General features: G+C 42.5%; 53 protein-coding genes and 1 pseudogene (2 of these 54 cut by a window edge). 27 read left to right on the top strand and 27 right to left on the bottom strand.

Annotation, left to right across the window (positions count from 1 at the left end; genetic code table 11):
- A protein-coding gene (locus tag V7K46_RS08340) for an ATP-binding protein (protein WP_335112075.1) crosses the window boundary here: on the bottom strand, positions 1–927 show its 5' portion. It extends 171 nt beyond the left edge of the window; only the first 927 of its 1,098 coding nucleotides appear in the window; it begins with the start codon at positions 925–927; the stop codon falls past the left edge of the window.
- A 216-nt stretch (positions 928–1,143) separates the two neighbouring features.
- Between V7K46_RS08340 and V7K46_RS08335 the strand changes: the two genes are divergently transcribed.
- Both V7K46_RS08335 and V7K46_RS08330 read left to right on the top strand, forming a co-directional pair.
- Positions 1,144–1,380, top strand: coding sequence for a hypothetical protein (locus V7K46_RS08335; protein WP_335112074.1), 237 nt, complete (start codon positions 1,144–1,146; stop codon positions 1,378–1,380).
- A 46-nt stretch (positions 1,381–1,426) separates the two neighbouring features.
- Positions 1,427–1,759: a hypothetical protein gene (locus V7K46_RS08330; RefSeq protein WP_335112073.1), complete on the top strand. Its 333-nt coding sequence runs from the start codon at positions 1,427–1,429 to the stop codon at positions 1,757–1,759.
- Between the two features lie 156 nt (positions 1,760–1,915).
- Here the strand turns inward: V7K46_RS08330 and V7K46_RS08325 are convergent, their stop codons facing one another.
- The 4 genes from V7K46_RS08325 to V7K46_RS08310 all read right to left on the bottom strand — a co-directional run bounded on the left by V7K46_RS08325 (position 1,916) and on the right by V7K46_RS08310 (position 8,581).
- A complete protein-coding gene (locus tag V7K46_RS08325) occupies positions 1,916–3,559 on the bottom strand; it encodes an acetolactate synthase large subunit (protein WP_335112072.1) in 1,644 nt (547 codons plus the stop codon).
- Positions 3,560–3,775: 216 nt separating this feature from the next.
- Positions 3,776–5,143, bottom strand: a complete 1,368-nt coding sequence (locus V7K46_RS08320) for an NAD-dependent succinate-semialdehyde dehydrogenase (protein ID WP_335112071.1) — start codon at positions 5,141–5,143, stop codon at positions 3,776–3,778.
- A 227-nt stretch (positions 5,144–5,370) separates the two neighbouring features.
- The gene (locus tag V7K46_RS08315) at positions 5,371–7,023 is read right to left on the bottom strand and encodes an adenylate/guanylate cyclase domain-containing protein (protein ID WP_335112070.1); all 1,653 of its coding nucleotides are present in this window, start codon (positions 7,021–7,023) and stop codon (positions 5,371–5,373) included.
- Positions 7,024–7,663: 640 nt separating this feature from the next.
- Positions 7,664–8,581, bottom strand: a complete 918-nt coding sequence (locus V7K46_RS08310) for a LysR family transcriptional regulator (RefSeq protein ID WP_335112069.1) — start codon at positions 8,579–8,581, stop codon at positions 7,664–7,666.
- A gap of 297 nt (positions 8,582–8,878) precedes the next feature.
- Between V7K46_RS08310 and V7K46_RS08305 the strand changes: the two genes are divergently transcribed.
- The 4 genes from V7K46_RS08305 (at position 8,879) to V7K46_RS08290 (ending at position 10,752) form a co-directional block, all read left to right on the top strand.
- On the top strand, positions 8,879–9,178 hold the full coding sequence (locus V7K46_RS08305) for a muconolactone Delta-isomerase family protein (RefSeq protein ID WP_335112068.1): 300 nt from the start codon (positions 8,879–8,881) through the stop codon (positions 9,176–9,178).
- A 59-nt stretch (positions 9,179–9,237) separates the two neighbouring features.
- Positions 9,238–9,861 carry an NAD(P)-dependent oxidoreductase gene (locus tag V7K46_RS08300; RefSeq protein WP_335112067.1) on the top strand — a complete coding sequence of 208 codons (624 nt, stop codon included), beginning with the start codon at positions 9,238–9,240 and terminating at the stop codon, positions 9,859–9,861.
- Positions 9,862–10,116: 255 nt separating this feature from the next.
- Entirely contained in the window at positions 10,117–10,542 is a 426-nt protein-coding gene (locus V7K46_RS08295; protein WP_335112066.1) for a YybH family protein, read from the top strand.
- Between the two features lie 78 nt (positions 10,543–10,620).
- Positions 10,621–10,752, top strand: coding sequence for a hypothetical protein (locus tag V7K46_RS08290; protein ID WP_335112065.1), 132 nt, complete (start codon positions 10,621–10,623; stop codon positions 10,750–10,752).
- Between the two features lie 220 nt (positions 10,753–10,972).
- Here V7K46_RS08290 and V7K46_RS08285 read toward each other — a convergent pair whose 3' ends face one another.
- From V7K46_RS08285 to infC, 5 genes are all read right to left on the bottom strand, one after another.
- Positions 10,973–11,119: a hypothetical protein gene (locus V7K46_RS08285; protein ID WP_335112064.1), complete on the bottom strand. Its 147-nt coding sequence runs from the start codon at positions 11,117–11,119 to the stop codon at positions 10,973–10,975.
- 253 nt (positions 11,120–11,372) lie between these two features.
- Positions 11,373–11,918 (bottom strand): DUF3124 domain-containing protein, encoded by a 546-nt coding sequence (locus tag V7K46_RS08280; protein WP_335112063.1) that lies wholly within the window; start codon positions 11,916–11,918, stop codon positions 11,373–11,375.
- Positions 11,919–11,993: 75 nt separating this feature from the next.
- Positions 11,994–12,671: a potassium channel family protein gene (locus tag V7K46_RS08275; protein WP_298907916.1), complete on the bottom strand. Its 678-nt coding sequence runs from the start codon at positions 12,669–12,671 to the stop codon at positions 11,994–11,996.
- 366 nt (positions 12,672–13,037) lie between these two features.
- The gene (locus tag V7K46_RS08270) at positions 13,038–16,043 is read right to left on the bottom strand and encodes an MFS transporter (RefSeq protein WP_335112062.1); all 3,006 of its coding nucleotides are present in this window, start codon (positions 16,041–16,043) and stop codon (positions 13,038–13,040) included.
- Positions 16,044–16,332: 289 nt separating this feature from the next.
- On the bottom strand, positions 16,333–16,866 hold the full coding sequence (gene infC, locus V7K46_RS08265; protein ID WP_273767490.1) for a translation initiation factor IF-3: 534 nt from the start codon (positions 16,864–16,866) through the stop codon (positions 16,333–16,335).
- 802 nt (positions 16,867–17,668) lie between these two features.
- On the opposite strand from infC, the gene V7K46_RS08260 reads away from it, so the two are divergent.
- Entirely contained in the window at positions 17,669–17,866 is a 198-nt protein-coding gene (locus V7K46_RS08260) for a hypothetical protein (RefSeq protein WP_335112061.1), read from the top strand.
- A gap of 532 nt (positions 17,867–18,398) precedes the next feature.
- On the opposite strand, the gene V7K46_RS08250 is transcribed toward V7K46_RS08260, so the two are convergent.
- The gene (locus V7K46_RS08250; protein ID WP_335112060.1) at positions 18,399–18,761 is read right to left on the bottom strand and encodes a hypothetical protein; all 363 of its coding nucleotides are present in this window, start codon (positions 18,759–18,761) and stop codon (positions 18,399–18,401) included.
- A gap of 255 nt (positions 18,762–19,016) precedes the next feature.
- On the opposite strand from V7K46_RS08250, the gene V7K46_RS08245 reads away from it, so the two are divergent.
- The 3 genes from V7K46_RS08245 to V7K46_RS08235 all read left to right on the top strand — a co-directional run bounded on the left by V7K46_RS08245 (position 19,017) and on the right by V7K46_RS08235 (position 21,285).
- Entirely contained in the window at positions 19,017–20,072 is a 1,056-nt protein-coding gene (locus tag V7K46_RS08245; RefSeq protein ID WP_335112059.1) for a DMT family transporter, read from the top strand.
- Between the two features lie 136 nt (positions 20,073–20,208).
- Entirely contained in the window at positions 20,209–20,571 is a 363-nt protein-coding gene (locus V7K46_RS08240; RefSeq protein WP_335112058.1) for a hypothetical protein, read from the top strand.
- Positions 20,572–20,592: 21 nt separating this feature from the next.
- A complete protein-coding gene (locus tag V7K46_RS08235; RefSeq protein ID WP_335112057.1) occupies positions 20,593–21,285 on the top strand; it encodes a DUF2996 domain-containing protein in 693 nt (230 codons plus the stop codon).
- Positions 21,286–21,347: 62 nt separating this feature from the next.
- On the opposite strand, the gene V7K46_RS08230 is transcribed toward V7K46_RS08235, so the two are convergent.
- A complete protein-coding gene (locus V7K46_RS08230; protein ID WP_335112056.1) occupies positions 21,348–21,842 on the bottom strand; it encodes a TM2 domain-containing protein in 495 nt (164 codons plus the stop codon).
- Between the two features lie 675 nt (positions 21,843–22,517).
- Between V7K46_RS08230 and acsF the strand changes: the two genes are divergently transcribed.
- Positions 22,518–23,594 carry a magnesium-protoporphyrin IX monomethyl ester (oxidative) cyclase gene (gene acsF / locus V7K46_RS08225; RefSeq protein ID WP_335112055.1) on the top strand — a complete coding sequence of 359 codons (1,077 nt, stop codon included), beginning with the start codon at positions 22,518–22,520 and terminating at the stop codon, positions 23,592–23,594.
- Between the two features lie 381 nt (positions 23,595–23,975).
- On the opposite strand, the gene V7K46_RS08220 is transcribed toward acsF, so the two are convergent.
- Positions 23,976–24,746, bottom strand: coding sequence for an SDR family oxidoreductase (locus tag V7K46_RS08220; RefSeq protein WP_335112054.1), 771 nt, complete (start codon positions 24,744–24,746; stop codon positions 23,976–23,978).
- A 189-nt stretch (positions 24,747–24,935) separates the two neighbouring features.
- Between V7K46_RS08220 and V7K46_RS08215 the strand changes: the two genes are divergently transcribed.
- Positions 24,936–25,883: an L-lactate dehydrogenase gene (locus tag V7K46_RS08215; RefSeq protein WP_335112053.1), complete on the top strand. Its 948-nt coding sequence runs from the start codon at positions 24,936–24,938 to the stop codon at positions 25,881–25,883.
- A 145-nt stretch (positions 25,884–26,028) separates the two neighbouring features.
- Here V7K46_RS08215 and V7K46_RS08210 read toward each other — a convergent pair.
- The 3 genes and pseudogenes from V7K46_RS08210 to V7K46_RS08200 all read right to left on the bottom strand — a co-directional run.
- Positions 26,029–26,208, bottom strand: a pseudogene (locus tag V7K46_RS08210) (IS4 family transposase); the annotation flags it as partial.
- A 10-nt stretch (positions 26,209–26,218) separates the two neighbouring features.
- Positions 26,219–27,436: a type I restriction endonuclease gene (locus tag V7K46_RS08205; protein WP_335112052.1), complete on the bottom strand. Its 1,218-nt coding sequence runs from the start codon at positions 27,434–27,436 to the stop codon at positions 26,219–26,221.
- Positions 27,437–27,707: 271 nt separating this feature from the next.
- Positions 27,708–28,142 (bottom strand): hypothetical protein, encoded by a 435-nt coding sequence (locus V7K46_RS08200; protein WP_335112051.1) that lies wholly within the window; start codon positions 28,140–28,142, stop codon positions 27,708–27,710.
- Between the two features lie 548 nt (positions 28,143–28,690).
- Between V7K46_RS08200 and V7K46_RS08195 the strand changes: the two genes are divergently transcribed.
- From V7K46_RS08195 to V7K46_RS08185, 3 genes are all read left to right on the top strand, one after another.
- The gene (locus tag V7K46_RS08195) at positions 28,691–28,951 is read left to right on the top strand and encodes a hypothetical protein (RefSeq protein ID WP_335112050.1); all 261 of its coding nucleotides are present in this window, start codon (positions 28,691–28,693) and stop codon (positions 28,949–28,951) included.
- Positions 28,952–29,179: 228 nt separating this feature from the next.
- Complete coding sequence (locus V7K46_RS08190; RefSeq protein WP_335112049.1) at positions 29,180–31,585, top strand: MASE1 domain-containing protein; 2,406 nt, start codon at positions 29,180–29,182, stop codon at positions 31,583–31,585.
- A gap of 3 nt (positions 31,586–31,588) precedes the next feature.
- Complete coding sequence (locus tag V7K46_RS08185) at positions 31,589–32,899, top strand: sensor histidine kinase (protein WP_335112048.1); 1,311 nt, start codon at positions 31,589–31,591, stop codon at positions 32,897–32,899.
- Positions 32,900–33,031: 132 nt separating this feature from the next.
- Here the strand turns inward: V7K46_RS08185 and V7K46_RS08180 are convergent, their stop codons facing one another.
- Entirely contained in the window at positions 33,032–34,162 is a 1,131-nt protein-coding gene (locus V7K46_RS08180; RefSeq protein ID WP_335112047.1) for a WD40 repeat domain-containing protein, read from the bottom strand.
- Between the two features lie 554 nt (positions 34,163–34,716).
- Here V7K46_RS08180 and V7K46_RS08175 point away from each other — a divergent pair.
- Entirely contained in the window at positions 34,717–34,899 is a 183-nt protein-coding gene (locus V7K46_RS08175; protein ID WP_273767515.1) for a hypothetical protein, read from the top strand.
- Between the two features lie 248 nt (positions 34,900–35,147).
- Positions 35,148–35,840 carry a pentapeptide repeat-containing protein gene (locus V7K46_RS08170; RefSeq protein WP_335112046.1) on the top strand — a complete coding sequence of 231 codons (693 nt, stop codon included), beginning with the start codon at positions 35,148–35,150 and terminating at the stop codon, positions 35,838–35,840.
- A gap of 110 nt (positions 35,841–35,950) precedes the next feature.
- Here V7K46_RS08170 and V7K46_RS08165 read toward each other — a convergent pair whose 3' ends face one another.
- Entirely contained in the window at positions 35,951–36,931 is a 981-nt protein-coding gene (locus V7K46_RS08165; protein ID WP_335112045.1) for an aldo/keto reductase, read from the bottom strand.
- A 249-nt stretch (positions 36,932–37,180) separates the two neighbouring features.
- Between V7K46_RS08165 and ilvA the strand changes: the two genes are divergently transcribed.
- Positions 37,181–38,692 carry a threonine ammonia-lyase, biosynthetic gene (gene ilvA / locus V7K46_RS08160; RefSeq protein ID WP_335112044.1) on the top strand — a complete coding sequence of 504 codons (1,512 nt, stop codon included), beginning with the start codon at positions 37,181–37,183 and terminating at the stop codon, positions 38,690–38,692.
- A 236-nt stretch (positions 38,693–38,928) separates the two neighbouring features.
- Here the strand turns inward: ilvA and V7K46_RS08155 are convergent, their stop codons facing one another.
- Entirely contained in the window at positions 38,929–39,963 is a 1,035-nt protein-coding gene (locus tag V7K46_RS08155; RefSeq protein WP_335112043.1) for a hypothetical protein, read from the bottom strand.
- A gap of 10 nt (positions 39,964–39,973) precedes the next feature.
- Positions 39,974–40,219 (bottom strand): hypothetical protein, encoded by a 246-nt coding sequence (locus tag V7K46_RS08150; protein ID WP_273767526.1) that lies wholly within the window; start codon positions 40,217–40,219, stop codon positions 39,974–39,976.
- A 258-nt stretch (positions 40,220–40,477) separates the two neighbouring features.
- Here V7K46_RS08150 and V7K46_RS08145 point away from each other — a divergent pair, with 258 nt between their 5' ends.
- Entirely contained in the window at positions 40,478–40,636 is a 159-nt protein-coding gene (locus V7K46_RS08145) for a hypothetical protein (RefSeq protein ID WP_335112042.1), read from the top strand.
- Positions 40,637–40,732: 96 nt separating this feature from the next.
- Here the strand turns inward: V7K46_RS08145 and V7K46_RS08140 are convergent, their stop codons facing one another.
- On the bottom strand, positions 40,733–42,196 hold the full coding sequence (locus tag V7K46_RS08140; protein ID WP_335112041.1) for an energy transducer TonB: 1,464 nt from the start codon (positions 42,194–42,196) through the stop codon (positions 40,733–40,735).
- Between the two features lie 345 nt (positions 42,197–42,541).
- On the opposite strand from V7K46_RS08140, the gene V7K46_RS08135 reads away from it, so the two are divergent.
- Positions 42,542–43,210: a MotA/TolQ/ExbB proton channel family protein gene (locus V7K46_RS08135; RefSeq protein ID WP_335112040.1), complete on the top strand. Its 669-nt coding sequence runs from the start codon at positions 42,542–42,544 to the stop codon at positions 43,208–43,210.
- Positions 43,197–43,601 (top strand): ExbD/TolR family protein, encoded by a 405-nt coding sequence (locus tag V7K46_RS08130; RefSeq protein ID WP_335112039.1) that lies wholly within the window; start codon positions 43,197–43,199, stop codon positions 43,599–43,601. Before V7K46_RS08135 ends, V7K46_RS08130 begins: the two co-directional genes overlap by 14 nt.
- 85 nt (positions 43,602–43,686) lie before the next feature.
- Here V7K46_RS08130 and V7K46_RS08125 read toward each other — a convergent pair whose 3' ends face one another.
- The gene (locus V7K46_RS08125; RefSeq protein WP_335112038.1) at positions 43,687–44,454 is read right to left on the bottom strand and encodes a thioesterase II family protein; all 768 of its coding nucleotides are present in this window, start codon (positions 44,452–44,454) and stop codon (positions 43,687–43,689) included.
- Positions 44,455–44,619: 165 nt separating this feature from the next.
- Here V7K46_RS08125 and V7K46_RS08120 point away from each other — a divergent pair, with 165 nt between their 5' ends.
- From V7K46_RS08120 to V7K46_RS08110, 3 genes are read left to right on the top strand one after another with little or no spacing between them, the layout of a single operon-like run.
- Entirely contained in the window at positions 44,620–45,828 is a 1,209-nt protein-coding gene (locus tag V7K46_RS08120) for a S8 family peptidase (protein WP_335112037.1), read from the top strand.
- A complete protein-coding gene (locus tag V7K46_RS08115; RefSeq protein ID WP_335112036.1) occupies positions 45,825–48,329 on the top strand; it encodes an NACHT domain-containing protein in 2,505 nt (834 codons plus the stop codon). The genes V7K46_RS08120 and V7K46_RS08115 overlap by 4 nt, the downstream gene beginning before the upstream one ends.
- Positions 48,330–48,370: 41 nt before the next feature.
- Positions 48,371–48,598, top strand: a complete 228-nt coding sequence (locus V7K46_RS08110) for a type II toxin-antitoxin system HicB family antitoxin (protein ID WP_335112035.1) — start codon at positions 48,371–48,373, stop codon at positions 48,596–48,598.
- Between the two features lie 195 nt (positions 48,599–48,793).
- On the opposite strand, the gene V7K46_RS08105 is transcribed toward V7K46_RS08110, so the two are convergent.
- Positions 48,794–49,255, bottom strand: coding sequence for a globin domain-containing protein (locus V7K46_RS08105; protein WP_335112034.1), 462 nt, complete (start codon positions 49,253–49,255; stop codon positions 48,794–48,796).
- A gap of 206 nt (positions 49,256–49,461) precedes the next feature.
- Between V7K46_RS08105 and V7K46_RS08100 the strand changes: the two genes are divergently transcribed.
- Entirely contained in the window at positions 49,462–50,937 is a 1,476-nt protein-coding gene (locus V7K46_RS08100; RefSeq protein ID WP_335112033.1) for a carotenoid oxygenase family protein, read from the top strand.
- Between the two features lie 188 nt (positions 50,938–51,125).
- Here V7K46_RS08100 and V7K46_RS08095 read toward each other — a convergent pair whose 3' ends face one another.
- Positions 51,126–51,380 (bottom strand): hypothetical protein, encoded by a 255-nt coding sequence (locus V7K46_RS08095; RefSeq protein WP_335112032.1) that lies wholly within the window; start codon positions 51,378–51,380, stop codon positions 51,126–51,128.
- A gap of 145 nt (positions 51,381–51,525) precedes the next feature.
- Here V7K46_RS08095 and V7K46_RS08090 point away from each other — a divergent pair, with 145 nt between their 5' ends.
- Together V7K46_RS08090 and miaB are read left to right on the top strand one after the other, a co-directional pair.
- Positions 51,526–52,341 (top strand): Uma2 family endonuclease, encoded by an 816-nt coding sequence (locus V7K46_RS08090; RefSeq protein ID WP_335112031.1) that lies wholly within the window; start codon positions 51,526–51,528, stop codon positions 52,339–52,341.
- Positions 52,342–52,465: 124 nt separating this feature from the next.
- Positions 52,466–53,830: a tRNA (N6-isopentenyl adenosine(37)-C2)-methylthiotransferase MiaB gene (gene miaB, locus V7K46_RS08085; protein WP_335112030.1), complete on the top strand. Its 1,365-nt coding sequence runs from the start codon at positions 52,466–52,468 to the stop codon at positions 53,828–53,830.
- A gap of 105 nt (positions 53,831–53,935) precedes the next feature.
- Here miaB and V7K46_RS08080 read toward each other — a convergent pair whose 3' ends face one another.
- From V7K46_RS08080 to V7K46_RS08070, 3 genes are all read right to left on the bottom strand, one after another.
- Entirely contained in the window at positions 53,936–56,869 is a 2,934-nt protein-coding gene (locus tag V7K46_RS08080; RefSeq protein WP_335112029.1) for a lamin tail domain-containing protein, read from the bottom strand.
- Between the two features lie 10 nt (positions 56,870–56,879).
- On the bottom strand, positions 56,880–57,050 hold the full coding sequence (locus V7K46_RS08075) for a hypothetical protein (RefSeq protein ID WP_335112028.1): 171 nt from the start codon (positions 57,048–57,050) through the stop codon (positions 56,880–56,882).
- 67 nt (positions 57,051–57,117) lie between these two features.
- Positions 57,118–57,671 carry the 3' end of a TonB-dependent receptor gene (locus tag V7K46_RS08070; RefSeq protein WP_442939812.1) on the bottom strand. It continues 3,217 nt past the right edge of the window, so only the last 554 of its 3,771 coding nucleotides appear in the window; its start codon lies off the right edge, out of view — the gene reads right to left on this strand; the stop codon is at positions 57,118–57,120.

The following is a 57,671-nucleotide window of genomic DNA, read 5'->3' as shown; positions in this document are numbered from 1 at the left end:
GAAAGCAATCGGCGAACTCACTATCAATTCTCGCGCTTCTGTCTCAGTCAATGCTCCCAGATATGCGGTGTAGCCGAAAATATTGAAAAACGGTGAACTGTGTCCTGTGTTATGCGCCATTTCAATCGGTGATTCGGGGGTAGCCAAGACAAATGCTAGATTCCCCCCTGTATGGTTACTCGCCAAAGACCGCAAACTTTCCCAAAAGCCATCATCTAATTCTGGACAACGTTGCAACCCAACGCCAATCTCATCCAATAAGATGACTGTGGGAAAATGCAAATTATCGCTGACTATTTCCATGAAATGATCTAAATTGCAAGGTGTAGGCACTTGCATCTTCAGTGATTCTAAGATGTACTTTAGTAAACCTTCTCGGTTTTGCATTCGTGCATCTTGCAAGTCTACAAAAATCCAACAGTAATTTTCTGGATGCGGTAGCCAGTCAGATTTTTGCTCAGGACGCAGCTGTTCTGCTGGGGTGGTGGTGATATTTTTGAGATAGTGCAGCAGGGATGTTTTACCACTGCGCTTTTTACCGATAATGGCGGCGTTTTGTAGAGGATGGCGTTTGAGTAGATTGAAGAGGCGTTTTAATTCTTTCTCTCGTCCAAAAAAGTAACGCGGCTGGGTGATGGGTGCGCCAGTGATGAAGGGTGATGCTTCCCCATTAGTTGGCTGGGGTTTATTTGGTTGAGTTTCTGGTTCTTTGTATGCAATGTCTTGCCACTCTAACTCCAGTTTTTTGCTAAGTTCTACAAAATTTAGATAGTCAACAGGTTTACCAGTAAGAAAGTTTTTGACTGTGGAGAGAGAAAATCCTGTATCAGTAGCCAAAGACTGCTGGCTAGGATAGCCGTTACGCCCAGGTGCTGACTTTACTTTTTCAATATACTCTGGGGCTACTCGGAGCGATCGCGCCATCATTCCTCATCGAGAAACTGCTGCGAGTATATCAGGTTTTTATACTAGCTAAACAGCTTTGCTATTGTGCGATCGCCTCTTGCACTCTACTAAATTAGAGTCATCCTGAAGTTAACTGAGTAATCAACTAAAACTCGTCTAATCAGTGGCTACTTCTCAACTCAGTTCTCACACCGCACCAAACTTTAATGATGAATATAAGAGATTAGGGCTTTAAAAATGAAACGAGAACTGGGAGTTTTGCAAATTAGTTTATCACTTTGCGGAGTGATGATGTTTGGTACAGTAACTTACGCTGCGATTAATATGGTGAATGGTCAATACCAAGTTGAAATAGCGCTCAATACTAAGGGACTCATTATTAAGTCAGATATTGACAAAAGGCAATGCAAAGCAGTAGAAGATATTGCCCAAAAACAAGAAAGCACAAATTTAGACCAAAAGACAATTAATTAGGAGTAAAAATCAGTAATAAGCTAGAAGTTATTAATTCTAACTCATTGTGAATGAACCTCTGAGCTTCGTCGATGAACCTTTGAGCTTGGTTGATGAACCTCTGAGCTTCGTCGATGAACCTCTGAGCTTGGTTGATGAACCTCTGAGCTTCGTCGATGAACCTCTGAGCTTCGTCGATGAACCTCTGAGCTTTGTCGATGAACCTCTAAGCTTCGTCGATGAACCTCTGAGCTTCGTCGATGAACCTCTGAGCTTGGTGAATCAGTCTTTGATACTCGTGAATGAACCTTTGAGCTTCGTGGTTTTTTTTCCGAACCGCAAAGGACGCAGAGGACGCAAAGAAAGAGGAGAAATATTATCTATAAATGAAGTGAAGTAAAGTGGTGCGTTAGCCCTTGGTGTAACGCACCTTACCATAACACTAAAGGAGTAGAAATTAATAAGGAGTTAGGAATAAATAACTCCTAACTCCTAACTCTTGTAGAGACAAAGATTTTTCGCGTCTCTACTTTTTGATTAATCGCGTCTCTACTTTTTACACCGCACAACTCAACTCGCCGGCTTTTTGACTGAAGCGGTGATTTTCCCGGTAGTCCACGGGACAATCTATCACGGCGGGTACATCTTGAGCGAGGGCTTCTTTGAGGGTGGGAATCAAATCTAAAGCCGATTCAACTCGGTAGCCTTTTAAACCCATGCTTTCGGCTAATTTGACAAAATCAGGATTGCTAAAATGCACAAAAGATGAGTTTCCTTTGCCAAATTGATTTTCTTGCTTCCACTCAATTAACCCATAGCCACCATCATTGAAAATTATCGTGACAAAGGGCGTACCGACACGCAAGGCTGTTTCTAATTCCTGAGAATTCATCATAAAACCGCCATCGCCTGTGACAGCAACGACTTTGCGCTTAGGATGAACGAGTTTTGCTGCTAAAGCGCCAGGAATGGCAATACCCATAGCCGCAAAGCCGTTGGAAATTATGCAAGTATTGGGGCTATGGCAATGATAATGACGCGCCATCCACATTTTATGTGCGCCAACATCAGAGATGACGATATCATCTGGGCCCATCACTTGCCGTAAGTCATAAATCAACTTTTGCGGCTTAATCGGAAATCCGTCATCATGGGCATACTGTTCGTAATCAGCCCGAATATCTGACCTTAAGCTAATGGCAAAGGGATCGGGTTTACCTTGTCTGTCTGCTAATTTTAAAATTTCATACAGGGAATCTGAAATATCTCCCACGACTTCGGCATTGGGAATATAACTACTATCAATTTCCGCCGGACTTACCCCAATATGCACAATCGGAATTTCACCATTGCGATTCCATTTCTTCGGGGAAAACTCAATCAAATCATAGCCGATCGCAATTACTAAATCTGTGTTATCAAATGCACACGTAATAAAATCTCTTTGCTGTAATCCCACTGACCACAAAGCTAATTGATGTGTATAGGGAATCACGCCTTTACCCATAAAAGTATTGGCAACAGGTATATTCAGCAATGTAGCAAATTGTGTGACTGCATCACTTGCATGAGCGCGAATTGCCCCATTTCCTACTAAGATTAATGGATTAACTGCTTGGCAAATTGCGGCTGCTGCTGCCCGAATGCTAGCAAAAGATGCATAGCTTTTTTCACTATTATCCTTACGCAAAGGGTTGCCTTCCACGGGCATGGCAGCAATATTTTCTGGCAAATCGATGTGAACTGCACCAGGTTTTTCAGATTGCGATCGCTTAAATGCTTTCCGGACTACTTCTGGTGTAATACTTGGTCGCACAATCTGCTTATTCCACTTGGTAACAGGTGCAAACATTGCCACCAAATCTAAATATTGATGGGATTCAATATGCATTCTATCTGTTCCCACCTGACCAGTAATCGCCACTAAGGGCGCACCATCAAGGTTAGCATCTGCGACCCCGGTCATCAAGTTGGTTGCCCCAGGCCCAAGAGTAGAAAGACACACTCCGGCCTTTCCTGTTAAGCGTCCGTAGACATCGGCCATGAATGCTGCACCCTGTTCATGACGAGTCGTAATAAATTTAATGGAAGAATGTTTTAGCGCTTCCAAAACGTGCAGGTTTTCTTCGCCAGGAAGTCCAAAAATATATTGCACTCCTTCATTTTCTAAGCACTGCACCAATAATTCTGCTGTATTCATTTTATTTCCTAACGATTGACGAATGGGGAGTGGGGAATGGGGACTTGTACTGAGCGTACCCCTACGGGGAAGCAAGCTACGCGTAGCGTCTCGTAGAGAAGCCGAAGTAGTGGGAAATGGGGAGTGGGGAATGGGGTACTTAAAACAGCTGGAAGAATGAATCTTCCTTGTCCCCCTTGTCCCCCTACTCCCTACTCCCTACTCCCCACTCCCCGATCACTTCACCCACACAGTTTTAACATTGACAAACTCATGTATCCCTTGGATACTCAATTCTCTGCCATATCCAGAACGCTTAATGCCGCCAAAGGGCAATCGGGGATCAGATTTGACCATACCGTTGATAAACACGGCACCTGCTTCGATTTCCTCAACCAAGCGATCGCATTCTTGGTCGTTGGTTGTCCAAGCACTTGCACCTAAGCCAAAGGGACTGTCATTAGCAAGTTTAATGGCAGCATCAATATCCGAAACCCGGAATAACAAGGCTACCGGGCCAAAAAATTCTTCTTTTGCAATTGGTGCCTCAGGCGGGATATCTATGATGATCGTTGGCGGATAAAAGTTCCCTGGACGATCTGATAAAGGATGTCCACCGGTGAGGACTTTAGCACCGCTGCTGATCGCATCTTGCACTTGTTGATCTAAATCCTGGAGAATACCAGGAGTTGCCAGGGGGCCTAAATCGGTATCTGGTTGCATGGGATCGCCTATTTTCAGCGCCTCAAATTTTTCTAAAAGTAATTTTTCAAATTTGTCTGCGATCGCTTCTGCGACAATAAAACGTTTTGCTGCAATACATGATTGCCCGTTATTCAACATCCGCGCTGTAGTAGCTGTGACAACTGCTGTCTCTAAGTCAGCACTTTCTAACACAATAAACGGGTCACTTCCTCCCAATTCCAAAACAGTTTTTTTAATTTGTTTGCCGGCAGCGATGGCGAGGGATATACCTGCTGGTTCGCTTCCTGTCAAGGTGGCAGCTTTCACGCGGTCATCAGCCATCAAATCGGCAACTTTAGCAGCGCCTATTAATAGAGTTTGAAACGCACCTTCAGGAAAACCTGCGCGTCGGATAATATCCTCAATTGCCAAGGCGCACTGCGGCACATTGGAAGCATGTTTGAGTAAGCCGACATTACCCGCCATCAATGCTGGTGCAGCAAAGCGGAATACTTGCCAGAAGGGAAAATTCCACGGCATCACCGCGAGAATTGCACCCATTGGTTGGTAGCGAACAAAACTCTGGCTGGCATCAGTTTTTACACTGACATCAGCCAAAAAACTAGGGGCGTGTTCAACGTAGTAGCGACAGACGGCGGCGCATTTTTCGACTTCAGCGATCGCAGCTTTAAATGGCTTACCCATTTCCAGAGTCATCAACTTCGCAAATTCTGCTTTGTCTTGCTCTAAAATATCAGCAGCCTTTTGCAGCCAGTGCGATCGCGTCAAAAAACTAGTCTGGCGATACTTTTCAAAAGACTGATTAGCCAAATCGAGTTTAGCAGCAATCTCTGCATCGTTGAGCGCCTCAAAGGTTTTAAGCGTCTCCCCAGTGGCGGGATTAATGGTGACGATAGCCATTACCTGATCTCCCGTTAAAAACAGCTTGAGGTAGGCTTCTTAGTGTTACACATATTAATCTTGGAAGCTACCACCCAAATTTTAGTCTTTTAGCCCAGAATTAGTTGTTTAATATTACAATTTTGCAATTCTTTTTGAAATAAAATATACAATTTTACTATGTATTTATATTGATAAATTGACAATTTTCATTAGTCATTAGTTAGTTGTTTTTCAATGCACCATCACTAAAAATTAATGATTGGACTAATAATTGTTGGCATTTGATGCAAATTTGTCTGATAAATCTTCACTAATCGCTCAATACCTTTGAAACGATAATCTCCCATTTCTTGGAAATCAAAGGGTTGTGAAAGCATTTTATAGGTGACTTCACTAATCACGCACTCACTAGGAGGACAAACTGCTTCCATGCGAGCGGCAAGATTAATCGTCGCGCCTAATGCCGTATAATCTACCCTTTGAGAGCTACCAACATCTCCCACGACAGCCTTACCGCTGTTAATAGCAATACGTAATTGTAGGGGTTCCTGCCAAAATCCATTGGCATTGAGATGTTCGAGACGAGTGAGCATTCCCTTAGCAGCTGCGGTTGCGCGATCGGCGTGATCTGGTTGCGGTTCTGGAGCGCCAAAAAATGCCATAATACAATCGCCAATATACTTATCTAAAGTGCCGCCGTAAGTAAATACTTCTTTTAGCATCTCTTCAAATAAATTATTTAATAGTTGAGCGATCGCAGTTGGTGTTAACTTTTCAGAAATTGCCGTAAAGCCAACCAAATCTGCAAACACAATACTAATCTCGCTCTCGGCGGGAGCTAAACGACCGCCCGGTAATCCGCCTATAGATATCAACTGCTGTACGACTGCTGGAGAATGATAGCGTTCTAGTCGGTGACGAATGATCTCTTCAGTTTTGAGTTTCTCTACCAATAGCCAACGCTGCACGCTAGAAGCTACAAGGTTTGCTAGAGCCGAAAAAAAGCTGAGTTCTTCCTCGCCTTCATTTGCCCAATGGTAAGAAGAAAGATTGGCATCGGCATACAATACGCCCACAACTTTATTTTCATCCCATAAAGGCACCGCCATCGCGCTACGAATGCCTTTGACCAAAATACTCTGTTCACTAGCAAACCGTTCATCCTCATGGGTATCGGCGGTTTGAATGACAACTTTTTCGTCAAATACCTTTTGACAGATACTCCGACTAATCCAACTTCCATCTGAGGGGAGATGTTTTTGTTGGGAAACGTTTCTAGTGGCAGCATTCATTAACTCTAATTGACCGCAACCATTAACATCAATTAATAATGCCAAGCGCTCGATACTATCAAGGTAACGAAAAACCACTTGCTGCACCTGGGAAAAAATCTCTTCTATAGACGCTGCCGCTGAGAGATTTTTAGCTATATCCACTAAGTCTTTGAGACGGGCAATGGTTTTGTCCTTATTATTGATGTTGCCATCTTTACTATCAGCTGCAATCCATTGCTGTTGTAATTGTTCGACATTGTGAAGGATTGTTCTTTGCTCATTAACGTCCGAAGTTCCGGGATACTGAGGTGTCGATTGGGAAACAGCGCTTGTGAGCAGTACTACCAGGCTAACATTGCCTAGCCAAACGACATCGCCGTGATGTAACTCTTGGGGATAGCTAATAACATATTTATTGACTTGCGTCCCGTTTTTACTACCCAGATCCTCAATAGTCCACACACCGTCAGCCGTTTTCACAAGGCGAGCATGGTTGCGGGATACTCCAGCAAAAGGTAAGTATAAGTTACATTCCGGCAAACGACCAATTGTGAATACATCTTGATCAACTGCGATCGTTGTCTCGGTATCTTCCTCTTGTAGGCGTAGCGTGAGTTCAGTCATGAGTGTGATCCATCGAAGCTAGAAGGTGCAAGCAACTCTAAGGTAAGTTATACCCTACAGGTTAACCTTCACCTTTTCTTTATGACACTGTTAACTCCATTCCGACAAGTGTATGTGAGAGATATTACATTGAAGGAGGCTATTTTGCTAGAGGTTTAGTTCAATACACAAACTCTCTGATATCAATAGCAGTACTTCCACTCGATACTACAGCATAATATGCACCTATATATAAAGGCGATGGTGACTCATAATAATACTAAGTTGTGATACATAGTATTATTTGCTTGAAAGCTAGTCCAGTATCGCTTAGAGGATGTCTGAGAAGTATCAAATTGACTCGAAAAATCTCGTTTTTTCTCTCTGCGCTCTCTGTGCCTCTGTGGTTAAAAAGTAACTTATCTAACCATAAAGATGCAGAAAATACAGAGGTAAGAAGTTAAAAAGAGGTTTTTTGACTAACATTTTTACCCACCTTGAAAGGGCTAGTGGTTAGGACTTACGCATTGACAGAAATATAAGCATATGCATCTAAATAGGAACGATAGCGCTCCGGTTCGAGTTGTGAGATTCGGGAGCACCCCTCAAACCCAAAATGGGGGTTAAGCGCCCGAACATTAACCCGAACTGACGTTAAGTTTTAGCGCATCTTTTGCTCAAGGAACTCTAGAAAGACTTTGACTTTCATTGGGACATATTTTCGACTGGGGTAAAGTGCGTTAATCGGGACCGGAGCTGATGACCACAGGGGTAAGACGTTTACTATATCCCCACCCTGTAACTTCTGCTGAAACAGAAATTCTGGTAGCAGCCCAATCCCTACTCCAGCAACGATTGCTTGATAAATGGGGGCAACGTCATTGCTGAGTAGTCGTGGATGAAACGAGAGCGTTACTGTTTCGTGCTGTTTATTATGCAATGTCCAGGTCAGTTCGTTGTGATGATGAGCCATACAAAGCAGCGTATGACTGGTCAAATCAGCAATTGCTCTTGGTTCGCCAGCGGTTTTGAGATAGGTTGCGCTGGCAAAGAGTTTCTGACGACCTGTGCTAATCCGTCGCATGATCAGGGTTGAATCGTCCAATTCCCCAATCCGAATCGCTAGATCATACCCTTCCTTCACAATATCCTTGTATTCAGTCGTCGCATTGAGAATCACTCGAATATCAGGGTAGATCAGCAGAAACTCCGGCAAATTGGGTGCGAGAACAGACTGCACAAACAACATGGTGGCTGTCACTCGCACAGTGCCTTGCGGATGTCCTTGCAAGCTAGCGATCGCATCATCACCATCATGTAACGCATCGAGAATAGGTAAACAGTTTTTGTAGTAGAGTCGTCCTTCTTCAGTAAGAGAAACCCGCCGCGTCGTGCGATGAAATAATCGGACTCCTAGCCGTTGCTCTAGCTTATTGACCTTCAGACTGACGGTAGATTTAGGCAAGTCTAGCGATCGCGCTGCTGCGACAAATCCTCCCAGTTCCGCGACTTTGAGAAATACTAAAACAGCATTCAAATCGTCCATAACCTGCACTAACTGCAATGAGAGTATCTGCACTCTGCTATTGTCCAATATTACAAACAATCAATTCATAAAAACCACCTTTATCTATATAAGTTGATTAATCATACTGGGAGATGTTAAATACAGAGGAAACTTTAAATCGAAGCAATCGCACGTTATGAAATCAAGCCTTGAACGAAAAATACTACGGTGGGTTCACATTCTTTTGAGCATCCCAGCGCACACTCAATCGCTACCGAAATTAAAGCTCGTTTGAAAAACACCGTCCGTGTTACCCTTTTGACTTCCGATTGGATCAGAGTCTCTAAGCAAGCTAAATAAACGTGTCATATGCAATATCTTGTTATCTTCACGCCCAAACATAAATTCCAAAGCGATGAAATGCCCTCTGACTTCCCGCAATTGTTACTCGAGGAAGAGGCGCGAGCGAAAAATCTCTACATGGAGGGACTTCTTCGTCAATCGTGGGTGCTAGGCAAGAGGGATTATGGCGCGGCCGTTCTCTTTGAAGCGGAGTCACCGAAGCACATGCAAGAGATAATCGACAGCTTTCCACTGATCAAGGTTGGCTACGCTAACACCCAGGTCTTCCCTCTCGCCCCAGATCCTGCATTCGCACAGAAGTCCTGATAAAGGCCGCATTTCTGTGAGCTGAAAACCCACTAAGCGTTACATAGGAAAGTTAAAATATGAAAGTCTTAGTCATAGGAGCCGCCGGCAAGACCGGTAGAGCTGTAGTCGAACAGGCTGTAGCCGCTGGTCACCAGGTCACGGCCTTCGTTCACAAAGCTGACGAATACGAAGTCTCGGATGTTCGCGTCATTGAAGGTGACGCCACCGACAGTGTCGCGATGGATGCAGCAGTCCTCGGTCAAGACGCGGTGCTTGACACGATTGGCGGCAAAACGCCTTACAAGGCAACTACGCTCGAATCGAGCGCCGCCAACACAATCATCGCTTCCATGCAGCGAAACGGTGTGCGCCGTCTGGTGGTAACTTCCATGATTGGCGAAGGGGATAGTGAGGCGAATGCCACCCTGTATGAGCGCTTACTTGTTTCGACCTTTTTGCGCGGCGCGGACAAGGACAAAGCGGCAATGGAGTCTGCTGTCGAGTCCAGCGGTCTGGACTGGGTGATTCTTCGCCCAGCCCTCCTCACCGACGACCCCGCCAAGGGGAACGTTCGAGTCTTCGATCCCGAAACGGGCGAGAAGGCCCATAAAATTACACGTGGCGACTTGGCTGACTTCATGCTTGCCCAGCTTTCCAGTAACGAATACCTCCATCAAGCCGTTACGATCGCAAATAGCTAAGAACTCTTCGGCTACGCTCTCTTTTTGGGGCCGGCAGCGTGTTCGTTAAGTATCCAGGACAGTCCTGGACAAACAGATGGAAATTAAAGAGTTGAGGCAACACAACCCTTCGTAATGCCCGTTGACTAGAGCCGATGGCGACGATTTGGGTACAGTTCGCTGGTGTTACAAGGCTTATTTCCCCAGGTGGCACTCAAGGTGCTGCGCTCCTAAGCGGTAGTTCTTCAATACAAATCATTAGTGAGAACAATCATTATGTCTACAACAGAAACCAGTGCAAAGGATGAAGCGGCAATCAAAGCAGTGATGACAAGGTTTGCCGAGGCGTGGAACGCTAAAGATGCGGAGCACTTAGCGACGTTGTTTGCCGAGGATATCGATTTCGTGGACGTCATAGGTCGCTGGTATAAAGGGCGAACCGAGACTAAACAAGCACACGCGCAGGCGCTGGCGTCGTTCTTAAGCGATAACCAGATGACTATTACTGACACCCAAATTAAATTCCTCACCCCGGATGTAGCAGTCGCACATACCACTTGGGAAACTACTGGACAGAAGAGTCCTGATGAAGTACATCGAATAGAAAATACAGGTGTCTGGACAGCCGTAACAACCCGCAAGGAGAACACCTGGCAGATTACCGCTTTCCACAACACAGGGACTGTGCCAATTTCTAAATGAAGCGTAACAAAAAGTTTGCTTTAAGCTACTGCTACTAGGGGGTGTGGTTCTTGGGGTTTTATAAGTAATCAAGCGGACATGATATTACATCGCAACGGAACGGACTTGTACACAATCAAGAAGATTACGGGCCATAAAGATTTCAAATCCCTAGAGCGCTATGTAGAAATTGACAGCGATCGCGTTAAGGGAGCGATCAACGCTTTATGAACAGTGAACTCCTATTCCTGCTTTATCGAGATATTCTTTGAGCGCTTGCAGGATGGGATGTATGACGATCCGCTACTCTTGGCGATGGTATTGGAGTTTTTAGCTAACCAGGCATGGGATGAAGTTGACCGAATGTACCCAGATCTATGACAAATAAAAGCTCTAAGTTATGCAGGATAAGGGCTACAGATTTGAAAGCTATTGAACAGTGGAGAATGAGTCAGGCGATCGGTCTTGATGCACGGTCAGCGAAGCGATCGCTGTGCCACAGAGAGTTTTTCTTTGGAAGAATAACTGTAAAAAAACTGAGAACGATCGCTTCAGCCTGGTTCGGAGTAACAGTTTGACTCACCGTGGCTAAAGCCACAGTGAGTCAATGACTTACATCCCATTACAGTTATCTGCTTGATATCGTGTCTTACCCAAGCCTTAAGATGTATAATTAATAGTATATAAAATTACACTTTTCGTAAAATCTAATAATCTGAGATCACGATGACAGAGGCAAAGTGATATTAAGAAATATTCGCTAATTTCTCATCATCAATCTTCAATATTTATATGCATTTATCCTGTATTCAGAACTAACCGTATTTACACTGAATGGAAACTCTTTGTGATTATGAATTAGGTTGACTTTTGATGACTCTACCGGGACTAATAAAAGAAATTCCTTGCTGAAAGTCAGTACCAATCATGACTGCTTCCACTATAGGTTCGGATATATCTGTTTGGGCTACCCACTCTACAATAAAGTTTGCGCCTAAACCTCCACTAGTGTCATTTCTATTAATAAAAAAATCTGTAGAAGCTAGTGCATCAAGCTGAATAGGGCGCTCCAAATACTGCTTAACTAATTTCCCATCTGAGTTATAGTAGCGCACGGAAGTAATGATCATCGGATTGGTCAAATCTGTATTCCGAATACTGAGCGTAACTGCTAACTCAAAAATCTCCTGGCGATTGTGATGATAGATATGAGAATAGACAGGAACATAAACAGTTTGACCGCTTGCTATCTTAAAATTATTATCCAGCGTCACTATTTTTTGAGATGGGGTTGCTTGAGTGGCATCGGGTTGTGACTTGGGTGGAATACTTGTTGATTGACAAGATACAAGAAAAATAACAGCGATCGCTAAATAAAGATGTGGATACGGCTTCATTAAAACTATTTACACCCGTTTTTTATACATCTGTAGCTAACCCCATCTAATAAAGAGTTTAGGTGGGGACTGCGCTCAACATTTTTGTTCAATAAAATCAATTACTTGGTGTAAAGATCCTGGTTTAGTCACAATCAGCACTGTTGAATGAGGTTCCAGTATTGTACTGCCGTTAGGAATCATTAAGTCTTCGTGGGGATGGGGTTGATAGCCAATAATTAGCGAACCACTAGGAAACCCGGAATCCTGAGCGATTTCGGCAACGCTACGACCAGCAACATAGCAATTGTTTGGGATGGCAAGTTTCAGAACCTCAATTTGCCCTTGCTCAAAATGCATCATTGATTCTACTTGCGGATACTCAATGGCATTCACCATTGTTGAAACTGCTAGTTCAACAGTACTGATGATATGGTTGGCTCCAGCTATCCGCAGTGGTTCGGCAAAATCGGGGTGGCGCATCCGACTTAAAAGGTGGGGAACACCATAATGTTTCGCAAGAGTTACCATTGCCAAGTTTAAAGCATCACTTCTCAGGACAGCTGCCAAGGAGCCGGCTTTCCGAATCCCGGCTTCTAACAATACTTCTGTACTCACAGCACTTCCTTCAAAAGCCATTGCTCCTACTTGTTCACGAGCATAGCGACAAGCTATAGGATCAATGTCAATTACGGCAACAGTATGTCCTACTTCTACCAGTTTTTGGGCTAAAGTCAGCCCCACTAAGCCTGCTCCACCAATTAGTACGTACATGAATGCTCCTAATGCTTTTTCTACTTCTTACTTCACTTTATAGGCTAACAAGGAAATGCAGATGTAGCTTGTGAGGATAATTCGGTACTTAGAGCCTATCCGATTTCATTGCCTTTTTAATCATTTTGAATCAGTTCTTTTTTTTGAAGTCCCTAATTTATTTAGGACTTACACAAAAATTGCCAAAAAGCTTAATTTATCGTAGACACGTAGTGGCTTGCCGCAGGCTACCGCGAAGGCACCAAGAACGCCTTCACCGAGCGTCTCGTTGGTGCAGCCTCTCCAAGAGAAGAGAAGAATCGTAGAGTGTGTAAGTCTTTACTTAGCAAAAATGGAAATAATAAAATTATTCCAGCGGAGGTTTTTTCAATTGTAATTTTTAAACTGGTATTTTTCGAGTAACTCTTTAACTTGAGCAGCCACCAGAGGATGTGGATCTTTTTGTAACTGGGGTAAGATTTGCAGGAGAACGCGATGTGAAACCAGATGCAAGTATGCGATCGCAGCTTCCCTAACAAAGCCAGTTGGATGACGCAAACTCATTAAAATCTCAGAACTTGTCAGTCGGATACGAGTCACTTGAGCAAAATGGAAACAGCAAGCTAGGCACCAGTCAGAAAGCAAGTTACCCAACATCAGCAATCTGTGGAGGCGATCGCTAACTACCATATTTTCATATTCTAGGATCTTGGCTTCTACAAGATGTTGCAATTTTTCTGCCTGCGGTCGGTTATCTAAAGTATTCAGCAACAGAGACTTTGAAGACAGAGTTACGGTATGCTCTAAGATTTCTAAGCCCCGCGCTAAGTTTACCACTGAAAGCGATCGCAGATTAAATGCTGCTGCCTGCATCTTTTCTGGCGAGTAAAGCAGTCTCAGTAACAGTAGCAGCCGCTCTTTGACATCCAATTCCAATTCTAGGAGGGCGCGTTGCAGTAATTCAGAGACAATCACAATCCTCTCACTTGATTGATAATTTTCTTTTTCGTCTAGTGTTTTGAAGTCAATGTAGGCGGCGTAAATCTCACCTAAAAACTTTAATTCCTGTTCTATTAAATTTTCTACCTGACTTTCATAAAACCGATCTACTAAACCTGTAATTCCTGGTTGTTTGTGTATTTTTAGTAAGCTGTGGAGAATATGATCCCTAGTAGTTCCCCAAGATGATTCCAAGTTTTTCCATAAAGTCTCCAATGCTTCCTGGGTGCCAATTTGAGCAATAGTCCGCCAAGCGTACATCCGCACTACTTCTGGTTTGTAAATATTGATAGCCAACTGCAACAGCATCTCTACAGCTTCATTCTCCAGTTGTATTAGGGCTGACATTGCTGTATTGCGGGTTGATTTATAATAAAGTGCTGCAATCAGTGCCGAATAGTACTCCTCTAAATGGGTAGCAGCGATCATTTCCAATACGGCACAGCGTACCCTTAAGGACTCATCTTGTAATAAATTCGGGATGTAAATCCGCAACGCCTGCAAATAAACTGCTTCTCTGAGCGCTCTAACTCCATTCACCCGTTCCCGTTCTTGCTTATGAGTCAACATCCGGCGCATGGTTTGGGTAGCTGCTACCTTTTGCATGGGCGTTCCTTGGCGTAAGACTAAAGCGGCGGCAGTGGCGCGGATGAGTGAGTTTTGGCGAGGGTTCAAGTATTCTTCTAGGAGGCTTAAATTGGGATTTGGTTCAGCCAGCCAAACGTAGCGCAGCGCTAAAGCAAAAACTTCGGGGTTAGTTTCTTGGGGTTGTTCTAACAAAGGACGGATGGCGGCTAGATAAGCGGGATTGGCACCTGCCATCAGCATCACCTCCAAACTTTGGCGCTGCAAATCTGGGGTTAACTTGAATAATAGGGGTGCTAAAACTTCCGCAGCTCCTTGGGAATCAATTTGGGCTAAAAGTTCAATACAAGAACGTTTATCAGCCTCACTGCCTTTTTCTGCTAAAGCTTTGACTACCCCCTGCTTAAAGAATCGTAGACCCACATTCGTTGCACTTAAGTGACCCCGTGCCACACTTAAGACTAACAGTTCAACATAGCGCGATCGCAATTCCCAAACTACTTTTAAACAAGCACTAGCTATCAGCATTGTTTCTGCTACCAACACCCACTTTTGCATGGGTACAGGTACAAACCTGCCACAAAACAATAGAGTTACAAAAATTAGCGCTCCTGTCAAACCTGTAGCGATCGCTTCGGCGGTTCCGCCAGATAAAGTCTGCATCCGGCTGCGAATTGCCTCTGGAATCGGTTGGTACAGGATGGGGCCGCTACTCATGACAAAGGTGTAGCGCAGAAGTTCATCGCAGAATTTGACAATCACCAGACCCCAAAAAAAGCTTTGCGATTGTATGGCTGGAATTAAATGCAGGAATACCAGCACTCCTGGTAGTGAAAAGCCTACAGTGATTGGTAAAAGTGTGGCTGTGAAAAATACCCCCATCCGTTCGATGAGTCGGCTGGAAATAAACCACTGCAACAACAACTCACACAATCCTAACATGCCACCAAAAAGACCCAAGAAGCTAGCGAGTTCTCGATCACCCAAATTAGATTGAAGTTCGCGCAGATATTGAAAATCTACTAACAACCCAATGACTTGCAACAGACCCACAAAGGCAAACAATTGCCAGACATAGCGTTTCAGCGGACTTTTAATGAAACGCTCTCGTGAGGTTTGTTCTTCAGAAATTAGTCTTTGTGGAGTTTCAGGAAAAGCTGCTCGATAGTGATGAGTTAAATAGAAGAGAATCCCCGATCCAAATAAAATTACTATACAGGCGATCAGGATGATCTTATTCAGCGTGGTGTATTGCACTAGCCAAGGCAAACTAAAGCCACTAATCACATCTGCTACCAAAAGACCACTACTCACCAGTGGGTAAGTGCGCTTAATCTCTCGAATATTAAATAGTTGGTTGGCGACAATCGAGGTGTTGAGGTCATTGACCACATAAAGTGCATCTACCCACAGCCGCAGCAGAAATACCGAAATAACTGCCAGGTATGAAACATGCCATCCCCAACGTAATAAAATTAATAAAACTAATGGCATCAACATGCAAGGTGCGATCGCTACAATCACCCGGCGTAAGGGAAAAATCTTTTGTAACCAAGAGTATAAAAAAACCAGTCCTGCACTCATAGCGGCACTGGCAATATACATCCACGGCAGTAGGTTAGTTCCGTATTTATCCAAAAACAGCGCCACCGTACTGTCCTCTGCCCACCGCAATCCTACACATACAGTTGTGTAAAAAACAAACATTATCCGAGTCCGTTCACTCTCCTCCGGTCGGAGATTCACCCACTGTAGTAGTCGTGGTAAAGCAACTTTATTTGCAGCCAACCAGTGATTTTTCAGTTCCATGCAGTTTTATTTTCTGGTAGTATCACCGCGCAATAGGCGAGTAGGGTCTGGCGTTGCAGGGGAAGAAAATACTTCCTTGTCCTCCTCATCCCTCATCTCCTGGAAATAGCAAAAGTCCTGAGCAACTGAGTCTTATGTTTCCCACTCAGCCTTCAGGACTATCGATTTTCGATAAATTTAAATGACCTCAGTACCTTTGGGCGCATGTTGTATCCAAACGAAAAACGAAAAAATCCCCTGGCTATAAGTCAGGGGATTTTCAAACTTGGTCTATTAAACAGTTAGAGAATTATTTTTTGGGCGAGATGAGCATCATCATGTTTCGCCCTTCTTTTTTAGGCATTTGTTGAACCTCACCAAATGGCTCCAAATCCGTTGCCATTCGCTTGAGCAAATCTTCTGCTAGGTCGCTGTGTTGAATTTCTCGACCCCGGAACATCACAGTAGCTTTGACTTTATCGCCATCTTTTAAAAAGCGCTCTGCTTGCTTGACACGCACGTTGTAGTCGTGTTCTTCTATTTTGTAGCGCATCTTAACTTCTTTGACATCAGCCGTGTGCTGCTTTTTCCGGGCTTCTCGTGCTTTTTTCTCCTGCTCAAACTTATATTTCCCGTAGTCCATAATCCGACAAACTGGCGGGTCAGCTTTATCACTGAGTAGCACCAAATCTAACTCTTTTTCTTCTGCTAGTTGTAGTGCTTCCAGTGGGGGCATAATTCCCAGTTGGGCACCATCAGTGTCAATCACCCGAATTTTCGGAAAGCGAATTCGTTCGTTAATTTGGGGCAGATCGCGAGTTCTTTTCTTCTCAATCACAGGCATTATGATTTGTGGGAGCTCTTAATGAAGGATTTGGTGTGGTCTAGATTGGTATGCCGCAGAGGCAAAATAACTTAAATAACTCAGGACTGAAAACATAGTCTACAGTTCCAGGGTAACTAATCTATAAAATAGTTGCCTGGTTGTATTTGTCATTCTACTGACTCTGAAAGAATTTCTTTGCAATAGTTAATCTAAATAACACAACATCAACTCATGTTAAATATTATTACAATTATTTCGCAATACAATACTTTATCCGATGGCGTAACCGCCCACCGTAGGTGATCGCATTGAGCAACATATCTCCAGAATACCTTGATCACAGATGCAGGACATCTAGCAAAACTAATGAAGTTTTCGCTTACCCACTCACCCACCAGGGATTAAAATCCCTGGAACCAGTAGCCAAAGTCCTTTAAACAGGACTAATAAAAGGTTCCAGTCCACTTGAGTGGACTTCAGCTATTAGCCTTGCACTTGAGTGTAACGCAGGATAGATTGACTCAAGGTCAAAACCTGCACACAAATCTAGATTTAAATGAGCTTATGACCAATTCAGCGCACCTACCTAAAGATAACCTTATGATCGTTCACTGCAACAATTGGCTTGAGGGATTGAGACGTCTGTGGGGCAGTTTAAGCTGATTTTGGCCCGGTGTAATTATGATATTGCGCGATCGCCTTATCCAAAGATTGCGTCAAATCTGTCAAGTCGAAATTCGGCTTTTGCTGGTGCAGTAATCTCGTAGAACTCTTTATACCGCCCTGAATGGAGGAATTCGGACAGAAGGCACCAGCCTGTATGATGGTAGTGGGTTTGGAAACAGTGCAGGATTTGGTAATGATGTTAACTTCTGCTAATCAGGTGCAGGAGGAGTTTGGCATGTGGATTGATGATGAAATCTCTAAGCAACTAATGCAAGTAGCTGCTGATTTAGAGAGTTGGGCTACTACAATAAATTTGGCGATCGCAACTGCTGAATTAATTGATTTTCTGTAACAAACAGCAATGCAATTATTTAATAATCATTTAAATATTAATTTATCAATTTTTGCTAAAATAAAATCAGCATGGGAATGATGGATCTATGGTAAATTGCAAAAATCAGATATTGCTTGGGTTGCTGTTTTATTTCCTGATGCTTGGAATCCACTCAAATCTGACTGTGCCGCTAAATTTTCCACGATTTTTATCAGACGTTTCTTGCCTCTTGGGTTTCAGATGGGATCTCAATCCCTATCTGCAAAATTCCCCTTGTCCCCAAATCTCTTTCTTCAATTTTACGGTAACTGGCATTGTCTAGAATAAATAAAATTAATGGGGCATTAAAGGTAAAAAGATTAAATTTTCTTTTTACCTTTGCCCTTTAATCTGATTCTGCAAGAACTTTAATGCCTTTTTGTGGAGGACTAAATCAGACTTTTACTAGGGCGTGGATGCAACGTGGCTTGTCGTCAGACATCGCAACCTAGATGTAATCAAATAGCTCCTTTGGTTTTAGCGAAATATTAATTTAAAAGCGGATATAGTATTACCTCACTTCACTGGGTTCAAACTTAGTCACCTTACCTTTCTTAATTGCTACAATCACATCGTAGTGTGCACAGTAAGAGAATGTGATATCATTGGCTTTGTTGTAAAGATTAACTACGTGACCTGCACCACCTACCTGGATACCGATCGGCTCCAAGTCACCATAAAAGAAACGACGTAGTTGATCACCACTACCAATCTTACCCTTACTCTTAGTTAGCAAGTCTAGTTTCTGTGTTAGAGACATCTCTTGGGCTGCTGATGCCTGCACTAATAACGGATTGATCACCTTTAATGGTGCGTCCCAAACTGTGAGAAAACCAACCAAAGCGACACTTGTAAATATGGGTGCAAGTTTCATTTGTTACTCTCTTCTTTGTTTTATCCTGAACATCCCAAGCATCTCAGGTGGGAGTGAGAGCTGATTGAAACTAAGCCACTATTTTCATGAATTTATCCTTTGAGAAAATTTAGTTGATTATCAGCACTTTCTCAGGCAATCATGGTTACTCCAAGTCACAGTAGAATTTAAGTATTTTCTCAACAAAACCTCATTCCGAACTGAATGACGGCAACTTAATATAATCAGCAATGCTTTCATTGCAGTAGTGTTATTGTGACTAGACCCAAAAGACCACATCGCCTAATTCATAGAATTTCGGGACAAACATATCTCTGGCTAGCAATGCTAATTTTTGCAGCATCAGGCGCAGTTACCCGGAAGCTAACAGAAATTGGTGCTGAACATTTCATAGGCGATCGCAATCCGATTTCTTTTTGTAATGTTTTATTTGTGGGAAACCTTTGCGCCTTGATACTTCTGATCCTAATCTATGGGCGACAGTGGAACAAAGCTACTTTGAAGCAACTCTCAAGTCAGGATTGGGTCAGTTTAACAACAGTAGCTATTTTATCGGGTGCGTTGGCCCCTGGCTTAATTTTCCAGGCATTTGCACTCACAGGAGTGAACAATGTCATCTTGGTGGGACGTTTGGAACCGCCTCTAACTCTGGCTTTATCAGTCTGGTTATTGAGGGAACGGGTAAATATTTGGGAATTTATCGGAGCGATCGCAGCCTTTGTCGGTGTTATCCTAACTATCATCCTTCAGCCCCCAACAGAAGGCATGATGAACATGGGAGGTTTCAGTTTAGGTATAGGGGAACTTTTGGCAGCAGCAGGATCTGTGGCTATAGCCGCTTCTACGATTATTGGTAAGAAACACCTTTGGCAGATCCCGCTTGGAATCTATAGCATCTTTCGGACTGCACTAGGAACCCTAATCTTTTTCCTCATTGCTTTAGTCGTCTATGGCAGCGATCATTTTACTAATGTCCTCTCACCGTTCTTGTGGCAATGGATGTTTCTCTATGGTGGGTTGATTGTGGTAATAGGTCAGTCTTTTTGGATTAAAGGCTTGAAAACTTCCACTGTATCTATGGCTTCCTTAGTTAGCTCATTTAGCCCAATTGTGGGCATTCTCGCAGCCTATTTAATTTTAGGTGAAGCTCCTACCCGACCTCAATATATTGGCGGTAGCTTAATTTTAGTAGGTCTATTCTTAAGCCAAGTTGGTATTTGGCGTCAAACTTCTAGCATTGCGTCTGGTAAGGTAAGTTCTACTCAAACACAGCAACAGGTAGAAACTGGTATGGGATTCAAGGGGATTTGAAGGAGGCAGAAGAATTTTAGATTTTGGATTTTAGATTGAATAAGACTTAGGGACTTCCAAATAAAAAAATATTCCAAAACTGACGCAAAAATCCTCTTTACTTCTCTTCTCTGTGTTCTCTGCGCGGCAGTCGCTCATGGGGGAAACCCCCAAGACCGCGCTGCCTTGTCTCTGTGGTTCGTTTATTTGGATAATTTATTTCTTAGAAATCCCTTACGTAGAAGAGACTCCCCAACCCCTTAAAAAGTTAGCTCTTAAAATCTCTCTTTTAAAGCTACGGTATAAACACATCTCTACACAGGATGCAAAACATCGTATTGTTGAACAATCTAAAACCGCAAATCCAAAATTGAAGGGACAGGGGACAGAAAAGAAAAAAGCTTATGTCCTAAGCCTTTGCGTTATTTTTAATCTGTACAGTTATTATTGCCTTGCGGTACTATTATGTCAAAATGAAAATACCCGATACCTCAAGGTGAGCGATCGCTCCCAAAGCTAGATTAAAGGATTGACCTGAGCAATGGCAGACGAAACCAATCACAATCAAGCGGGAGAAGTAGCTCCCAGCACTGTTGACAAGCAAGCTCCCAGTGTAGCTGAAGAACACGCTCCTAGTACAGACTCACCCGAAGCCACAGATATTCCTACTGCCAACGCGCCAGATCCTAAAGCCGCAAACCCCGAAGATAATCCCAATGCTGCTAAACCAGCTGCTGTACCACCCAAGCGAGAAAAACCCGCAGCCGCAGCTAAAGCCGCAGCAACAGGAGAAAAAGCCGCAGCAGCAGGAGAAAAACCAGCCGCCGCAGCTAAAGCCGCCAAAAAGGAAAAAGCCCCAGCTGTTGAAGATAAGCCATTTGTAGAGTTCATCGAGCAAGATTACTTGCCAGCTTTACAAAAAGCGATCGCTCAACAAGGCGTGCAAGATTTACAGGTGTCTTTTGCCAAGCAGAAGGTGCCAATCACTGGCTTTGAATCCGCCGAAGAATGCTGGCAAATTATCGGCAGTTGGAAAGAAACGGGTCGGCGTCAGTTTAACCTGTATTTCCCCGAAGAAGATATTCAAGGGAAAAAGGGATTTTCCTGTAATGAAGGCAAAAAACCTAGCACTCTTGAGTCATTCTTAATCGATGAGCGCAGAATTACACTCGATTTATTGGTATTTGGCTTAGTTCAACGCTTAGACGGTCAAAAGTGGTTAGGTATAAATTAGTCATTGGTTATTAGTCATTAGTCTTTGGTTTTTAACAAAAACAAATGACTAATGACAGTTGTTTAAAGTTCATGGAAATGGTAGATAACGGCTCCAGTATTGGGGTCGTTATCAATTTTCACATAACCTGATTTGTACATCTCATTGAGAGTAGCTTCCACTTCGGCAAAGCTAGCTCCGGTGAACTTTACCCCTTGAGTGACAGTTAAAATACCACCCTTGCTTTCCGCCGCTTCGATCAGTTTCATCATGAGTTGGTTGCCTGTTGGGCGGTGAACTTGAGAGGCAACCACTGCTTGATTTAACGGCACACCTAAGGGAGATACACCCGCTTTTAGTCTCAGCTTGTGTTCGTATTCGTCAACCATACCGGGCATGATGAACAAATCCACGACCTGCCCTATACCAAACACACCACCGGTCACCAGCCACAACAACCCAGTCCCGATCTTGCCATTGTAGAAACGGTGCAGCCCTCCCACCCCGAAAAATCCGACTGCACACAAGATGTAAGAGACAAGAAGTCGGTCTTTTTGCTGATTGTTTTCAAGATTCATCTTGTTTTCAACTCTTTGGATTTGCTTTTGTTATTTAAGATAGCTTTTATACCAAGTATAAACAGTTAGACTTACATTTTGTACCTGGCAATTATTCGTAGGTAGGCACTGCTGTTTACTCCAACTCTGATTTGAGGTTGTGGGCAGCGTCCAACCTAAAGTTATTGATAAAGGTGCAATATATAACTATACTATTTAGTATTTTTAAGTAATTATGCTAGTCATAGATTGTTAATTTGAAGATGCTCAACGTATTGATCAAACCGCATTAATTTATTGTAGTAAAAACTACCGAATATTACTGAGATAGCAGTGCTTTGAGAAGACAGAGGAGCGTACTACTCTACTTGATCAAAACAATGCTGATCACTGAACTACGTTTATTTGACTACTAATCTGCGATTTTTGATTCCGCAAACATTGAATCTATTGTTGCAACTCTTAATGTTTTACTTAATAGTTTCTAACCCGCACCTTGGTAAACTGAACTTTATACAATTGGATTATTGTGGGCTGTTACGCCTTGCCAGAGCTTTACCCTTGGCTTTTTGGTGAGGCAGTCGCTCAAAGGGGGTTTCCCCATGAGGAACTGCCGTTAGCGTAGCGGTAGCGACTGTGCGTAGCCTCGCCCGAAAGGTCTACTTAAGATAATAAAGACGAAAGAGCAATCAAGACATGGTAGATTCCCTCAAAAAACCAGGCTTTGAAGAAATCCGGCCAGGGATTAAAGTCCCGGCAAAAGAAACCCTGTTAACACCTCGGTTTTATACTACCGATTTTGATGAAATGGCGCGGATGGACATCTCCGTTAACGAAGACGAGTTAAGAGCCATTCTCGAAGAGTTTCGCACTGACTACAACCGCCATCACTTTGTTCGGGATGCCGAGTTTGAACAATCCTGGGATCATATTGATGGGGAGACTCGCCAGTTGTTCGTTGAATTTTTAGAACGTTCATGTACGGCAGAGTTTTCTGGCTTTTTGCTGTATAAAGAACTCGGTCGTCGCTTGAAAGGCAAAAGCCCCGTCTTGGCAGAGTGTTTTAATCTGATGTCACGGGATGAAGCACGTCACGCTGGCTTTTTGAACAAAGCTATGTCGGACTTTAATCTGTCCCTAGATTTAGGGTTTTTGACTAAGAGCCGCAATTATACCTTCTTTAAGCCAAAATTCATCTTTTACGCCACTTATCTTTCTGAAAAGATTGGTTATTGGCGCTATATCACCATTTATCGCCACTTAGAAGCACATCCCGAAGACAGGATTTATCCAATCTTCCGGTTCTTTGAGAACTGGTGTCAAGATGAAAACCGTCACGGCGATTTCTTCGATGCGATCATGAAATCCCAGCCGCAAATATTGAATGATTGGAAAGCACGGCTGTGGAGTCGGTTCTTCCTGTTGTCGGTGTTTGCGACAATGTATCTCAATGACATCCAACGCAAGGACTTTTATGCCACCCTTGGACTGGATGCGCGAGAATACGACATCCATGTTATTCAGAAGACTAACGAAAACGCAGGTAGGGTGTTCCCGCTGATGCTGGATGTAGAGAATCCAGAGTTTTATCAGCGGTTGGATACTTGTATAAGCAATAATCAGAAGCTGAGTGCGATCGCTAATTCTAACACTCCCAAATTCCTGCAATTCTTCCAGAAACTGCCGCTTTACATCTCCAATGGCTGGCAGTTATTGCGGCTGTACCTGATGAAGCCAATTGATACTGTTTCTGCTCAAGGGGCAGTTCGTTAAGTTATAACAGGTTTGCGAAAGCTTTAGTGGTTCTGCTGATTGCAGAGCCACTTTTTTTTGTCAAAATCAATACCATAAGGGGTACTACTCGTCAATAGGTCTAGGCGGTTAGGGACTGACAAAAAATAAATTATCCAAAATTATTTGTACATTTGTAGGGGGTCTTGGCCTTGCGCCCCTACGTTCGCGGAGCGTCCCGCAGGGATGGGATGTTTTTTTAACTGGAAGTCCCTTAAGTTCGTATATTATGTAGTTTTTTAAGATTCTTGTTGTTTATCCTCTTCTTCAATCTTTTGTTCTGTTTTAGGTTCAACAGGCTGATTTATTACTGGAGTAGTGAGTGAATCATTAACTCTACTTCTTGACTTGATAAACGACTACTCACGTGGCTATATAACCGCCATCTACAACCAGAGACTGACCAGTTATGTAGGAAGCAGCTTCTGAACATAAGAAAACTATAGTCGAAGCTATTTCTTCAGCTTTGCCCATTCGTCCCATTGGAACCATTGTTGCCAACTGTTGACTTGCAGTTTCAGCATCACCCATTGTCTCTGCGAAACGGCTCGTCATATCTGTATCAATTAAGCCAGGATTTACAGCATTAATTCGGATACCCAATTTAGCATAATCAAGGGCTGCTGACTTTGTTAAACCCATAACAGCGTGCTTGCTTGCATTATATGGTCCAAGGCGGGGGACGGCTACGAGTCCACCTACCGAAGAATTGTTGACAATTACGCCTCCTCCAGTCCGAAGCATTTGGGCAATTTCATACTTCATGCACAGGAATAATCCGCGTACATTGATTGCCATAAGTTGATCGAACTGTTCAAGCGATTGTTCGTGGAGAGGAGCGTTCCCACCATTAATACCAGCATTGTTGAATGCAAAATCTAGGCGACCGTAGGTTTCTACCGTCTTGCTCACAAGTGCTTCCACCTGAGATACTTGGGCGACATCTGTTTTAACAAACAAGGCTTCACTCCCAGCTTGTTTAATTAGATTCACCGTTTCTTCACCTTCAGAGTCTCGACGAGCCGCAACGACGACTTTTGCGCCTGCTTTGCCAAAAGCGATCGCCGTCGCCTTACCAATTCCCGAACTCCCACCCGTAACAATTGCGACTTTGCCATCAAATTCACTTGCCATCAATTTACCTCTGTAATATTATTTAGACGCTTTTATTGTAAACGTTCACAGGATTTACTTGGCTAGTGTGAAAAATAGGTAGACACAGATGGTAAATTCAGAGGCATGGAGGAAAAGTTTCAACCTTTGAATTGCTAGTAAAAGCAATTACACCGAGTTAGGTTCAATTACAAAAAAGGTAGATATAACATGAGTAGCAAAACATCCAAGGTCGGTATTATTGGTGCGGGGAATGTGGGTGCAAACGTAGCAAATGCTTTAGTGCTACTCCGTAAATGTGTTACAGTCGTCCTTTTTGACCGAACCTTATCAAAAGCTGAGGGGCAAGCATGGGATATTGGAGACAGCATTCCCCTACTTCAAGAGATGGAGATTATACCATCAAATCAGTATGAAGATTTAGCGGATTCTGATATTATTGTCGTGACTGTTGGGGTGCAGCAAAAACAAGGACAGACCCGATTAGATACGTTGAACGACAATGCAGAGATTATGCGTTCGACGATGAAAGAATTGGATCGAGTTGCACCGAATTCAATCGTACTTATCGTTAGCAATCCAGTGGATATACTAACGCGGATTGCGATCGCCAGTTCCACCAGAGCAGAAAATCTAATTTTCGGTTCGGGAACTGTTCTTGATACTGCTAGACTGAGATATCAACTTGGTAAGCGACTGAGCGTTGCTATTCAAGACGTTCATGTATATGTAATTGGAGAGCATGGAGACAGTGAATTTGTTGTTTGGTCTAATGCATTCATTGGGGGAATTCCGTTAACTGAATTTCCCATACCACAAGGAGAAAAACTGGAACAAATTCAGCAAGAGTACACAGAGTTAACGCGTAAGCGAGGCTATAGTATTTCTGAACGTAAAGGAAATACTAGCTATGGTATATCAACGGTAGTTTGTCAGTTAGTTGATTCCATCCTGCAAGATGAAAAGCAAATATTTCCAGTATCGGTGAGAGCAGATTCTAACTATGGAATTGACAGTGATATTGTTCTTGGACTTCCATGTATCATTAGCTCAATAGGTATTGAGCGCCAACTGGTGTTACCAAGAAATGCTGATGAACAACGCTTATTAGAAGAGTCAGCCACCAAACTCAATCAAGCCTACAATTCAGGAGCATAATTAAAATCAACTCATATAGCCTGTCTAAAAATGCCCTTTTTTGAATATGTATAAGATGATAACTGGGATGACGAGTAACTAACCAGCGCATGACCTGATGCTGGCTGATGATGTCGGAGGATGCCGGGTATAGTACTGTTGTTGGCCCAATCAAGACTAACATTCTTGTCAATTCTGTAACTTCCGCCACATCTGGCCATAACAGTGTTAGCACCACTGCGATCATCAACGGGAAGTTAAGAATTCTATCTCTTAGTCCCAGTTGATGGTAGTAGTTTTCTTGTACAGTGATGGCCGATGTAACTAATGCTGCTAGTAAAAGCAATTACACCGAGTTAAGCTGATTTTTCCATTCTGATTACATCTGGGGTGAATGTTTGATGCTTGGCTGCTTCTGCCTCGTAACATCTGAGAATCAGTGATGTCAACTTATCGAAATCACTGACAGAGGAAATAATTACTCTCGATGTGGCATCCCCCACAGAAGCTGTTACTTCCTGCACTTCAAAATTTGAAGCTAGAGACTTTACTTCATCTACACTTAAGCGAGTAATAAAACTTTTTTTCTGCGAAGATAGATATAGTCTCAGAAACCACCAGGTAGTTTTGCCAACAAGCTTGATACCAAAGTATGAAACAGTATCCTTGTATTGGAGTTCAAAGTTGTAACTCCTTGAAGTTTGCGTGATTGCTTTAATTTTTTCAAAAGCTTCGATTTCTTCAGCAGTTGTTACTATTTTCGTCGATTCTTGAGATTCCTGTTGTTTATCCTCTTCTTCAATCTCTTGTTCTACTTCAACTTCAACAGGCTGAGTTATTTCTTGGCTAAGTGAGCGAGTCATTAACTCTACTAAACTTCCCTGAATCGACTTTTTAACAATTGGTTTAAATTTCTCAATAACTCTACCAGTCATTCGACCTTTAATTTCATAACTAGGAGCAACTGTACCAAGTTCAGCCACTAAGAAGCGAACAAATTCTTCAGAAGGAGAACGTAAAAGATTTCCTAGCAGCTGAGTCATGCCTTTTACATAAACCATTTCCTCAGCATAGTTGGTAATAGCTGTAACATCGAAATTATCACGGTGAAAAAATTTGAGGTTATCAACATCTTTGATATCATATTCCAGGATGTTAAAACTAAAAAATGGCTCCTTGTCCATGACATTTTTATCAAGCAAGTCTGTAAAGAAACGGTACTCAACCCCATTAGTGACGATAGCTATTTTTGTTGTCAAAAGTCCATTAAAATAGCGGCTCAGTTGCCCATCATGTGCTTCAGCTTTTTGACCACGGGCTTTTGCCTCTACAAGCATAACTATATTATTGTTAATAGCTAAGGCGTAATCTACCTTTTCAAACTGCCCTGCTTTTTTAATAGCAAAATCTGCCACGTATTCCGGCATTACTTCACTAGGGTCATAGACATCGTAGCCAAGAGCACTCAAAAAAGGAACAATCAGTGCCATCTTAGTAGCTTCTTCACCAACAACTTGGTCAGCCCGCTTACGCACTTGTTCAGACAACTTGGTAATATCTTCAATGAATCCCATCTTGCTTACTCCTAGTATATTAGTGAGTATTAATACAATATTTTTTGTAAAATATGAGTGATTGTAAGGTGATATAGTAGATTTAATTTGAAAGTATTAGCGCGATCGCCTTTCTGATCACTCCTATAAAAGTATTCCCAAATAAGTACTAGCCTGTAACACTCATGACCTGTTCATAAGTGCAATGGCATCGGTAATGAATGACAATAAGTCAGAATAATTTTTGATCAAGCCTCAGTCTATAGGCATTCTCAAAAGAAAAATGCTCAAGCTAACTTGTCGTAGCTGCTTTGTTGCCATTTTTGCTGCCGCTGCCGTTCACACTGGCAATGAATGAGGGTTGCTGTGAACTGTGAACTGGTGACTCGCCTCGCAGTCCCTTGTGGCGCTGGTTCTTAGGAACACCTCCCGCCATGCCGTACTCCACACTGCTTTTACCATATTGAGTAGCAACTCCCAACAGCATATGCTCTGCCATATCTGCCAACTCGCGCTCTGTTTGGAGCATATCATGGTACATCTTATCAAGGTTGGAAAGAGCAGTGTTGTATAAATGCTCTCTAGTTCGCATCGTCTCAATTAGGGTTGAGAATGCCGGTAGGGTGAGTCCATTGCCTACATTTAAATTCGGATCAATTGAGTTAATACCAGCTGCACGACGCGCTGCTTTTTTTAACACCTGAGAGGTTCTTTTTCTCCGAGTCATGATCTGAACCTTGTAATCCAGTACGGTTAATATTCTTTACTTTAAAAAACTTCCGTATTGATCCGCTTGAGAGAACTCCGGCAATTCTGCAATGGTTTTTGTTACATAGCGATCATTGTCATGAATGTGCAATATACCGAAATTAGTAAGCAATCAAGCTTTTGAGAAAGTAATATGCCTTTTTGCTTGCTAAATCTACCGAAATTAGTAAGCAATCAAGTATTTTGAGAAAGCAATATACCTTTTTGCTTACTGAATTTACTGAAATGAATACGTGATATACCGAAATGAGAAAGCAATTAAGCATTTTGAGAAAGCAATATGCCTTTTTACTTGCTGAATCTACCGAAATCAGAAAGCAATCAAGCATTTTGAGAAAGCAATATGTCTTTTTGCTTGCTAAATCTACCGAAATCAGAAAGCAATCAAGCATTTTGAGAAAGCAATATGCCTTTTTACTTGCTAAATCTACCGAAATCAGAAAGCAATCAGGCATTTTGAGAAAGTAATATACCTTTTTGCTTATTAGACATCTGTTGTAATTAATTATGCGTTCCCTAAAATTCTTGGTAGGCACAATTCACGAATTATGCCTACGTCGTTTTTGGCACAATCCGCTTGGGTTAGAGCCACAAAAAATATATTGCGTAGGTTGGGGAAACTGCGCCCAAGCGGTTTCCCAATCAGCCTTACAAGTGGCGTTTGAGGAACGTAGACCCAAAGGGGCTTCCCGCAGGGTAACCCAACCTAGACAGGCATTTGTTGGGTTGAGCGAACGTTCAACCCAACCTACAATTATCCTTAACTGAACTGTATTGGTTTTTGGCGAAGGTATTGTTATTTGAGGAGAATTTCTGGGAACTATCTCAATATCAGGTGTTACTAAATTATTTGGTGATGCCTTGAAAGGCAGTGTTCTTCCAAACCCAAAGCCGGAACTGTGGATGAGGAACCTTTTCACATCAGGTTATTGCTAAATTTAGCATCGCATCTGCTGAAGTTTGCCAGCTAACCAGGATATCTACCTGACAAAAGGAATGCAACAGAGTGTAAAGACAATAAAATTTCCATTCATCTTGGATCGGACAATACTAATAGCTATATTGATTCTTCCTGTAATTAACTTCTGTCTTGCCAACTTATCGCGATCGCTGTATTTCCAAGATGGCACATTAGGAATCTGTCCCTCAATAGGCGTTTATTTGGCTACTGTTCGGCTATTGGGATATCGGATCTGGCCAGCCATCCTCTTAAGTGAATTCATCGGCAATTATTTACTTTTCTATCAAAACATTTGGATTAGTGGCAGTTTAGCTGTTGTAGCTCTGATTGATCCATTAGTCATTACTTGGCTGAACAATCGCTTTATCAAGCGTCGTAATGTGCTAGAGAGAGCGCAGGATGTTTTCAAATTTGTCCTGTTGCTCATACCCACTCAGTTAGTCACCTCCACCCTTTCCGTAATCCTTCTCTGTGTTGGTGGCTACTCTCCTTGGAATGTTTATGGAGATGTTTGGCGGTCGTGGTTGACAGCAAACTTTATCGGTCTATTCATCGTCACACCCGCCGTACTAGCATGGTTTGTAGAACAGCAACAAAGACGACTTCACCCCCGACGAGTTGTAGAGTTTGCACTCATTCTGCTCTCCTTAATTGTCATTAGTCAGATAGCATTTTGGGGTGGATATCCTGTGGAGTATATGATGATTCTCCCTTTGCTCTGGTCGGCTTTTCGGTTCAAAGCGACGGAATCAACACTGCTGGTAGTGATTATGTCAGCGATCGCAGTTTATGGAACAGCTCATGATTTTGGCTCATTTGCGAGGAAGTCGATAACAGAGTCTCTGGTGCTATTGCAATCCTTTATTGGTGCGATCGCTCTCACCACCTTCGTTCTATCTGCGATTGTTAACGAAAATAGAAAAGCCGCAGCCAACCTCCAAAAAGCAAATGATGAATTAGAGCAACGAGTCCAACAACGCACCACTGAACTCATAGCTGCAAAACTTCTGGCTGACAGCGCCAATCAAGCTAAAAGCGAATTCCTGGCAAACATGAGTCATGAGTTGCGTACACCCCTCAACGGTATCCTGGGTTATGCCCAAATCCTGCAACTCTCTTCAGCCTTAACTCACAAGGAACGCAAAGGTGTTGAGGTTATTCACCAGTGTGGTTCCCATTTACTAACCTTAATTAATGATATCCTCGATCTGTCGAAAATCGAAGCCGGAAAAATGGAACTCTACCCCCAAGATTTTCATTTTCTGACCTTTCTTCAAGGTGTAGTTGAAATTTGCTGCATCCGAGCTGAACAGAAGGGAATTTTATTCTTATATCAGCCAAGCACTCAACTTCCCAGCGCTATCTGTGCTGATGAAAAACGTCTCCGACAGGTTTTAATTAATCTGTTGGGTAACGCCATCAAGTTTACAGATAGCGGTGGAGTGACTTTTAAAGTAGATGTTATTAGTCAAGAGACATTAACAAAGGGTTTCACACAATTAAAAAGTTACAAAATTCGCTTTCAGATTGAAGATACAGGTGTAGGTATTGCCCCTGAAAAATTAGATAAAATCTTCTTACCATTTGAGCAAGTGGGTAATATTGAAAAACAAGCACAAGGTACGGGATTAGGGTTAACTATTAGCCAAAAAGTTATTGCTATGATGGATAGCAAAATAAAGGTAAAAAGTCAAAAAGGAAAAGAAAGTGGTAGTACTTTCTGGTTTGAGGTGAAATTATCTGAAGCTGAAGAATGGATACAAACCCATAGTATTGCTTTACAGAATAAGGTCATTGGCTTTAAAGGTAAGAAAATAAATATATTAACTGTGGATGCTCTTTGGGAAAATCGCTCTATTGTGATTAATTTGCTTGAACCAATTGGCTTTGAGGTTTTTGAAGCCAGCAATGGTCAAGAAGGATTAGAAAAAGCAACTGAAATTCAGCCAGATTTGATAATCACTGACTTGAGAATGCCTGTTATGGATGGGTTGACAATGACTAAACACTTACGCCAATTATTTGAGTTGCAAAATGTGGTAATTATTGCTTCTTCGGCTAGTGTTTTTGATATTAATCGGCAAAAAGCTTTGGATGTTGGTTGCAATGATTTTCTCCCAAAACCTATACAAGCAGATGAGTTACTTAGGCAATTACAAACTCAATTACAATTGACATGGATTTATCATAATGAAAGTGAATTGACTAGGAAGCTTGCTCCTGTCGTAACTGAAATCGTTATACCTCAAATATCCGAACTCATGACGCTATATGAAGCCGCTCAACGATGCGATATTGGAGATATTCAGGCAGAGATTCACCGGATTAAACAGTTAGATCCCAAGTATATCCCCTTTGTTGAGCAGATATTAACCTTAACTGACGAGTTTGAGATTGAAGCGATCGCTCACCTCTTACAAGCACATATTCCAACTAATTAAAACATGGTAAATTTTATTAAGAATTCCATTCTAATTGTTGATAATAACCCAAATAATAGCCGGGTTTTATTTTATATTTTGCATGAGTATGGTTTCAAAGTCTCAGTCGTTAAAAGCGGTGAAATGGCACTAGAAAAGCTACCACTTATTCAGCCTGATTTAATTTTATTAGATGTAATGATGCCTGGAATTGATGGATTTGAAACCTGTCGTTATTTAAAAGCAAATGAAGCCACTAAAAGTATTCCTATAGTATTTATGACTGCTCTTTCTGAGGTAGAGCATAAAGTCAAAGCATTACAATTAGGAGCCGTAGACTATATTACCAAACCCATTCAGGTCGAAGAAGTTTTGGCTCGTGTGAATGTTCACTTAGAACTGAGAAATACCCAAATTAATTTGCTTAAAGAAATTAGCGATCGCAGACAAGCAGAAACTAAACTTCAACAAACGCTAACAGAGTTACAACAAGTTCAAACACAACTTGTCCAGTCTGAAAAAATGTCCAGTTTAGGGCAGTTAGTTGCAGGTGTGGCACATGAAATTAACAATCCAGTTAACTTTATCTCTGCCAACCTCATTCATGCCAACGAATATATTAAAAACCTACTAAAGCTCTTGCAACGCTACCAAGAATATTACCCCAATCCTGTACCGGAAGTACAGGCTGAAGTCGAAGCTAACGAACTGGATTTTTTGATCAATGACTTGCCTAAACTTCTACAATCTATGGAATTCGGAGCAGAACGCATTCAGAAAATTGTGCTTTCTTTACGAATGTTCTCCCGTTTAGACGAAGCTGAAATGAAAAAAGTTAATATCCATGAGGGTATTGATAGCACCCTAATGATACTAGGATATCGGCTTCAGACTAAGCCTAATAGCCCTGATATTCAAGTCATCAAAGAATATGGCAATCTCCCATTGATAGAATGCTATGCTGCACAAATAAATCAGGTATTTATGAATATTCTTATCAATAGTATTGATGCATTAGAGGAAGCAGCAAAAAATCAGAAAATATTCACTCCCTCAATCACAATTCGTACAGAAGTTATTAATGGCGATCACCTGACGATTCGGATTGCTGATAATGGATCTGGAATATCAGAAGATTTTGAACATCGCATATTTGACCCTTTCTTTACAACTAAACCTGTTGGTGTAGGGACAGGTATGGGGCTAGCAATTAGTTATCAGATTGTAACTGAGAAGCATCACGGTTCATTGCAATGTGTCTCAAAATTAGGAAGTGGCAGTGAGTTTGTGATTACCATTCCTCTGAAACAAAGTATTTCTCTTGAGCAGAAATAATTCATTAAAAATCTGAGCTATCGCTATATTCAATTCCCCATACTTATCTTTTAAATTTCCATCTGTAGGTAATCTGACTTTTTCCGGTTTCTGGAAAACCTCATTTCTACATAGCGAATTGATATTAGTTAATTAGTTAATTTGCCAAATATGAATAGTACTATCCTCATTGCTACTCGCGAGGGTTTTACCATCTGGACTAAGAGCAAGCCCTAAAACGGAACTAGAACCATCCTGGAAGGTGTGTAACAATTTTAAAGTCTCTAAGCTCCACAGTTTAATACTGCCATCAAAATTGCCGCAAATCAGAATTTTTCCATCGGGGCTGATGGTAAGAGATTCAACTGAACTAAAATTGTCAGGAAACTCATGCAATAGTTTTCCAGTTTGAATATTCCATAACTTTAGGGTGCTAATTGCACGATTTCGAGAAACTAATTGACCAAAACTGCCAGTGACGAGCTTTTTGCTATCTGGAGTAATGGCAATAGCATCAACTCCAGTTTTATGTCCTTTGAGAACATGGCGCGTTTTTTTAGTTCGCAGATCAACTAGCCTAATTGTATTGTCATCGCCACCTCCAGTACTAACAAGGGTTTGCGTATCAGGGCTAATTGTAACCTTACTCACATAATCTGAGTGTGCAACAATGGTATTAAGCAATTGAAGCGTGTGTAAATCCCAAAGCTTGATTGTGTGATCATCACTGCCACTAACAATCAATCTACCATTTGAACTAATAGCAACGGTTTCTACTGGCAGCGTATGTCCACTTTCGATGTTAAGCATTAATAGAGTGCGTAAATCCCAAACCTTCATTGTTGGGGTGGTTATTCCACCACTTACAATCCGCTTGCCATCTGGACTAATAGCAATTGAAGTAACACCATCTGAGTGAGCATCTAAACTACGCAGTAATTTTCCAGTCCGGAGATTCCAGAATTTAATAGTATCATCTCTACCTCCACTAATCAGGGTTTGCCCATCCGGGCTAATCACAACTGCTGGAACACCAAAAGTCACTTTTTTATGGCCAGTCAGTGTGTGAACAAGTTGAATATGTGATTGCAACTGAGTAATTCTACTCTTGCTAATGGGAGGATTTGAACTGGAAGAATGGACATCAATGACAACGGCAGTGATGTTTACTGCAATAGCTAAAGCTGTAATAGCTAGTTTGGATTTGAGGAAATTTAATAATTTCATGGCAGTGAGGAACGCAATTATTATATAACAGGGTTCCCAGTTTACCGCCGTAGGCATCGCCCTTCATCCTCTTGATTCAAGTAAGGAAACATGCTAGCAGGGATGTCTGCCAAATCTAAGCAGTCTATCTACTGCTCAATTGCTATGTGTTTTCTAGTACATTACTAGCCAGTTGTAGAGAAGCGATGACCGAGCGCTGTAAGTTGCCTGAGAAGTGATTCTACAGCGTTGGGTCAACAACTGGCGATTTGTGAAGCGACTGAGGCATAGGGTAAACTATTCCTCGTGTAACCTTTGGGCTATCCCGTTCTCTTGATATCTCATTTAAACTGTAAAACAGAGACTTGTAATGCCAAATTGGCAGAATCTTTCTGTGTTCATTTGAAGTGCTGCCGTCACTTCAACTTTTTCTTAACGCAGGAATGCAAAGAGTTGATAGCAGTATGGTCAAATACCTCTGCTAGTTCAATAGATAACTTTTAGCAAAGTTCGTTAAGCACGTCCAATTTAGGTCGGTTGTTACACACACCAGTCTGATTGTGATTAGTCATAATGTAGTGTAGTAGTGCAATACATTGCACTGTTACAAAAGCTAAATACAGAGGTAAACTATGTTTCCTTTTTGGGGTAATCCCTGTTATGGAAGCGAACCCATTTCGCGCAAAGCTGGCTTAGAGCGGAAATTAAAATTCTTGATTTGGATGCGAGATGACTTAGAGTCCAAACTGGCTGGTGTTAATGCTTCTATTGATACCATTCGGCAGCAAATAGAACGCTCAGACTCAACTGTTTAGAACTTAGTTCTTGCATTTGTACTTAAGCCGATTGTAACTCCTTTGTGACAGAGCGCTGTATAATGGGCTGCATCAGTGTTGTAGGTCTTTGTGCAGCGCCCTGTCATAAACTGGCGCATAAAAGAGGCAGTCTTGAAAAACGAAGTCCAGCCTTTTGTGTTGCTGGAACTAGCCTTGAATAAACAGAGTTTATTAATATCTGGAAGTTAGAGCCGTAATCGTCACTTAACGTGCCAAAACTTATAAAAATGAAAAAGATTATCTCGATTGGTTGGAATAGCTGGTTAAAACGGCACAAGGAATCTATTTTACTATTTGACTCAATTGCTGCCGCTAATGAGATTGCCTTTATACTTAACGGTCAATGGGATGGCTGTAATGGTGTGATAATAGCTAAATGTGATGAGGTAGCTGTTAATACTGCGGCCAAACTATTAGAAGCTACATGGTGTTATCAAGGCGCATCAAAAGCTGTTTTAGACAGAGTAACAACTGATGAACTTTTACGCCGTTATGCAATGGGAGAAAGAAATTTTATTAATGCTAATTTGAGATGTGCAGTACTTGCATCAGTAAAGCTGAGTGAAATTAACCTAAGTTATGCAAAGTTGAGTTGGGCAGACTTAAGTCAAGCCAATCTAAGTAAAGCTGATTTAACGGCAGCAGACCTAAGTGAAGCTAATTTAAGTCGAGCCGACCTGAGTAAGGCATACCTAATGAGGACAAACCTAACCAAGGCAGACCTGCAACAAGCTTCACTAAGGGGGGCTAACCTAAGTAGCGCTAACTTAACTGAAGTTAACCTCACAGATGCAGACCTAAGAGGAGCTAATCTAACATTAGCAGACCTAAGAGGGGCAAATTTTAACTTCTGCAATTTGAGTGGGGCTAACCTAACAGGTGCCAAGTTAATTGAAAGTGACTTGGCTTTTGCTCTCTAATGAGTACACCTGGAGGGGATGTATTTTAAGTGAAAAATAGTAATTTATATTATTTCAACTTAAACCAGGTTTTTGCAATGATTTATATTCAAATTCAGCAACGCCAAATTTCACTTAGTTTGAAAGATATTTTGTACCATTTTTTTGTCTGCATTCATCGCCGCCCTATCCAACTCTGCAATCTCATTGCCGTCTAATTCCCAACCCAATGCACCAATATTCTCCCTTGCCTGTTCCACACTCTTTGCTCCAGGGATGGGAATGGTTCCTTTACAGATGCACCAATTAATTGCTACCTGTGACATAGTTTTATTTCTAGACTGTGCCACCTCTTGTAAACATGCCAAAAGCGATCGCATTCCTGGTAATATCTGCCTAAACAGCAGACCTCGGATGCCTTTGGGCAAAGGGCCTTGCTCAGAGTATTTTCCTGTCAGTAGTCCCAAAGCTAGAGGGCTGTAGGCAATCAATTTGATTCCCAACTCATCACAAAGGTCTTTGAGCTTTAGTTGAGTGACAGGATATGTAGACAACAAAGAGTATTGAACTTGCACAGTAGTAATAGGAACGCCTCGTTCAGCAAACTTTTTCTGTACCTGCTTAAGCCGCTTAGGCCCATAATTAGATAGTCCCACTCCCTTAACCAGTCCTTGCTCATACAAATCGCCAAGACCATCTAACAGCCCTCCCTCTTGCCAAGGAGCATAGTTTGCTGTAGACCAGTGCATCTGTACCAAATCTACGTTTCTTCCCAGGCGTTGGGCAGATGATTTGCAAGCTTTTACCATTGACTGACGTGTCCATCTCCATGGGTAAGCAGCAAGCTTAGTAGCAATACAAATATTTTCTTTACCTGAACCTACATATTCTCGGTTGAATCGTCCCAGGAGTAACTCACTGCGACCATTCAATCTCCCAGTTCCGTAAGAATCACCTGTATCAAATAAAGTCACAGCGTTGTTTACACAAAGGTTAAAGACGGCTTGCAACTGGTCATCCATACTTTCGTTATATCCCCAAAGCAGTTGGTTGCCCCAGGCCCAAGTCCCGCAGCCCATGCTTGGCAGGGAGAGTTGTTGGAGAGTCTGCATCTTTGCTCTCTGTAGATTGCCTTATTAATTATCAGGCATATAGCAGTAACGCGCGAGTAGCATGATTATCAAGCAAATCAGGAGAACCTTCTAATACTTGTGCAACGTTGCCTATTTTGTTTTAAAAATTTACATAGTTGAGTCTCTCTCTATAATCCATCCAAGATGCAATCGGTGAATTAAAACCAGTGCGATCGCTTGTAACGTAAAATTAATTTCCATCTGACATTTGCTAACACCTTGACACCCATGTATTGCGACTACCTCATCCAAATTCTGACTGCCCGTGTGTACGATGTTGCCCAGGAAACACCACTTGAGTATGCCCCAAATTTGTCTGCACGGCTGAATAATCAACTCCTGCTGAAACGTGAGGATATGCAGTCAGTATTTTCCTTTAAACTGCGGGGTGCTTACAATAAAATGGTGCAACTGCCACCAGATATATTGGCGCAGGGTGTAATCGCAGCGTCTGCGGGGAACCATGCTCAAGGGGTTGCCCTTGCAGCCCAGCGCTTAGGAACCAGAGCGATTATCGTCATGCCAATAACCACACCCCAAGTCAAGGTGGATGCGGTTAGAATGAGGGGCGGAGCAGTCGTGTTACATGGAAATACCTACGACGATGCTTATAGCTATGCCCGTGAATTAGAAGTAGAAAAAGGGTTGACCTTTATTCATCCTTTCGATGATCCGCATGTAATTGCTGGACAGGGAACAATCGGGATGGAAATTTTACGGCAATATCAGCAACCCATCCATGCAATTTTTGTCGCGATTGGAGGGGGCGGATTAATTTCTGGGATTGGGGCTTATGTGAAACGGTTGCGTCCGGAAATCAAGATTATTGGCGTTGAACCAGTAGATGCTGATGCGATGTCTCAATCGCTCAAAGCCGGACATCGGGTGCGCTTGTCCCAAGTCGGCTTATTTGCTGATGGCGTGGCGGTGCGGGAAGTAGGTGAAGAAACCTTCCGTTTATGTCAGCAGTATGTAGATGAAATCATTCTGGTGGATACAGACAAAACTTGTGCTGCAATTAAAGACGTGTTCGAGGATACGCGATCCATTCTAGAACCAGCCGGTGCATTAGCGATCGCAGCTGCCAAAGCCTACGCAGAACGAGAACAAATCGAAGGACAAACCTTAATTGCTGTAGCCTGCGGTGCAAACATGAATTTTGATCGCCTCCGCTTTGTGGCAGAACGGGCAGAGTTGGGCGAACGCCGCGAAGCTATCTTTGCAGTCACAATTCCTGAGGAACGGGGAAGTATTCGTCGGTTTTGTGAATGTATTGGCAATCGTAATCTTACTGAGTTTAATTATCGCATTGCCGATGAAAAAACAGCCCACATTTTTGTCGGTGTGCAAATTCAAAACCGGGCCGATGCTGCAAAGATGGTAGAAAACTTTGAAGCTCAAGGATTTGAAACCCTTGATTTAACAGACGACGAACTAACTAAATTACATCTGCGGCACATGGTGGGTGGGCACTCTCCCCTGGCTCACAATGAATTGCTCTACCGTTTTGAGTTTCCCGAACGTCCCGGCGCATTGATGAAGTTTGTTACTTCCACCAGTCCCAACTGGAATATTAGTCTTTTTCACTACCGCAACAACGGGGCAGACTACGGACGAATCGTTGTTGGTATCCAGGTTCCCCCCCACGAGATGAAAGAGTGGCAAGCTTTTCTCGATAACCTGGGCTATCGCTATTGGGATGAAAACAAGAATCCGGCATACAAGCTGTTTTTGGGATAGGGGAGTGGGGAGTAAGAATTTTAGATTTTAGATTTTGGATTTTAGATTAAAATTTAATCCAAAAGACGCTCTTGCTAGCAAGATCCCCGTTCGCGCTAGCGTCTTTGTTGGCGCAGCCTCTCCGTCAGGAGAAGGAGAAGGGGTACGCGGACTCGCTAACGAGCGAAGCCATGCCGCAGGCTTTACGCTCCGCTATCGTCAATCCAAAATCTAAAATTGAATTGCCCAATGCCAATTTAGCGAGAACTAGCCTCCAATATCAGATTGGAGTCCCAAGTATAGAAGCCAATTTGGTTAGGAACCCTAGAAAATCTGCCTGTCCGATAGCCTCTAGATAATTCATTCAGCACCTTATTTTTGATCTCTCTAAGTTGCTGAGAATCTAGTTCTCCATAAATTCCGGCAATGACTTCAGCAACGCTGAAAACTTTACCTGGATTTTGTTCTAACAGAGAGGTGAGGGCATCAATTAGGAATTGACCCTCAAAGGTTTTGAGCATCGGTACTGTTTTTATCGAGGGTAGGAAAGGCTTCTTATTTTTGTTTTTGATGCTCCTAGAAACACCATTGCGGTTACTTGGGGCTACCAAACTTAAATCCAGAGTATAACAACCTGGTTCATCGGGAATAGTTACCCAGTAATTCCTTTCTCTGCCTTGGGTGAGGGAAGATTGAACCCTACCTTTAACTACTTTGAATAGATTGGAATCCAACTCTCCATAAAGCGATCGCACGATAAAATCAATATGACAGACAGTGCCTATCTGCTCTTGCAATAGCTGTTTTATGGCTTCCATTCGCGAGAGAGCGTGATCATACTGGGGTAGCATGGGGATTTCCGCCACCTTCGTTGAACTATCGTTGTTCTCTAGGGCGATCTTTGGATCTGGCGATGTAGTTGAAGATTGACTCTCTTTTGTATCAACAGCAGAAAAAGAATTATCTATCTCAACCTTATCTGAGTCTGCGAGTTCTGATACAGACTCCACCAAGTTGATTTCGTCGATGTCATCAAGAGGTGATAAAAACCGCAAAGAGCCTTGTTGAGAAAAATTTGAGGTTTCATCAGCTGTAGTCAGACTTGATATCTGCTTGTTTGTATCAGAAAAAGACCAGTTAGACAACAACGCTTCTACATGATCGAGCTGCGATCGCGCTTGCACAAAAAGGCGTTCATACTCTTCTGTAAGGCGAGCATAATAGTCTCGTAATTCCAACAGTGGTGAAACAAAGGTGCCCGGAGGTGGTTCTAATTGTCCATTTTGAGTCATAAGGCTTCAATCAATTTAAGTTGATGTCACTTTTGTAAGACATTGGTCTGGGTTTTGCTTTGTGAGATGTTGGTTGGGATTTCTTAGGCGGTTGGGGAGGGCGACATCTCTCACAATATAAAGGTCGAGGTCCGAAAGTCTCGCGTTTTGTCAGATCGTTACACTCTTTACAGACAAACTGGAAAACACGAGTATGAATCTGTCTTTTGTGCGCCCTGACAGTATATTCCCTAACATCAATGAATTTACTTGCCATAATCAGGAATTGTGAATTGCCGTCGGATCAATGTCTTATCAATATAGCTATTCAAGCAAATCAAACTGCATCAGTGTGTGTTTATGTAGAAGTTTTATTCAAATCAGTGAATTTGACGCCTAGCATAAAGTGCAGATGAGCAACTTGAGAGTTAGCCATTGACTATCCTCTCACCATATAATTTGATGAGCAAACACTACCATTCCTTAGGTGCAGGCGATGAAAATCGCCCTGATCAGAGAAATAGGGGATGGGTAAGTGGGAAGTACGGGATTATTCACTTCCACTTCCACTTCCATTGATTGGCAAATCAAGCGATCGCCAGTGTGTCTAATTGCCCATCATAAAATTACCGCACTCCTAACCCCTCTTCCTCATGGTAGAGGGATGATGGTTAACGTAGCCATTCGGATCTAAAAAACAACCGCCTCCTAAAAACAGGAGGCGGCGATCGTCGCTAATCAAAGTATGATTTTTGTAAGTTTTGTCCTTCTACTAATAGTCTTTGACAGACTACGGCTGACTGGGAGCAGCAGGTTGTGATTGAGGTTGTGGGCGTAAGCGCCGCAAAGATTCCCGCAACTTGTTCTGACTGGTGTTTTCTGTTCGCCGCCGCCGAGTTGGGGTTGCTTGTGGCTGTTGTGATGAATTGGTAGCCGCTCGTTGACGCTGGATGCTGCGTAGGGAGTCTCTGGCACTTCTTTGAGTGCGATTTATCCTCGCTTCAGATGATGAGCCTGAGGTAATAATTTCTCGTCTTTGAGGTTCCAACCGTCTACTCAATCCAGATATTGCTGGTCTTGTGGCTGTAGCTTGATTAGATGAGGGTGTCAACTCTCTGCGCCTACGTCTTGGATTTTCTGGTGTGGAGTTAGCAGCAGCTGCTGCCTGCTGGGTTCTCTCTTGTGCTTCTCTTTGTACTTGCCGTTCTTGAACTTGGCGCGATCGCCGTGAACCTTTTATGGCAAATTCAGTGGCTATGGACACCCCTTGTCTACCACCATCTGCGGGTTTTAATTTCCAGTCACGCGCTTGTCTGGCAGTTTCTTCATCTAAATCGCGGTTTCCACTGGAGCGAGCAATCCGTACATTTGTCACATTGCCTTGTGCATCAGTATCAACAGCTACTTCTACTCTGCCTTCCACTCCTCGCCGTCTTGCTGCATCAGGATACTTGGCACTACATTCACGGCAGGCTGCACGACCATTAACGTTACCTGAACTGTTAATTTGTGGAGGTGTTGGCACTATTGGCGCTGTTGCTACTGTCGGACGGTTTCCTACTCCATTGCCTATACCACTGCCAATTCCTGAGCCAATTCCTGAACCTCTACCACTGCCAATTCCTGAGCCAATTCCTGAACCTATACCACTGCCAATTCCTGAGCCAATTCCTGAACCTCTACCACTGCCAGAGCCTGTACCTGTACCTGTACCTGTACCTGTACCTGAACCTGTACTTAAAGCAACGCCAGAGCCAGAGCTACCAGAGTTATCTGTCAGGATTGAACTACCACCGCCACCGCCGCCACCGCCACCGCCGCTCTGAGGAACAACAGTTTTCACGGGGACTTCTGGCTTGGGAGCAATTTCCCTATTTGTTGGTTGTGGGTTTTGAGTAGTTTGTTTTGGTTGTTGTTCAACTGGCTGAATTTTTGGTCTTTCAATCAATTCTTGTACTGGTTTTTGTACTGGTAGAGTTTCTATAGGCTGTTTTTGAACAATTTCTGGTTGTTTTTTAGGTTCTTCGGGAATTTTTTCAAGTGGTTTTTCTGGTTCTGGAGTCGGAGAATCTATGATCGCAACCTCTATTGGTTCATCATTCTCTTCAGGCACTCTCGTCAAATAATTACTTATGCCTGAGGACAGTACGCCGATATGCAGCATCAGTGAACCTATCAGACTGAAAGCCAGAAAAGACTTGAGAGCCTCAACTTCTTTGGAACGTTGCTCGACAGTAGTGCCGGAAAAACTCATAGCTATTGCTACCTATTCTCACTAATTTAGTCATCTTAAAATGCATGGTTGCAAATATCAAGTAAAAAATTAAAATTCTTTCCGGCAGTGTTATGGAACAGCAGACTACTCAAAAAAATATCTTTGATAAATACTGTTAATATCATGATTTCTAGATAAAATTAATTTTTGTATTTATTAAAATAATTTATATAAAAACAAAAAAGAGTAAACAAATATAATGTTATTTACATATATTTGAAAAAGTTCTGATTATATCTTAAACTCTATTGAGAAAAAGTTTCATTTTTTCGCTTGATTCTGGTAGTCTAATTTTGTATTGTTGATGACGTTTAGAGGCACTACATGGGAATTCAAAATTTGTTTGCAGCAGGCGGTGTGGTCATGTTGCCCCTGTTGCTGTTTTCGGTGTTGGCAGGGGCACTAATGATTGAGCGGGCTAAGTTTTGGCTACAAATTGGTAAGCGTCAAAACCGGGTGGTGCGAGAGGTTTTAAATCTTTATCGACTTGATAATCTCGTTAGTGCTGTTGATAAGCTGCAAAAAAATGTAGATTTACCTATAGCACGCATTTTTCTGGCTGGACTACAGCTAGAAAGACCGACTCCAGAAAAATTTCGTTTGGCTTTGAAAAGCGAGGCGCAAGCAGAAATCCCTACACTCAAGCGGTTTCAACCTGTATTTGACACCATTATCGGTTTAGCGCCTCTGTTGGGACTTCTCGGCACAATTTTAGGATTAATTCGCTCATTTGCTGGACTGAATGTTGGTGATGTCGGAGCTACTAAAACTGGTGCAGTCACTGCTGGTATTAGTGAAGCTTTAGTTGCTACCGCCTCAGGATTGATTGTGGCTATCTTTGTGCTTTTAGGAGCCAGCATCTTCCGGGGACTATACCAGCGGCAGATAACAATGATTCAAGAGTACGGCGGACAGTTAGAAATACTGTTCCTCGATCGCTATGAACAACACGATCGCTACGAACAACAGGAGAAGTCTTATGGATCTAGATGAGAATGAACCAGATTTAGCACCATTTATAAATGTAGTACCTCTGATTGATGTAATGTTTGCCCTTTTGACATTTTTTATTATGTCAACGCTGTTTTTAACACGCTCAGAAGGATTACCAGTAAATCTACCGAAGGCAGCCACGGCGAAGGAACAGCAAATTCCCACTAAAGTTACCATCACAGTAGATGAAAAAGGTCAGGTAAGCCTAAACCGCGATCCAATAGCAGTTAATGATTTAGCAGCGCGAGTGCGGACTTTAGTTGGTTCTAACCCAGATGCATTGGTGATTATTAATGCTGATCAAAAAGTCTTGCACGGTGAGATAGTGGGGATAATGGATCAAGTCCGTCAAGTGAAGGGAGCAAGGTTAGCGATCGCTACCCAAAAATAAACAGTAGAAATATTATGCAGAAGAAGTTCAGAGAGTCAGGAAAATTATATACTCTGACTCCTAACTCCTTCTTATCTAATTACTACTACCAGCTACGCTTACAAATCTGCAATTCTTGAGATATAAGTTTTAATAATAATTCTTGGTGGGAATGGATAAAAAAGTGGTCACCATTAAATTCATGTAATGAAAAAGCAGCGATAGTCTGTTCTTGCCATGCTTGCATCTCCTCATGAGTAACTTCTTGGTCTTGCAAACCACTAAAAACAGTAATAGGACACTTCAATGGCTGTTTTTGAGTGTAAATATAAGTTTCCAGAACTGCAAAATCTGCCCGCAAAATAGGGAGGAATATCTGCATCAGTTCCGGGGTTTCTAGTACTGCTTTGGGTGTACCGTTAAGACTGTGTAGCTCGTTGATCAAATCAGGGTCTGATAGGACGTGGAGGGGTGGTTTTGTCAAGGGGATTTGCGGGGCGCAACGAGCAGATATGAAGAGGTGAAAGGGAGCAAGACTATACTTAGAGCGAAGTAGATGGGTCAACTCGAAGCTAACTAATCCGCCCATACTGTGACCGAAGAAGGCGAATGGTTTGTCTAAGTATGGCATGAGAACTGGAGCGATCGCTTCAACAAGAGGTTCTAATCGCGTCAAGGGTGCTGACTTAATCTGTCTTCCCCGTCCCGGATATTCCACTGCACAGACTTCGACATTGCTAGGTAGATTATTAGGCCATGTGCGAAAAATCGCCGAGTTCCCACCAGCGTAAGGGAAGCAGAATAAACGCAAGTTGGCTTGAGGATTTGGTTGGGGACAGATAACCCAGGAATTGAAGCTTGGTGTAGTTGTCATAATAGACCCGGAATTAGCTGTTTCACCTTTTGTAGCTTATAGAACCTGCTTTATATCATACCAAATCCCTGCATAAGGGCAGGTATTTATTACTATGAAAACGGTAAAAAATGTCATAGTGTATTCGTGCAGACATTTTGCTTATTTTATAATAAGGAGTCTTTGATGAGTGTTTATATTATTCGACCCAAAGCAACATCATTAGCGCGATCGCTAAAACTTGGATTTAGAAAATTTACACCAGAAAGCCGTAAGGCGCAAGTTGCAGAAGTTGTAAATTTTTGGCAAGAAGATCCAGTACACGAACAAATTGAAGACTGGTTGGAAGATGCACAAAAGGACACAAGCGAAGTAGCAAAGTATCCAGATTACTCAGGGATTACTGGTGCAAGTGTTGTCGAAATGCCGGATGAAGAAGCCCAAAGGATGCGTGAAGAGTTACCCAATGTCTTAATTTTACGCGATCAGCCGATTGAGTTGATTGAGCCACAACGGAATGCAAATACTAAAGATGAACTCACCAAAAATGAATTGTGGCATTTGGATGCGATCGCTCTCAACATAGCACGTCAAAATGGATTTACAGGCACTGGGAAAAGCATCACCATTGCTGTTCTCGACACAGGTATCGACTCAACCCACCCAGAATTACAAGGCAAGGTAACTGAATCTTATACTTTTAATGATAGAAGTAAGCAAATCCAGTTAACAACTTCTCAAGATACTGATGGTCATGGTACTCACGTAGCTGGACTAATTTGTGGTCAGCAGGTTGGCGTTGCACCAGAAACTAAATTAATCGACGCCCTACTTATCCCAAGAGGTACTGGAAACTTATCAAACTTTGTGATGTGGCTGGACTGGCTAGCACTTCGAGTAGACGTGAATATTGCCAATATCTCAGCTGGTCTTCCTACATATGCTTATGAAATGAGCGATGTCATTGATACTCTACTGGCAGTTGGTATACTCCCTGTTTGTGCTGTTGGTAACAATGGACGTAACAATACTAGAACACCAGCAAACTGTCGGAGTTCAGTTTCAGTAGGTGCGACAAACTTTAATAGTAAAGTTGCCGGTTTTAGCGGCAGTGGCAGGATATCTGTTAATAATCATTCTTATGACGTTCCCTATTTGGTTGCACCTGGAGAAGGAGTTTATTCATCAGTTCAAGGTGGTGGTTATGAAGCTTGGGACGGAACTTCAATGGCAACCCCAATCGTTTCTGGTGTAGCAGCGTTAATCTTAGAGAAGTATGGTAAGCAAATTCCGGTATTGGATTTAATTGACGGACTGCTCACAAGTTGTCAAGATTTGGGACATGATAAGGAACGCCAAGGTAAAGGTTTAATTCAGGTAACGGCAGCCCTATGAAACTTAACGAAAGTCAAATTGCCAAAATTGACCCTCTGCTTCAGGAAGTTTTGACGGGGGCTAAGGGAAATGAGGTAATTCGGGCAATTATGAGTTTAGGGGACGAAAATCAAATCAGATTAAATGCTAGCAATTCATCGCTGAAACCTCAGCAATTTTCATCATCTGACGCTTATCGACAGGCATTAATTGATCAGCGCAAAAGCCAACTTGCTTTAACGCTGGGTGATACTATCGAAGAACTCCAGGAACTTTCTTTGAAACCTGTTGGAGGTGGACTCAGCCGCGTTGTGGTTGTAGAAGGTTCGGCTGATGCGATTTTAAGCGCGTTGGCACTGTCTGGAGTTAACCATGTCACTTTAGACCAGCTGATTGCACTGCCGGAAGTTGCACCAGATGCAGCAGTTAAACATTTTGCTGATATTTATATAAACACACTTGACCGCCCACTAGATGAGAAAACCACAAAATTAATTTATCAAGCATCTGAGCAATATATTATTAACTACCACAAGCGCCATAACAAGTTGCAAATATTGGGAATGCAACAGCCTGTAGATTTGGATTCAATCTACACAGCTGTGCAATGTTTGCAGCCAGATGATATCCGGCGATTTGAATCAATTGAAGGCTTAGAGAATTTTTTCCGCGAAACTGGAAAACGCGGGTTTCAACTTGAAAAGGCTGGTAAGCAAGAGGGCATTAAAGTTGCCAATCAGCAGCAATATCTGATGGTACTCGGCGCACCGGGTGCAGGTAAGTCTACATTTTTGCGGAAGATAGGACTAGAAGCACTCAAGGGCAAATCTGGTGAATTGCAATATGAATGTATTCCGGTTTTTATTGAATTAAAACTATTTACCGAGAGTAATATCAATATTGAGAAAGTAATTAGACAAGCATTCAGATTGTGTCAGTTACCATTATTTGAAGAATTTACTACTAAAGCTTTACAACAAGGCAAGTTATTAGTTTTGCTGGATGGTTTAGATGAAGTGCCAACGGGAAATACTGATTTAGCAATTAGGCAAATTCAAAAATTTTTTGAGCAATACAAAGATAATCGGTTTATTATCTCTTGTCGAACTGCTGCCTATAAATCGCAGTTTAGAAAATTGATGGAAATTGCCATCGCAGATTTTGACGATGCTCAAATTCAGCAGTTTATTCAAAATTGGTTTTCTTCAGAGGTAGATAGACAAGCCGGAACTGCTGACAAGTGCTGGGAGTTAATCAAAAACCAAGAATCAACTAAAGAATTAGCTAGAACTCCTGTATTGCTAACTTTTCTCTGTTTAGTGTATGACGAATCTCAAGACTTGCCTAAAAACCGAGCTACGCTTTACAGTGATGCTCTTGATATATTACTCAAAAAATGGGCGGCTGAAAAACGGATTCAAACCGATCCCATTTATCGTCGGCTTGGCATCGATTTAGAGAAAATCATGCTAGCTGAGATTGCATATCACAGCTTTAAATCAGAGCGGCTATTCTTGTCTCACCAAGAACTTGTGAGTCAAATTAAAAAGTTTCTGCACAATAACGACAATGCGCCCAAGGATTTAAATGCTGAAGCAGTTTTAGATGCCATCGCAATTCAACAAGGAATTTTAGTAGAACGAGCAAGGGATATCTATTCATTTTCTCATCTCACTTTACAAGAATATTTAACAGCGCAATATATAGATAACCATCGTCAAGTTGAGAAGTTAGTCACTGAACACCTAATAGATGAACGTTGGAAAGAAGTGTTTTTACTGGTAGCTGGGTTAATGGGTGGCGGTGCAGATCAGTTGCTGTTGTTGATGGAAAAAGAAGCGCAAAAATATATTCAAAACAAGAAATGGCAAATATTTCGCACGTCTAAGTTGCAAGGTTTACTCAGATGGGCAGAACAAATAACAGTTGGATCTGAAGGAAATTATAAACCTGTGGGTAAACGTGCAGTTGCGATCGCCATCGGCTACGCCATCGCCAACGCCATCGCCAACGCCAACGCCAACGCCAACGCCATTGCCATCGCCATCGCCTACGCCAACGCCATCGCCTACGCCAACGCCATCGCCATCGCCATCGCCATCGCCAACGCCAACGCCATCGCCATCGCCATCGCCATCGCCAACGCCAACGCCATCGCCATCGCCATCGCCATCGCCGAGGCTATTGAATACACTGGTGAACTTGAGAAATTAAAAATCTTCAACAACGTTGATTGTACTACACTGGTCGCTAAATTAAAAGCACTGGAAGCTAAAGTTCCTGATGATAAACAGCCAAGGGAAGTGCGTCTGGCATTTGCTGAACACCTGCAACAAACCTTACTCAAAGCTTTCCATCTTACGCCAGAAATGGTCAACTTATCTAAGCAAGAAGCAGAGGCATTAGAAAATTACCTCTACGCCAATCACCTTATTATCCAGTGCAAACAAGCAGCAGTGCGGGTATCGCCCCAAACCTGGAAAGCAATTGAGGCGCGGATGTTGTTGGTTCCAGGTGGTTAAGCAACAATATAAAAATGAAAAGATAGCCAAATAAACGCTCCATGAGTTCATCACAACAGGCTAAGGATAGAAAAACTCGAACCTTTACAGCAATCTTGCATTGGGAAGAGGATGTTTATCTAGCTGAATGTCCAGATGTAGGAACCGCCAGCCAAGGAGAGACGATAGAAGAAGCGATCACTAATTTACAAGAAGCAACGAAACTATATTTAGAAGAGTTCCCGCTTGCTGAAGTTGCTACCCTAAAAGTTTTAATTAGGAAAATTTAAGTCGTTGTAGCAAACACTTAAGCTGTTGTTGTAAATGCTGAAATTGTTGTAACAAACACTCAAGCTGCTATAAAAAAATTTAAGCTGTTATTACGACAACTTAAGCTGTTGTTATAAATGCTCAAGCTGTCGTTAGAAACGTTTAAATTGTCGTAACCAACACTCATGCTTTTGTTATGACACTAAGTCTTGGCGTTAGGAATGCACAAGCTGTGGTTTTTTCTCTACAACCACATATATATCATGTTCTCTGTTGATAAACACCTGAGACAATGCCTGATAAGCTTCACTCCAAGCTACCATCACTTCTTCTGTAGCAGCTTCCCCTAAAACATCTTTCATTGCTTGCAGTAAACTTTCTCCGACAATAGGATATTGCTCTGGTGTAACATGGGTTTGCACATGACGATGAGCAATCTTTTCCACCATCGATTTTAAAGCTGGTAGATTATCAATTTGGGCAGCATAGCCATAAACTGCTGTAGCCAACCTTGCAGACTGAGAACCATTTGCTTGAGCAGACATATCAAATTGCTCTCTGATTTCTGGATGGTTACGAAACATAATTTCATACATCCGAGTTGTGATTTGCTGTCCGTTCTTTTTCAAGACAGGTGCTGTAGATTTGACGATATCTATTGTTTGTTGGCTAATCATAGTTTTTTGAACCACTTGGAATGTTGATTGACTTTAATTTAGTGGTTATTCCCATTCGTTACTATGAGCTAGCTCAGTTAACGAGTAATATCATGTCAAAGCCTCTATACCTCTACAGCTAGAGGCATTGTTAAAAAATCGCAATAAAGATAAAAATGTCAGAATGCAGTTATGTACATCGATAATTTATCAAGTGACAATTTTATATGCATACCATTGAAAGAAAGTCAACAACAAAAGCCTGGGCAGGTGCGATACCTTCGGTGAGCTTTCCTGCGGAACGCTGCGCGAACGCTAACGCAGAACCGGCAAAAGAATTTTCCTCTACGCAATTGCCAATTCTTTCTGGCAAAATCCCAGATGGCTTGCGTGGCACACTTTACCGCAATGGCCCCGCACGGCTAGAACGCGGTGGCATTCAGATGGGACACTGGTTTGATGGAGATGGAGCAATTCTGGCTGTAAATTTTACCGATGCAGTCGCAACCGGGGTTTATCGCTACGTGCAAACCTCTGGCTATCAAGAAGAAGCCGCAGCAGGTAAACTACTCTACGGCAATTATGGTATGACTGCACCAGGCCCAATTTGGAATCAATGGCAAAAGCCGATCAAGAATGCTGCCAATACCTCAGTGCTAGCGCTTCCAGATAAACTTTTGGCACTGTGGGAAGGTGGTAAACCCCACGCCCTTGATTTACAAACTTTAGAAACTTGGGGCGAAGATGATTTAGGGGGGTTAACTAAAGGATTAAGCTATTCCGCGCATTGTAAGCATGACGAGCAAACAGGGGAGATTTTTAACTTTGGCATCAGCCCTGGACAAAATGCGACGCTTAATATTTACAAAAGCGATTCGACTGGGCGGATTATCCAACAAGCTGCATACCAGCTAGATGGTGTACCATTAGTGCATGATTTTGTTTTAGCAGGACAGTATCTTGTATTTTTCATTCCGCCAGTGCGGTTGAATGTCTTACCCATGCTAATAGGGACAAGCAACTATAGTGATTCGCTAGAGTGGCAACCTAAATTAGGAACTCAGATTTTAGTTATTGATCGGGAAACTCTATCTGTAGTCAGTCGTGGAGAAACCGAACCTTGGTATCAATGGCATTTTAGCAACGGTTATGTAGATGCTAGCGGTTCAGTAATTGTGGATATTGCCCGTTATGAAGATTTTCAAACTAACCAATATCTCAAGGAAGTGGCTACAGGTAAGACTCACACCCCAGCTAAAAGTACACTAACGCAAGTTCATCTGCATCCCCAAACTGGCAAAGTTACGTCAATTCAGCAACTATTAAACCGACATTGTGAATTTCCAAATGTACCACAGCAAAACGTGGGGCTAGCTTCTCGATACACATATATGTCAACATTCCGCTCAGAAACAGATATTAGCCAAGAAATATTAAATGCGATCGCTCGCTTCGACTACAAAACCGAAACCCTCACGGAAGCAGACTTAGGAGAAAACCGTTATCCTTCAGAACCCATCTACGCCCAAGACACCCAAAACCCTGAACAAGGTTGGGTGCTAACTGTTGTCTACGATGGTAATTCTCATAGTAGCGAAGTTTGGGTATTTGATAGCGATCGCCTGGATGCCGAACCCGTTTGCAAACTAGGATTACCCAGCGTCATTCCTCACAGTTTCCACGGCACTTGGAACCCAGCTTAACAATTCAAAATTCAAAATTCAAAATTCAAAATTAAAGACATTTTCAGACGGGGATTTAAACCCCGACTGAAACTGATACTACATGACGTAGGGGTTTTAAACCCTTTAATTTACGATAAAAGTTAGAAGTTATGAGTTATAAGTCAAGAATTCAATACTTACTTTTAACTCATAAAAGAACTAGAGTTTCAGAGAGTTGTTGCATAAGTCCTAAAATTAAATTTGGCAATGGCAATGCGTCTCTCTACAATGCCAATGCATCTCTCTGCAATGCCAATGCATCCCCCTACAATGCCAATGCATCCCCCTACAATGGCAATGCGTCTCTCTACAATGGCAATGTATCCCTCTGCAATGCCAATGTATCCCTCTACAATGCCAATGCGTCTCTCTGCAATGGCAATGCGTCTTTCTGCATTTAAAAAAGCTACGATTTTATGCAAAACTGTACTTAGCAATTAGCAAAGATGTGTATACAATCTCTTCAAAATCATCTAAAGATAAGTATTTTGGCAAAATTGGGATACTCCCCCATCCCTGTGCTGGAAACGATAAAATAAAAAATAAACTTACATTCATGCTGTGTTTATGGCAACCCAACTCAGCAAAGCCAAATCACCAACAGAACTGGTAATATCTTGGGAAGCGTTGCCCAACGACTTTCAACTAGAGGATGAACCAGTGGAGAATACCGATCAGCCAATTTTGGCTGGTGCTTTGCGTGAAAGTCTAGAAATCAGTGGATTCATTCAACCCCAGATGTTAATAGCCTCAAATTTTGGTCTTTGTGCGACTGTCAACGGGCAATTTATTGCGAAAGCACCTGACTGGGTTTATGTGCCGTCGGTTAATGAAGTTGTAAATAATCGGAAAAGTTATACACCCAATTTAAAAGGTGATATCCCGGCGATTGTTATAGAATTCCTATCCGACACTGAGGGCGGGGAATATTCGGTAAAGCGAACTTATCCACCAGGAAAATGGTTTTTCTACGAGCAAATTTTACAAGTTCCCATCTACGTGATTTTTGAACCAGATAGCGGTTTATTAGAATTTTATCAACTAGAAAATAGACGCTATGAGTTAAAGCAACCTGACGAAAATGGTCGTCATTGGGTTGAGACAATGGGCTTATTTTTGGGAACTTGGCAAGGAACAAAAGAAGCTCGAACTGGTTATTGGTTGCGCTGGTGGAATGAAGCTGGTAATTTGTTACCTTGGGCTGTGGAACAAATTGAACAAGAACGTCAACGCACCGAACAAGAACGTCAACGCGCTGAACAAGAACATCAACGTGCTGAACAAGAACGTCAACGCGCTGAACAAGAACGTCTGCAAAAAGAACAACTAATTGCTTATTTGCAATCTCAGGGTATTGACCCAAATAATTTGGCTGCGTTCTAGTAGAAAATAAAAAGTTACTAATAACTCCAAGATTTTGTTTTCGTAGGGTGCGTTAGTGACAACCTAACGCACATAGAATAAAAATAAACCTTATATACATTACGCTGATTAAGCATAATTGCCCATGACCTCCTCTAAACGCCACTACCACATTACTACCTTCGGTTGTCAGATGAATAAAGCTGACTCAGAGCGCATGGCTGGCGTTTTGGAAGACATGGGCTTTGAATGGTCAGAAGACCCGAATAATGCAGATGTGATTCTCTACAATACCTGCACAATTCGGGATAATGCCGAGCAAAAGGTATATTCCTATCTCGGCAGACAAGCGAAGCGCAAGCATGAGCAGCCTGATTTAACTCTAATTGTTGCTGGTTGCGTTGCCCAGCAAGAAGGTGAAGCGCTGTTGCGGCGAGTCCCAGAGTTAGACTTGGTAATGGGGCCCCAACACGCCAACCGCCTCAAAGATTTGCTGGAGTCAGTCTTTGACGGCAATCAAGTTGTTGCAACCGAGTCTGTTCATATTATTGAAGATATCACCCAGCCGCGACGGGATAGTAAAGTAACAGCTTGGGTAAATGTAATCTACGGCTGTAACGAACGCTGCACCTATTGCGTGGTTCCCAATGTGCGCGGTGTGGAACAATCTCGCATACCGTCAGCTATCCGGGCTGAGATGGAAGAATTAGGACGGCAAGGTTACAAGGAAATTACTTTACTCGGTCAAAATATTGACGCTTACGGCAGAGATTTGCCGGGAACAACAGCAGAAGGTCGGCATCTGCACAACTTCACAGATTTACTTTATTACGTGCATGATGTGCCAGGGATTGAAAGGCTAAGATTTGCTACTAGCCATCCCCGTTATTTTACAGAGAGATTAATTAAGGCTTGTGCTGAGTTGCCCAAGGTGTGCAAACACTTTCATATTCCCTTTCAATCTGGGGATAATGAACTTTTAAAGGCGATGGCGCGGGGTTATACCCATGAGAAATATCGCCGGATCATCGATACGATTCGGCGGTATATGCCAGATGCTTCGATTAGTGCTGATGTGATTGTCGGTTTTCCTGGGGAGACAGAAGCACAATTTGAAAATACCTTGAAACTGGTGGAAGATATTGGCTTTGATATGTTGAATACAGCAGCATATTCGCCGCGTCCAGGGACACCTGCCGCTTTGTGGGACAATCAATTGAGTGAAGAAATTAAAAGCGATCGCCTCCAACGCCTGAATCATTTAGGAAACTTGAAAGTAGCAGAGCGATCGCAACGTTACTTCGGACGCATTGAATCCGTTTTAGTAGAAGACCAAAACCCCAAAGATAAAACTCAAGTTATGGGACGCACTGACGGTAATCGTCTGACATTCTTCAGTGGCGACATCCAAGAATTGAAAGGGCAGTTAGTGAAGGTAAAAATTACTGAAGTTCGCCCTTTTAGTTTGACGGGTGAACCAGTTGAAATAAGACAAGCCATGCCAGTATGAAAAAGAGGGGCGTAATCTCATATTTAAAATACTTGCTCTGTACCGTATAAGGAAAAGTTCTTCTTCCTTTACCCCTGCTCCTTATCCCTTTTCCCATCTTCAAAGCTATTTCACCTTAGAGCGGAAGCGGACAAAGCCGTAAAAATCTTTGACGAGATTGGGTAAATCTGGACTCCGCGTAATATTCACCACCACCGCTCCATTGGTGTTAGCACCGCAGTATGATGGGGCTGCCTCGTTAGTAGCATAAAAGCGTCCGCGATCTGCATCCTCTACATTGCTGAGGTAAACTGTGGGACTGCTAGAACCAATAGCAAGAGCTATACCTTGATCTGCTCCTGCTAAACCGCCATCACGAGGAGTACTACCATTAAAGGCAGTGGGAATAAAAGTAGTATTGGTAGGAACCAAATCGCAGAATTTAACATTAGTAGCATCACTTGGGCCCTTAGAAAGGAAGTAAATAGTATATTCCAACTCATCTCCTGGCTTAACAGTGCCACCATTAATCAATCCCCGCAGGTAGCTAGCAGGCCATTTTGTATCGTTATCATCAGAAGCATAGGGTTCTGGGACATAATTGGCCGCAGTAATAGCAACGTCGCTACGACCATCCACAATATCGGTTAAATCTTGGTTGTTGATGCGGGTGATGCGTTTTACTAGCAGCAGTTTAGGAGCAACACCGTTATTGTTCTTGCCAACGCTGGTAATCCGACTACCTGTAGCATCAGTGTTTATGGTTGGTAAGTAGTTGGGACACCGGGTTTTGGCGTTCCCACTAGTAGTTGCTTCCCAGCAAGCACTAGCATTTGTATCTTGGCCATTGGGAGTCAAGCTGATAGATTGTCCAGCGCTAGCGCCAACTAGAGAAGACTGATAAGTATTGTCCCAGAGATTAAGAACACTTGAGGGAGGTGTATTAACCTCACTACCACTGCCGTATGCGATATAGTCAATAATTTTATCCTGGTTATCGTACAACCAAATATCATCACCAGAGTTGTTGAGTTTGGGAGTTTGTCCTAACCAAGCTTGAAAAGCTGCTCCTGTTGATTGATGATTGACGTTGTTATCCCCAATCCAAATCACAGCATATTTCCCTGGTTGTAAAGTTGTGCCGTTAGGAAATGTATAAGTAAACCCGTTAGTACTATCATTATCACTAGCAGTTAGGTGTCCATCTGCTAACTTCAAACCACTTAAATCTACAGTTGATGAGGAAGCATTATAAAGTTCAATAAACTCATCGTTAGTGCTAGTAGTAGTACCCGTTTCGCTATATAAAACTTCATTTATTATGATTTTGCCAACGTTGGATGAAACTGCATCAATAATATTAAATGGAGTTGGTTGAGTTTGACCAGGATAATAAGTCCATAAATCCAACCCTTTAGCATCTCCAAAAGAGCCAGAGCATGATGCGTTAGTATTACCAGCGCTACCAGACTGACCAAATTTCCGGTCATTGCTGGCGGTGTCAAAACCGTTAATCGGGTCGCTAAAGGCTGGGTTTGGTGGAGCAATACCACAAAGTACTTGACCGACAGTACCAACGGTAGAACCGCCGATGGTTTTATAACCCCGGTCGTCATAAAATCCTCTGGTGTTGCCGAGTGGATTAGTGGCATTCAACATTGTAATGGTAGGGCCGCCAGTAAAATTGTTTTCCGCATCTAGCAAGGGAAAGTGATATTCACCTCCAAAGGTTCTGACTCTGACTTTATAATTACTGCTAACTGGAAAAAAATTACCACTGTTATCTTTACCATCCCAACTAACCGCTTGCTGTCCTGTTGTGGTCATAATCCCTCGCAGAAGACGGTTTTGTGAGTTGGTCGGATCAAAATTACTACCGTCTCGGCTGATAATGAGTTCATAAATACCTGTGACATTGCTGCCAAAGTTAAAAGTACCGCCTGTACCGTAAGAACTATTATTTCCTGTAACTGTGCCGTTGAATTGTAAGTTACTGATAAGAGGAATAATTGGGCTAAGGGGAATGCCACTTCCATCTGAACTGCCATCTGATTTGTAACGTTCAATGTATGGAAGTGCGCTGGCGTCGATGGAGTTGAAAAAGGTAGGATATTGGGGACGAGCCAAGCTAACACCACCTTGGGGATTTGTCAGTTGACCATCCCCCCCTAGTAGGTCATGATAGAGAGGCGTTTTACCATCACTATCAAAAAAGCCAGTCTGATTACCATAGAGAACGAATCCATTCGGGTCTGTACCCCTGAGTTCTACTTTATACTGAAATCCATCTAGGGTCACAGGATAGACAGGGAAGTTGAGATATCTACCGTTATTACCAGTAAATAAAGCCAGATAATAGCTGAATAAGCGTCCGTTTAAGTCAGTTGTTGAAGTTTGGTCGTTACTACGTAGTGTTACATCCCAAGCTGCAACACTACTTCCTTGTTGAGCATTAAAGTTGTTCGCGTTGGCCAAATTAATTTCACCAGTTGGAGCAATTTCACTTGAGGAGTTGCCGCCCAAAGGTCCGTAAAAAACGATATCATAAACTCCAGTGGATGGAGCCTTGTAATAGCAGGGAATATAACCGCTGGGATTACCTCCACCAGAAATAGCACGGGGGCCATTTAACTCCTGTTGGCGAGTTGAGATAACCCCTCGTCCAGCTTGAGAAGTACATACAAAATCTGGTGTGCTAGGAACAGTTTCACTACCAATACTTCCACTGACACGACCGGGATTGTAAACGCGGATATCACCATTACTTATCCCAACTGCGCTGGAACCCAAAAGAATGTACTCATCTTTGTTGGCGTAGACCTTAAGCAAGGTTCGTCGCAGCACAAGATTGCCATAAGTGTTGGTACGCCATTCCAGGTTAGCTCTGCTACTGCTGGCTGTGGCGCTACTGGGATATAGTGTGCGACTACCTTCAGCTTGAGCAGCTTGTGTCCAGCAATTCAGGGCGCACAGTGATAGAGCAAGACTACTTAGTAGTCTTTTATAGCGTTTGGGGAGTCTATTGTTGAGCGATAAAAAATGTTTTAAAAGTAGACTCATTTATGCTTTACTAGCTCCTGATTACGTTTGAATGAGTGCGATCTATTACATTCATGGCTGATTCAGAGGTTCCACGCTGGTGGTGCGCCGCTTTTAGGTTTCCCATTCTGTAAGAAAATCTACCATCTTGATTCATATTCACTGTGGCGATCGCTCTTAAATTCTTAAATAAAAATTTCATATTTACTATCTGCGTATCATTATGGAAATCAGTTGTAGATACGTTACATTGCAACGTATCTACACGTTTAAATGGATGCATCTGTTTGTACTCTTGCTCCTCTGGTCTTTTGTTGGCGTAATTTCTCTACCAGGGTTTGCATCGGAGATTTTTGTTGCTGACGCGCTATAGGCTTTTGCTGTCCAAAGCCATCAAATAATTCGTTGAGCTTGACGCTTATACCCAAATATGCGCCCCCTGCAGAACGTGTTCCTGAGAAATCTCGGTCATCAACTTTACCAAACACATATCCAGCCGAAACGCGCAGGTTAGGCGTGAGGTAGTAGCCTGTTTCTATGACAAACCCTGTTTCGCTGTAGCTAGACTGACTAATTACACGAGCTTCACCCACTAAATCCCAGCTATATCCCAAACGATAGGTTGCCCGGAATTGTGCCAGATTTACTGTACTCGTACCAGCTAAATCGCTGGCTATGTAAGAAGTACTGTTACGCAGAGCATATTTGCCGTAGAATTCCCATTGCCAGTTAGGAGCATAAATAGCTTCTAAGGCAAAAGTATGGTCTTGGGAACCCGTACCACTACCTAAGAGGATGGTGTCAGGAATAGTTGCCGGATTTT

The organism is Nostoc sp. (assembly GCF_036917395.1).
Classification (GTDB): Bacteria; Cyanobacteriota; Cyanobacteriia; order Cyanobacteriales; family Nostocaceae; genus Nostoc.
The sequence above is the reverse complement of the archived record's forward strand: the minus strand, read 5'-3'. Positions and strand labels throughout refer to the sequence as shown.

Bases quoted from the DNA above. Each gene is read 5' to 3' on its own strand.
- V7K46_RS08335 (WP_335112074.1), top strand. From the start codon at position 1,144: ATGAAACGAGAACTGGGAGTTTTGCAAATTAGTTTATCACTTTGCGGA.
- V7K46_RS08325 (WP_335112072.1), bottom strand. From the start codon at position 3,559: ATGAATACAGCAGAATTATTGGTGCAGTGCTTAGAAAATGAAGGAGTG.
- V7K46_RS08320 (WP_335112071.1), bottom strand. From the start codon at position 5,143: ATGGCTATCGTCACCATTAATCCCGCCACTGGGGAGACGCTTAAAACC.
- V7K46_RS08315 (WP_335112070.1), bottom strand. From the start codon at position 7,023: ATGACTGAACTCACGCTACGCCTACAAGAGGAAGATACCGAGACAACG.
- V7K46_RS08305 (WP_335112068.1), top strand. From the start codon at position 8,879: ATGCAATATCTTGTTATCTTCACGCCCAAACATAAATTCCAAAGCGAT.
- V7K46_RS08300 (WP_335112067.1), top strand. From the start codon at position 9,238: ATGAAAGTCTTAGTCATAGGAGCCGCCGGCAAGACCGGTAGAGCTGTA.
- V7K46_RS08295 (WP_335112066.1), top strand. From the start codon at position 10,117: ATGTCTACAACAGAAACCAGTGCAAAGGATGAAGCGGCAATCAAAGCA.
- V7K46_RS08290 (WP_335112065.1), top strand. From the start codon at position 10,621: ATGATATTACATCGCAACGGAACGGACTTGTACACAATCAAGAAGATT.
- V7K46_RS08280 (WP_335112063.1), bottom strand. From the start codon at position 11,918: ATGAAGCCGTATCCACATCTTTATTTAGCGATCGCTGTTATTTTTCTT.
- V7K46_RS08275 (WP_298907916.1), bottom strand. From the start codon at position 12,671: ATGTACGTACTAATTGGTGGAGCAGGCTTAGTGGGGCTGACTTTAGCC.
- V7K46_RS08270 (WP_335112062.1), bottom strand. From the start codon at position 16,043: ATGGAACTGAAAAATCACTGGTTGGCTGCAAATAAAGTTGCTTTACCA.
- infC (WP_273767490.1), bottom strand. From the start codon at position 16,866: ATGCCTGTGATTGAGAAGAAAAGAACTCGCGATCTGCCCCAAATTAAC.
- V7K46_RS08260 (WP_335112061.1), top strand. From the start codon at position 17,669: ATGATGGTAGTGGGTTTGGAAACAGTGCAGGATTTGGTAATGATGTTA.
- V7K46_RS08250 (WP_335112060.1), bottom strand. From the start codon at position 18,761: ATGAAACTTGCACCCATATTTACAAGTGTCGCTTTGGTTGGTTTTCTC.
- V7K46_RS08240 (WP_335112058.1), top strand. From the start codon at position 20,209: ATGGGGGAAACCCCCAAGACCGCGCTGCCTTGTCTCTGTGGTTCGTTT.
- V7K46_RS08235 (WP_335112057.1), top strand. From the start codon at position 20,593: ATGGCAGACGAAACCAATCACAATCAAGCGGGAGAAGTAGCTCCCAGC.
- V7K46_RS08230 (WP_335112056.1), bottom strand. From the start codon at position 21,842: ATGAATCTTGAAAACAATCAGCAAAAAGACCGACTTCTTGTCTCTTAC.
- acsF (WP_335112055.1), top strand. From the start codon at position 22,518: ATGGTAGATTCCCTCAAAAAACCAGGCTTTGAAGAAATCCGGCCAGGG.
- V7K46_RS08220 (WP_335112054.1), bottom strand. From the start codon at position 24,746: ATGGCAAGTGAATTTGATGGCAAAGTCGCAATTGTTACGGGTGGGAGT.
- V7K46_RS08215 (WP_335112053.1), top strand. From the start codon at position 24,936: ATGAGTAGCAAAACATCCAAGGTCGGTATTATTGGTGCGGGGAATGTG.
- V7K46_RS08205 (WP_335112052.1), bottom strand. From the start codon at position 27,436: ATGGGATTCATTGAAGATATTACCAAGTTGTCTGAACAAGTGCGTAAG.
- V7K46_RS08200 (WP_335112051.1), bottom strand. From the start codon at position 28,142: ATGACTCGGAGAAAAAGAACCTCTCAGGTGTTAAAAAAAGCAGCGCGT.
- V7K46_RS08195 (WP_335112050.1), top strand. From the start codon at position 28,691: ATGCGTTCCCTAAAATTCTTGGTAGGCACAATTCACGAATTATGCCTA.
- V7K46_RS08190 (WP_335112049.1), top strand. From the start codon at position 29,180: ATGCAACAGAGTGTAAAGACAATAAAATTTCCATTCATCTTGGATCGG.
- V7K46_RS08185 (WP_335112048.1), top strand. From the start codon at position 31,589: ATGGTAAATTTTATTAAGAATTCCATTCTAATTGTTGATAATAACCCA.
- V7K46_RS08180 (WP_335112047.1), bottom strand. From the start codon at position 34,162: ATGCCTACGGCGGTAAACTGGGAACCCTGTTATATAATAATTGCGTTC.
- V7K46_RS08175 (WP_273767515.1), top strand. From the start codon at position 34,717: ATGTTTCCTTTTTGGGGTAATCCCTGTTATGGAAGCGAACCCATTTCG.
- V7K46_RS08170 (WP_335112046.1), top strand. From the start codon at position 35,148: ATGAAAAAGATTATCTCGATTGGTTGGAATAGCTGGTTAAAACGGCAC.
- V7K46_RS08165 (WP_335112045.1), bottom strand. From the start codon at position 36,931: ATGCAGACTCTCCAACAACTCTCCCTGCCAAGCATGGGCTGCGGGACT.
- ilvA (WP_335112044.1), top strand. From the start codon at position 37,181: ATGTATTGCGACTACCTCATCCAAATTCTGACTGCCCGTGTGTACGAT.
- V7K46_RS08155 (WP_335112043.1), bottom strand. From the start codon at position 39,963: ATGACTCAAAATGGACAATTAGAACCACCTCCGGGCACCTTTGTTTCA.
- V7K46_RS08150 (WP_273767526.1), bottom strand. From the start codon at position 40,219: ATGGCAAGTAAATTCATTGATGTTAGGGAATATACTGTCAGGGCGCAC.
- V7K46_RS08140 (WP_335112041.1), bottom strand. From the start codon at position 42,196: ATGAGTTTTTCCGGCACTACTGTCGAGCAACGTTCCAAAGAAGTTGAG.
- V7K46_RS08135 (WP_335112040.1), top strand. From the start codon at position 42,542: ATGGGAATTCAAAATTTGTTTGCAGCAGGCGGTGTGGTCATGTTGCCC.
- V7K46_RS08130 (WP_335112039.1), top strand. From the start codon at position 43,197: ATGGATCTAGATGAGAATGAACCAGATTTAGCACCATTTATAAATGTA.
- V7K46_RS08125 (WP_335112038.1), bottom strand. From the start codon at position 44,454: ATGACAACTACACCAAGCTTCAATTCCTGGGTTATCTGTCCCCAACCA.
- V7K46_RS08120 (WP_335112037.1), top strand. From the start codon at position 44,620: ATGAGTGTTTATATTATTCGACCCAAAGCAACATCATTAGCGCGATCG.
- V7K46_RS08115 (WP_335112036.1), top strand. From the start codon at position 45,825: ATGAAACTTAACGAAAGTCAAATTGCCAAAATTGACCCTCTGCTTCAG.
- V7K46_RS08110 (WP_335112035.1), top strand. From the start codon at position 48,371: ATGAGTTCATCACAACAGGCTAAGGATAGAAAAACTCGAACCTTTACA.
- V7K46_RS08105 (WP_335112034.1), bottom strand. From the start codon at position 49,255: ATGATTAGCCAACAAACAATAGATATCGTCAAATCTACAGCACCTGTC.
- V7K46_RS08100 (WP_335112033.1), top strand. From the start codon at position 49,462: ATGCATACCATTGAAAGAAAGTCAACAACAAAAGCCTGGGCAGGTGCG.
- V7K46_RS08090 (WP_335112031.1), top strand. From the start codon at position 51,526: ATGGCAACCCAACTCAGCAAAGCCAAATCACCAACAGAACTGGTAATA.
- miaB (WP_335112030.1), top strand. From the start codon at position 52,466: ATGACCTCCTCTAAACGCCACTACCACATTACTACCTTCGGTTGTCAG.
- V7K46_RS08080 (WP_335112029.1), bottom strand. From the start codon at position 56,869: ATGAGTCTACTTTTAAAACATTTTTTATCGCTCAACAATAGACTCCCC.
- V7K46_RS08075 (WP_335112028.1), bottom strand. From the start codon at position 57,050: ATGAAATTTTTATTTAAGAATTTAAGAGCGATCGCCACAGTGAATATG.